This window comes from Arthrobacter cheniae (assembly GCF_003602275.1).
GTDB lineage: Bacteria > Actinomycetota > Actinomycetes > Actinomycetales > Micrococcaceae > Arthrobacter_D > Arthrobacter_D cheniae.
Genome location: NZ_QZVT01000004.1, coordinates 57,672 through 114,925, shown reverse-complemented (window position 1 = coordinate 114,925; position 57,254 = coordinate 57,672). Strand labels below are relative to the sequence as shown.

Sequence of the window (57,254 nt, the reverse complement as noted above, 5' to 3'; positions counted from 1 at the left end):
GCAGTACCTCGGCCGGCGTGCATGCGGCCTCCGGGCCGTCGTCCCTTCCAACGTCCTGCCGCTTCGATTTGCTCCTGCCGTGGGTTCCCCATCCGCATGGCACAGTGGAACGAAGCAGGAGCACCACCACCTACCAGGGAGCAGCCATGTCCTCGTCCGATGTGTACGGGATCGACCTGACCATGAACGACGGCAGCCCGAAGTCCTTCGGCGACTTCCGCGGGCATCCTGTCCTCGTGGTCAATGTAGCCTCGAACTGCGGCTTCACGCCTCAGTACGCGGGCCTCGAGGAGCTCTACCGCAGGTATTCCGCCGAGGGCCTCGTGGTGCTCGGCATGCCCTGCAACCAGTTCCTGGGACAGGAACCGGGGAACGACGGTGAGATCGCCGAGTTCTGCTCGACCACCTTCGGCGTGACCTTCCCGCTCCTGGCCAAGGGCGATGTCCGCGGCAGGGACCAGCATCCGCTCTACGAGAAGCTGACCACCTTCAGGAACGGCGTGCTGCCGGGCCTCGTGAAATGGAACTTCGAGAAGTTCCTCGTGGACCGCGACGGCGAGATCGTCGCCCGGTTCGCACCGACCGTGGAGCCGGACGCGCCCGAGGTCATCACCGCGATCGAGGACGTCCTTGCCAGGCCCGCCGCCTGATCCCACCGACTGGTGGGCGGCAGCTCACCTTCCCGGGCTGGAGACGTCCTGGCGGAGTGAAGCCACGCATCGTGTGAGGAAAGCGGCCCCGGCATCCTCGTGGATGAGTGCACCCTCGGTGATGATCTCGTAGGGTTTCGCCGGAACCCCGTCGGCAGGGCGGACATCGACGTGCGCGACGTCGAACCCCTGCTCGTGCAGGTAGTCGGCCATGGCATAGTCCGTGCGGGAATCGCCGACGGTCCACCACCTGTGCGGAATGTCCACGAGGGGCGCGATGAGCGTGAGGGCGCGGTCGGCGCCCACATCCTTGCCGACCCGGACCGACTCGATGTCGGTGGAGATGATCGTCGGGTCGACGCGGTACTCGATGTGCCCGTCGCTGTCCGGTACCTCCCTGCCGAGCCGGCAGGCCCCCATGTCATGGCTGTGCATGATGTCGAGCACGTCGTCGTCGAACGCCCGCTGGCTCACGAGGTAGTCGGTGCTCGCGACGGCGAGCGACTGCTCCACCGAGACCATCGCGAGCTTCGTCTCGTCGAAGAACATGACCTCGGAGTACTTCTCCTCCACGAGGTCCCGCACGTCGTCCGCGAAACTGACGGGCAGGGCGAGTCCGGTGTCGACGAAGACCTGGCCCGCGCCGTCGGCCGTGAACGAGAACCACGTGGCGCCCTTCTCGCACACGGCATGGAAGGTGATGCCGGCGGGTATCCCTGCAGCGATCATCGGCGCCATCACCTGCTCCCTGATGAACGCGTCGGATCGGCCGGTGTTGAACACGACGGGCCATCCCATGGACGCAAGGGTGAGCAGATCGGTGATGATGCCCTCGGGGACCGTGCGCGTCAGCGGACTCGCGACGGGTCCGTCGACGTCGAGCAGCAACCCCTGGACACCGTGTCCCGGGGCGGGAGAAGACGGTGCAGGGGCGTCGGGGAGCATGTCGATAGGGGCGTCCGTAGGCATGTTCCCATTATGTTCCAGCAGCGCGTCCACCTTCCATTCGGTGACGTTCGGCCGTTTCCGGCGGCGTGGAAGACTTTCACGCATGGAGAGCGCACCATCGGGCATCGTCGTCGTCGGGTCCATCAACGTGGACCTCGTCATCACCCTCGAACGGCACCCGCACCCGGGTGAGACCGTCCTGGGCCGATCGATGGCGGTGCTGCCCGGTGGCAAGGGTGCCAACCAGGCCGTGGCCGCGGCGTTGCTCGGAGCCGATGTCACCATGATCGGTGCCGTGGGCTCGGATGCGTATGCCGACACCGCGCTCTCGGCACTGACCACCGCCGGCGTGGACCTCCAGGGCGTGAGCCGCACGGACGGCGGTACCGGCGTCGCCGTCGTGGAGGTATCCGACGACGGCGAGAACACCATCGTGGTGGTTCCCGGCGCGAACGCGGAGGTCACGTCCGAACTCGTGTCCGCGTCGGCGGACGTCATCAGGGGCGCGGCCGTCGTCGTCGTCCAGGGTGAACTCCCTGCCGCCTCGATCGGGGTTGCTGTCCGGACTTCGGCCGGGCGGGTGATCATCAACCTGGCGCCCGTCATCGCCCTCGACCGCCAGGTGCTTCTCCGGGCGGATCCGCTGGTGGTCAACGAGCACGAGGGGGCGCTCGTCCTCGCGCAGTTCGGGGGTGATCCTGATGCGGACCACGTCGCCGTCGTGGAGGCCCTCCTGGCCTGCGGCTTCGCATCCGTGGTGATGACGCTCGGTGGAGCCGGGGCCCTCGTGACCGAGGGCGGTCGCGTCCTCGCCGTACCCGCGCCACGCGTCCCCACGGTGGACACGACCGGCGCGGGCGATGCCTTCGTCGGTGCGCTCGCTGCACGGCTCTGCGAAGGAGAAAGCCTCGACGCTGCCGTCCGGTTCGCCGTCCGGGTCGGTTCCTACGCCGTCCAGCACGCCGGTGCGCAGCCCTCCTACCCCGCGTCCGGCGACGAGCTGCCCGCTCTGTCCACCCATGCCTCCTGAGGCTCCGGGCGTAACCATTAGGCCACGAGATGGCCCCTGCAGGGTGCCCACGTTCCATTTGGCCCCCGCGATTACCTAGGCTGTACCAGTGATCTTCAAAGCAGTGAGTGACGGCCGACCGTACCCCGACCACGGACACGTGACCCCCAAGGACTGGGCAGAGGTGGCGCCGCGGCAAGTGCGGCTCGACGAACTCGTGACCACCAAGACGACGCTCGACCTCGAGGCCCTGCTCGCCGAGGACTCGACATTCTTCGGCGACCTGTTCCCGCATGTGGTGCAGTGGAACGAGACGATGTACCTCGAGGACGGACTGCACAGGGCCGTCCGGACCGCGCTGCACCAGCGAACCATCCTGCATGCGAGAGTCCTCGTGCTCAATGACTGAGCAGGACTCGCCGCGCCGGCAACGGGCGCAGGCGAAGCGCGATCCGACCGAGTGGCACGGACATCGGATCGTCACCGAGACGGACCTCGGCGCCGTCTTCGAGGAGGACGACGCCGCGCGCCGCCGTCGCTCATCCATGCGGAGGATCCGCCACGGAGTGGTGCTCGTCCTGCTGATCGGCCTCGTGGCGGCGGCCGTGTACGTTGCGCTCGGCATCGCCCGCGGGGACATCAGCATCGGTGCGTCCGAGCCCTCGCCGGAGCCCACCTCGACCTGCCCGGCCGGGCCCTTCGACTACCAGGACCCGAGTGCCATCACGGTCAACGTCTTCAACAGCACCACCATCGACGGGCTCGCCACGACGGCGGCGGACCAGCTCCGCGGACGGGCCTTCGCCGTCCGGGATATCGGCAACAAGCAGGTGGGCCCGACGGGCATGACCGCCATCATCATCTCCGGCGAGGGCGGGCGCGCCAACGCCTTCACGCTGCAGCGGACCATCCCCGATTCCCTCTATGTGGCCGACGAGCGCGAGGACCGGACGGTGGACGTCGTCGTCGGGACGTCCTACGCAGGAATCATCCCGCCCGAGGGGATCGACATCACTCCGGCGGCGCTGCGGTGCGCGGGTGAGGGCCAGCCGACACCGACTCCTGCGCCGACCGCCCCGTAGGGGGCGCCCGACGCACGCGGCGTCTCAGGCAGCGGCCAGGGTCCTGCCGTCCCGCAGGTACTTCAGGTAGGCGGTGACCGTCAGGAAGGCCGGGAACCTCTCGCCGAGTGCCACCTCCTCGAAGACCTCACGGGCTTCGTCGAAGCGGTCGCCGTCGAAACGGGGGAGCGCATCGAACTCCTCGTCGAGCAGGCAGGTGACCCATTCCCGGGTGATGATGTCGCCGTCGTCCGTGATGGCGGTCGAATAGATCCACTGCCAGATCTGCGATCGCGAGATCTCCGCCGTGGCGGCGTCCTCCATCAGGTTGTTGATCGCTGCGGCACCGTGGCCGCGCAGCCAGGACTCAATGTAACGGACCCCGATCTCGAGGTTGTCCCGCACGCCGCGCTCGGTGATGGTGCCCGGGGTCGAGGCGATGTCGAGCAGGGCCCGGTCATCGGGTACGACGTCGTCGCGCAGGCGATCGATCTGGTTCGGCCGGTCGCCGAGCTTCGCGTCGAAGACCTCCATCGCCACCGGTACGAGGTCGGGATGCGCGACCCACGAGCCGTCGAAGCCGTCGTCGGCCTCGCGGGACTTGTCCGCGCGCACCCTGTCCAGGGCGAGGGCATTGGCTTCGCCGTCCCGCCGGTTGGGGATGAAGGCCGCCATGCCACCGATAGCGTGTGCACCGCGCCGGTGGCACGCACGGACGAGTTGCTCGGTGTAGGCCCGCATGAAGGGAGCTGTCATGGTCACCGCGTTGCGGTCCGGCAGCACGAAGCGCGGCCCTCGTGTGCGGAAGTTCTTGATCACCGAGAAGATGTAATCCCATCGGCCCGCATTCAGCCCCGATGAGTGGTCCCGTAGCTCGTACAGGATCTCCTCCATCTCGAAGGCGGCCGTGATGGTTTCGATCAGCACCGTGGCGCGGATGGTGCCCTGTGGCATCCCGAGGAGTTGCTGGGCCTGGATGAAGATGTCGTTCCACAGCCGCGCCTCCAGGTGGTTCTCTATCTTAGGCAGGTAGAAGTAGGGGCCACGGCCCTGCTGGACGAGCGTGCGCGCATTGTGGAAGAAGTAGAGGGCGAAATCGAGGAGCCCGCCGGCGACGGCGACGTCCTGGATGAGGACGTGCTTCTCCGGCAGGTGCCAGCCCCGGGGCCGGACGACGATCGTCGGCAGTCCGTCGGGGGCGCCCTGCACGCGGTAGTCCTTGCCCTCCGGGGACGTGAAGTCGATGCGCCCGGCGAGTGCATCCTTGAGGTTCAGCTGCCCGCCGATCACGTTGGACCACGACGGCGTCGAGGAGTCCTCCATGTCGGCGAGCCACACCTTCGCCCCGGAGTTCAGGGCGTTGATCGTCATCTTGCGGTCCACGGGGCCGGTGATCTCGACGCGGCGGTCCTCGAGACCGGGCGCAGGAGATGCCACCTGCCAGGATGCGTCCTCCCGGATGTGCCGGGTCCCGGGAAGGAATCGGGGATCGACGCCGGCGGCGACAGCCTGTCGCTGACGGCAGCGGTGGTCGAGGAGCTCCTCGCGTCGCTTGTGCGTGGCCAGGTGCAGCGCCTTGACGAAGTCGAGGGCATCACGCGTGAGGATCTCGCCCTGGCGCTGCACGGGTGGAGCGGTGAGGGTGATGCCGTTCAGGGTGTAATGGTGATTCATGGCGTGCTCCTGGAGGTTTGGCAGTTCTAGTGGAATTGCTGGGTCTCGGTGGATCCGGCGAGTGCGAGGGTGCTGCCCGTGGGATTCAGGGCGGTGGCGATCTGGTCGAAGTACCCGGTGCCCACCTCGCGCTGGTGCTTTGTGGCGGTGTAGCCGCGGGACTCGGCGGCGAACTCGCGCTCCTGGAGCTCGACGTAGGCGCTCATCCCGTCCTGGGCGTAACCGTTCGCGAGTTCGAACATGGAGTAGTTCAGCGCATGGAAGCCGGCGAGGGTGATGAACTGGAAGGTGAAGCCCATGGCGCCGAGTTCGCGCTGGAAGGTCGCGATCGTCGCGTCGTCGAGGTGCTTGCGCCAGTTGAACGACGGCGAGCAGTTGTAGGCGAGCATCTGGTCGGGGAACTCGGACTTGATGCCCTCGGCGAAGCGGCGAGCCAGGTCGAGGTCCGGTGTGCCGGTCTCCATCCAGAGCAGGTCCGCGTAGGGGGCGTACGCCCGGCCGCGGGCAATGCACGCTTCGAGGCCGTTGCGCACCTGGTAGAAACCTTCCGGGGTCCGCTCGCCGGTGACGAAGGGCTGGTCCCGTTCGTCGACGTCGGACGTGATGAGCGTCGCGGCCTCGGCATCGGTGCGGGCGACGATGACGGACGGCGCCCCCGCGACGTCGGCAGCGAGACGAGCCGCGTTCAGGGTCCGCACGTGCTGTTGGGTGGGGATCAGGACCTTGCCACCGAGGTGCCCGCACTTCTTCTCGGACGCGAGCTGGTCCTCCCAGTGGATCCCGGCCGCACCCGCCTGGATCATCGATTTCATGAGTTCGTACGCGTTCAACGGCCCGCCGAAGCCGGCTTCGGCGTCTGCGACGATCGGCACGAGCCAGTCCTCGACCGTCGACGTACCCTCGGCCCACTCGATCTGGTCGGCTCGGAGCAGCGCGTTGTTGATACGCCGGACCACGGTGGGTACCGAGTTCGCCGGGTACAGGGACTGGTCGGGGTAGGTGTGGCCCGAGGTGTTGGCATCGGCGGCCACCTGCCAACCCGAGAGGTAGATGGCACGAAGCCCGGCCTTGACCTGCTGTACGGCCTGGTTTCCCGTGAGCGCGCCGAGGGCATTCGTATAACCGCCGGAGCCGGCCTCGGTGGTCAGCTGGTGCCACAGCTTCTCGGCGCCGCGACGGGCCAGGGTGTGCTCCTCCTGGACGCTACCGCGGAGCCGGACGACGTCGGCGGCCGAGTAGTCGCGCCGGACACCGTTCCAGCGCGGGTCGGCCGACCACTCGAGGGCGAGTGCCTCGGCGGCAGCTGCCGCCCCCTGCGGTCCGTCGGTGGGACTCGAGCTGCCTGAGTGCTGTGTCATTGCTGTCTCCTTGGTCCATCGCCGGATTGCCCCAGCGGGTGTAGAAACAACAATTCGTGAGTTCTACCGGACTTCCTAGAGCAGAACACTGGGAAGAAACGCACTTCTTCGCGTACCGTCAAGAAATGACGACTCCCGCGTGGGCCCGCCCCCTACCCGCAGCCCCGCCACGAGGGCAGGGCGCCTTACTGGACCTGATCAGCCTGGGACGGCGTGTGCGACATCTGAGGAAGGCGAAGGGCATGACGCTCGACGATCTCGGGATCGCCGTGGGGACGGTCGCCTCGCAGCTGTCACTGGTCGAGAACGGCAAGCGTGAACCGAAGCTGAGCATGCTGCAGCGTCTCGCAGTGGCCCTCGACGTGACGATCGACGACCTGCTGGGTTCGGAGCCGCCGTCGCGCCGTGCCGCACTCGAGATCGAGCTGGAGCGTGCCCAGCGTGGTCCCCTCTACGAAGCCCTGGGCCTGCCGAAGGTCCGCATCTCCTCCCGACTGCCGATGGAGGTGCTGGAATCCCTCGTGGGCCTGCAGGGTGAGCTGGAGCGGCGGCTCGACGAGCAGGTCGCGACGCCCGAGGAGGCGCGCCGGGCCAACGTCGAGCTGCGTGCCGTCATGCGCGAGCGCAACAACTATTTCCCGGAGATCGAGGCGCAGGCGCAGACCGTGCTCGACGCCGTCGGGTACACCACAGGTCCCGTGTCCCAGCACCTCATCGCCGACATCGCCGCGCACCTGGGCTTCTCGCTGCACCACGTCAATGACCTGCCCCATTCCACGAGGTCCGTCACGGACCTGAAGAACCGCCGGATCTACCTGACGCAGTCCCAGCGCACCGACCACGACCCGCGGTCGGTGCTGCTCCAGGCACTCGGCCACTACGTGCTGGAGCACCGGACACCGGAGAACTACGGGGAGTTCCTGCGGCAGCGGGTGGCGACGAACTACTTCGCCGCGGCGCTCCTGCTGCCGGAGCGGCCCACGGTGGAGTACCTCGAACGGGCCAAGGCGGCGAAGGAAATCGCGGTCGAGGACATCCGGGATACCTTCGCCGTGTCCTACGAGACCGCCGCGCACCGCTTCACCAACCTGGCGACCGAACACCTCGGCATCCGCACGCACTTCCAGAAGACCCACAAGAGCGGCATCATCTACAAGGCCTACGAGAACGACGGCGTGACCTTCCCGCAGGACCACACCGGCGCGATCGAGGGCCAGCCGTCATGCCGGCGGTGGACCTCCCGGGTGGTGTTCGACGTGCAGGACAAGTTCCGGGCCTACAACCAGTACACCGACACCCCGAGCGGCACCTTCTGGTGCACGGCGCGGACCGAGCGTGCGGCGAGCGGCGAGTTCTCGCTCAGCATCGGTGTGCCCTATGCGCAGGTGAAGTGGTTCCGGGGACGGGACACGGACATCCGCGAGAAGTCCTTCTGCCCCGACGAGTCATGCTGCCGGCAGCCGCCGCCGGACCTGGCGCGGGAGTGGGCGGGACACGCGTGGCCGAGTGCCCGGGCGCACTCGCACCTGCTCGCGGCCATGCCGCCGGGAGCATTCCCCGGCGTCGACGAGACCGAGGTGTACTCGTTCCTGGCAGCGCACTCAGGGTGACGTGATGCGTTCCGTCGTCAGGTCCGCTGTCGTCAGCTGCGCTGCCGGAGTGCCCGACGGCGGACGGCCAGCGGGTAGGCGACCCAGAGGAGAAGCACCAGGACCAGGACGGATCCCGCGACCGTGAGCCCTGCGGCCCGGTTCAGCACGAGGTCGAAAATGAGCCAGGCCGTGCCCGCGAGGACCAGTCCCACGAGGGCGATCGTCGTACGGATCATCGCCCCTGTATGCCGGACGAGTGTGGCCTTCACCCGCAGCCCGAACAGGACACGGTGCAGGTTGACCGAGGTCAGGACCAGGGCCGTGATCAGGGCCGACAGGCACACCAGGCAGAGATAGACGGCCACCTGGACGTCGTCGAGTTCGGTGAAGCGGCTCTGGAACGGCAGCGTCAGCAGGAAGCCCGTCAGGATCTGGATGCCCGTCTGCATGACGCGCAGCTCCTGCAGCATCTCCTGCCAGTTCCGGTCGAGGCGTTGGTTGATGCTCTCGCCACGTCCGTCGTCGTCCGCCGGACTGCTTACTCCGGGTCTGTCATGGCCCCGCCGACGGCTTGCCACTATGCGTGCGCGCCGCCTTGCCAGACGGCGTCGAACGGGGCATTGGACGCGACCCGGTCGCGGATCCCCTCGGTGACGAAGGTTTTGGCGGTGCGGGCGGCGTCGAGCGGTGCCGCACCCTTTGCGAGTTCTGCGGCGATGGCCGCGGCGAGCGTGCAGCCGGCGCCACTGACGGCGACGTCGCCGACCTTGGGGGCGGACAGGACCTCGAGGGTCTCGCCATCGAAATAGACGTCGACGGCGTCGGGGCCCTCGATGCGCACGCCGCCCTTGGCGAGCACGACGGCGCCGCTCTCGCGGTGGATGATGCGGGCGGCTTCCTTCAGGTCCTCGATGTTCTCGATGGTGATGCCGGAGAGCGACTCGGCCTCGAAGTGGTTGGGGGTGACGAAGGTGGCCAGCGGCAGGATGTTCGCCTTGAGTGCCTGGTCGGTGTCGAGCGCGGCGCCGGGCTCCTGGCCCTTGCAGATGAGCACCGGATCAAGGACCACGTTGTCCCACTCCTGGCTTTTCAGGGCGGCCGCCACCGTGTCGATCGTCGCAGGCGTACCCAGCATCCCGAGCTTGACCGTGCGGAGCGGGTAGCAGGACTGGATGGCCTCGAGCTGATCGGCGATGACCTGCTGCTCGACCGGTACGAAGCGGTGCTGCCACTCGTTCTCCGGGTCGAACGAGACGATGCATGTCAGCGCCACGATGCCGTAGACGCCGAGTTCCTGGAACGTCCTGAGGTCGGCCTGCGCGCCGGCGCCGCCCGTCGCCTCGGAGCCGGCAATGGTCAGGGTGATGGCGGGGGGCGAGGACGTCTGGGTAGGGGACATTTCCCTAGTGTGCCCGAGCGGCGCGGGAGCTTCCACTCCCTCCGGCGCGGGGATCCGATGGAGCATCGCGCTCGGTGTGAGGTAGTCGACGGCGGAGCGAACAGCCCGAGGGTCGGCGAGCTCGCGCAGAACGGGATGGCTGCGCTGCAGCGGTCGTCCTCGTGCCTGAGCGAGTCGGCACTTCTCGCTGGATCAGAGGTCGCTGAGTTCCTGCCAGACTTCCATCACTACTGCCCGCGCGTACTGCTCCGCCAGGTTCTCATCCCGGCTCATGATGGCGCGGGCCACTCCTTCATGGTTGTCGAACGCGACCGCGACCGGGTGTGCAGGTGAGAGGCCCAGATCGGTGCGGCTTGCCAGCACCTCCGTCACGATTCCGTGGAGGGAGGCGATCATGTCATTGCCGCTTGCGGCGAGAAGTAGTGCGTGAAAGGCGATGTCGGTCTCGAGGTAGGGCTGCTCGTGGCCTCGGCCGGCCTCGCCGAGGATGCGCAGGCGACTCGCAAGGTCCAGCAACTCAATTCCTACTTCAGCCGTCGCCCGGCGCGCGGCGAGGCGGGCGGCAGTCGGCTCGAGGGCGAGCCGCATCTCGGTCAGCCGGTGCAGTTGAGCCAGCCGTTCCGCTCCGGTCAGCCGCCAGCGAATCAACTGGGGGTCCAGGACGCTCCACGACGTGGCGGGGAGTACGGTCACACCGACTCGCCGCCGGGATTCGACCATGCCCATCGATTCGAGAATCCGTACGACTTCGCGGATCACCGTTCGGGAGACCCCGGCCTCGTCCTCCAGCTGGGCGAGCGTGATCACGCTGCCCGCCGGCCGGACGCCCTGGACGATCTCCGTGCCGAGTCGTTCGAGGATGGAATTGTGCAGCACCGGAGCGGGTGACAGGTTTGGCATGCTGCGACTCAAAGGTGTGATCTTTCTTGCTATAAATGTGATCTTTGTGACACACTATCGCTTCAAATGCGAAATTGCCCCTATGGGCCTGAACATCGATGGAGAGTTCTGTGGAAACCTGGACCCAAACATTAGGCGCGGGGCCCCTGCTGGGTATCGCGGCCGGCGCTATCGCCCTGATCCTCATCCTGGTCATTCGATTCAAGGTGCACGCGTTCCTCACCCTCGTCCTCGTGTCACTCGTGACCGCGTTCGCAACCGGGATCCCGACGGGCGAGATTGTCACCACCTTGGTGACCAGCTTCGGCACGACCCTCGGTTCGGTGGCCCTGCTGATCGGGCTCGGAGCGATGCTGGGCAAGATGATCGAGCACAGCGGTGGTGCCCGGGTCCTCGCGGACAAGCTGGTCGACGTCTTCGGCGAACGGCGTGCACCGTTCGCCCTCGGACTCGCCTCATTGCTCATGGGCTTCCCGATCTTCTTCGACGCGGGCCTGATCGTGATGCTGCCCATCATCTTCGCCGTCGCCCGCCGCATGGGTGGCACGAACGTGCTGCTGTACGGCATTCCCGCCGCAACCGCCTTCTCGGTGATGCACGTCTTCGTGCCGCCACATCCCGGCCCGGTCGCAGCAACCGAGCTCTATGGCGCCAACCTCGGGCTCGTGCTCCTCATCGGCCTGCTGATCGCCTTCCCGGTCTGGTACGTCACGGGCTACATGTGGGGCAAGTTCGTCGCCACCAAATACATCCTCCCGGTCCCAGCACTGTTCGGCACGCTCGATGACGACCAGCCGACCAACCCGCCCAAGTTCTCCACCGTAATCGCCATGCTGTTGCTGCCGCTGGTCCTCATCTTCATGAACACAGGCCTCGACTTCCTCAACGCCGCAGGCGTCGTCAACGCCGAGGAGCAGACCTGGGTGCAGGTCCTGACTGCCATCGGTTCGTCCCCGGTCGCGTTGCTGATCTCCGTTCTCGTCGCGACCGCGGTTCTGGGTCACCGGCGGGGCGAGAACGGCACGGCCCTGGAAAAGGTGCTCGACTCCGCTCTGGGCCCGGTCTGCTCCGTCATCCTCATCACCGGCGCAGGCGGGATGTTCGGTGGGGTGCTTCGTGCCTCCGGTATCGGCGACGCCCTCTCGGACTCCCTGGCCTCCATCGGCCTGCCGATCATCCTCGCGGCATACGTCATCGCCGTCATCCTCCGCGTCGCGCAGGGCTCGGCAACGGTGGCACTGGTCACCACGGCCGGACTCATGGCTCCCGCCGTGCTGGCCGGCGGATTCAGTCCCCTCGAAATCGTCGCCATCACGCTCGCCAGCGCAGCCGGATCCGTGTTCGCCAGCCACGTCAATGACTCCGGCTTCTGGCTTGTCGGCCGGCTCATGGGGATGGACGTGAAGACCACGCTCAAGACCTGGACCGTTCAGCAGTCGCTCGAATCCGTGGGCGGATTCGCACTGACCCTCGTCGTCTTCTGGCTCGGCTGATGACACCGGCCCTCTTCGATCTCACAGATCGGCTTGCACTGGTCACCGGTTCTTCCCGGGGACTGGGTCACGCTCTCGCGACCGGTCTGGCGAACGCTGGAGCCCGCGTGGTGGTGCACGGACGTGACGTAGCGGCTGTGGCGCGTGCCGCAGACAGCATCGGCGATGCGACGGGTCGGATGCCGGCGACGTCGACCTTCGACGTCACGGACGCGGGCGCGGCGGCGCGGGGTATCGCCGCGCTCGTCGCGGAGCATGGCGTGCCGGACATCCTCGTCAATAACGCAGGCATCCAGCGGCGGGCACCGTTCAACGACTTCAACGTGGCCGACTGGGACGACATCGTCACGACGAACATGTCGAGCGTCTTCTACGTCTCCCAGCCGGTCACGCGGGCGATGGCAGAGCGCGGCTCGGGCAAGGTCATCAACATCGGCTCGGTCCAGTCGATGCTCGCCCGGCAGACCATCGCGCCGTACTCGGCGACCAAGGGTGCCGTGGCCATGCTCACCAAGGGCATGGCCGCCGATCTTGCCCGCTTCAACATCCAGGTCAACACGATCTCTCCTGGCTACTTCGCGACCGAGATGAACCGCGCGCTGGTCGAGGACGAAGCATTCAACGCATGGGTCATCAATCGCACCCCTGCTCAAAGGTGGGGGAAGTTCGAGGAGCTCCTCGGGACCCTCATCTACCTGGCCTCCGACGCGTCGTCCTTCGTGTCCGGCCAGAACATCTTCGTCGATGGCGGCATGACGTCCGTCGTCTGATGAAACCGACGGCGGCTGCGATCGCCCGAGTGAAAGTGAAAGGTTGGTCGACATGAGAGCACTCGTCATCAATGGGAGGCTCGATCTCGTTGAGACCGAATTGCCCACACCCGAGCCCGGTCCGGGGCAGGTCCGACTCCGGATGGCCTATGGGGGCATCTGCGGGTCCGACCTCCACTACTACAACGAGGGCGCCAACGGAGAGTACGTTGTGCGTGAACCACTCGTGCCGGGCCACGAGGTGTCGGGCTCCGTGGATGTGGATCCGTCCGGAGACCTTGCCCCCGGTACTCCGGTGACTGTGCACCCTGCGACCTTCGGGAAGCCTGAGCCGGGCATCGAAGACCGCCGCCACCTGTGGCCCGGGGGCGCCTACCTCGGTAGCGCGTCGACCCAGCCACACACCCAGGGGGGGATGAGCGAGTTCCTCATCGTCGACAAGGACATGGTTCGCACTCTTCCCGCCGGGCTGTCGCTGCGACGAGCAGCCCTCGCCGAGCCGTTGGGCGTGGGACTGCACGGGATCACGGTGGCTGGTGGAGTTCAGGGCAAGCGGGTCCTCGTGTCCGGATCAGGACCTATCGGCCTCCTCACCGCAGCCGCCTGCCTGGCTGAGGGGGCAGCTGAGGTGACCTCCACGGATGTGCTCGCCGGACCGCTGGAGCGCGCTCGGCGGCTCGGCGTGCACGGCACTGTCCAGGTCGGGGCCGAAGAAATCCCCGCAGCGGCATTCGATGTCGTGTTGGAGTGTTCCGGCGTCCATGCCGCCGTCAATGCAGCTCTGCTGGCCGCTCGTCGGGCGGGCATCGTCGTGCAGGTAGGGATGGTTCCGAACGAGCCCCGCGGGATCAACCTCGCTCCGCTGATCTCGAAGGAACTCCAGCTTCGGGGGGCCTTCCGATTCAACGACGAGATCGACCGCGCGATCGAGCTGCTCGATGAGAATCCGGCAATCGAGGACGTGATCACCCACGAGCTGCCAGCCGACCGGGCGGTCGAGGCATTCGCGGTCGCAAAGGATTCCGCGACCTCCGGCAAGGTCGTCATCTCCCTCTGGCACGGTGAATCGTGAGCACGCCTCCAGCCGCCGCGAGCGAAGCTCAGCCGGAGTCAGCTTCGACGGAGCTGGTCGTGATCGGCGTCGACCTGGGCACGACCAACACCAAGGCTGTTGCCTTCCGGACCGATGGCACGCTGGAGGCGTCGCATTCGGCGGGCTACCCGTTGGACGAGCCTCATCCTGGGCACGCAGTCCAGGACCCGCAGCTCATCCTGGCCGCAGTGCTCGAGTCTGTGCGCGAGGTCGTGTCCCAGGTGGGGGCGCATCGAGTTGCCGGCATCTCCTTCAGCTCGGCCATGCACAGTCTCATCGGTCTTTCCCCGGCCGGTACCCCGCTCACCGAGGTCATCACGTGGGCCGACACGCGGGCCCGCGTGCAAGCCGAGCGCCTGCGTGCTTCGGTCGGCGGGCTGGCCCTGCACCGGCGCACGGGCACGCCCATGCATCCGATGTCCCCGCTTCCCAAGCTCGTCTGGTTCCGCGAGCAGGAGCCGAAGCTGTGTGAAAAGATCGGATTCTGGGTCGGCATCAAGGAATTCGTGCTCCTGCAACTCTGCGGCGCGCTGGTGGTAGATCATTCCATCGCCTCGGCGACCGGCCTGATGAATATGAACACGCTGGCATGGGATGAGGAAGCACTTAGGATCGCAGGTGTCCAGCCTGAGCAATTACCGGAGATCGTGCCGACCACAACCGTGTTGCCCGCGCTCACCGACGACGCCGCTGCCGCAATGGGCCTTCCCCGCGCGACGCCGGTGGTCGTCGGTGCCGCAGATGGGCCACTGGCGAATCTAGGGGTGGGTGCGGTGCGCCCCGGCGTGGCTGCCTGCTCGATCGGGACCAGCGGGGCCCTACGCGTAGCAGTCGACCGGCCTGCGGTTGATCCGCTCGGCGGCGTGTTCTGCTACGCACTCACGTCCACCCGGTGGGTGGTCGGTGGTGCCATCAACAACGGTGGGGTGGTGCTCGGGTGGGCGGGGGACGCAATCGCCCCGGACCTGGCCGAACCGGCGGAGGAAGAGCTACTGGCCCTGGCAGCAAGGGTCGCACCCGGTTCCGGAGGGCTGCTGATGCTGCCCTACCTGCTGAGCGAGCGGGCTCCGCACTGGAGCTCACTTCCACGTGGCGCCTATGTGGGTCTTACCCGAGCACATCGTCGCGAGCACCTGGTCCGGGCCGCGCTCGAAGGAGTCTGTCTCCAGCTGGCGCTGGTGTTGCATTCCATGCGTGCCGCTGGACTCGAGGTCCATAGCATCAGGGCCACAGGGGGCGTCATGCGCAGCCCGCTGTGGCGACAGCTTCTCGCTGACACGTTCGGCATGCCGATCGAATTCGCGCACGGGCAGGAGGGCTCCGGCTTCGGTGCGGCGCTGCTCGGCATGGAGGCCCTGGGCCTCATCGACTCGATCGACGTCGTCGTCGACATGGTGAAGATCGAGCAGACGGTGCGACCGCAGCCGGCAGCCGCCGCGGTGTACGCCTCCCTGCTGCCGGTGTTTGCCGAGCTGTACAACGCCCTCGTGCCCACGTTCACGTCCCTGCGACGGCTCGCACCGTCACTCCCTATCGACCTTGACCTGGGCGAAGGAAGAACCACGGCCGATCCTTCAGCAGAAGGCAACACCGCTCGATAAGACCTCTCCGAGGCTGCCTATCGCTCTCCTCGCCTCGCCCTGAAAGTCGGAGAACACCCTGGCGAATCGCAGGGACTGCCGCCCTTGGGGAGGGAGGCGGCTGCGTTTCGTCGGCGACGTTTTGATACCGCTGGCAATCGTGGTGTCACCTTGGCGATGTCTCCTGTCTGATGGAGACGCCTGCCAGCGGAAGCGCGGATCAATCCACCACGACACCCCTCGAGCCTTCGCTCGAAGGCCGCGGTGACTCCGGCGGTCGGCGGGGATCTGAGGAGATGCTCATTGCACGCGGACCAGTTTCCAGACACTGGCCCGGGCGAGGGCGCCCACGCCTCCGATGATGAGGGCGGTGGGGAGGCTGTCCGCGAGTGCGATGGATGGAGAGAGCAGTGCTGCGATGGTGAAGGCCGCTGCGGCGAACACCGCGAAGAAGATCCCGATGTGGATCCACTGGTTGCGGACAGGCCGCAGCAGGAGTCCTATGACGACGCCGAGTGGCAGCCCCGTGACCAGTCCGATGCCGAGGCCGTACCAGAGAGCCACGACGAAGACCCCGAAAGCGCCCGAGCCCCAAGGGAGCGCGAAGATCAGGGCGAGGGTGACGACACCCACCAGGAAGGCGACCACCACGGCGCCGACTCCGAAGGTCACGTGGTGGCGCGGTGGCGGCGGTTCGACGTCGTCCGGAGTCATGCGGTCAGCGCTCACTGCCGTGTCCTCCGGATGGGCCGGAGGTAGTCAGGCCGATTTTCTCACGACGGGCCGGCGGGACAGGACTCCGAGCCTCTGGATCAGTGGCGCGGTAGGGACCAGCAGCTCGGGGGGTAGCGTCCCTCTTGGCTGTCGGCGCGGGCATGGTTCTCCTTCGAACACGTACCAGGGAGTGTAGTCCGGCAGCCGGAGGCGCGAGGTGGTTCGCGCTCAGGCGTAGTAGCGCCCCAGTACCTCGGCCTTCAGATCGTAGAAGGTGCCATCGTCGATGGCGGCCCGGGCGTCGTCGACCATGCGCACCACGAAGCGCTCATTGTGGATGGAGATGAGCGTCGCGGACACCATCTCCTTGGCTTTGAACAGGTGGTGGATGTAGGCCCGGGTGTAGTGCGTGCAGGTGTAGCAGTCGCAGCCCTCGACGAGCGGCGTGAAGTCCCGTTTGAAGCGCGCATTCGAGAGGTTCCACCGACCGTCCGGCGTGTAGAAGGCCGAGTTCCGGGCCACGCGTGTGGGGGAGACGCAGTCGAAGGTGTCGGCCCCGTTCTCGATGCCCGTGAAGAGGTCATCCGGTTCCGAGATTCCGAGCAGGTGCCGGGGCTTGTTCTCCGGCAGCTCGTCGCTGCACCAGCCGAGAATCGTCCCCAGGTTCTCCTTCTCGAGCGCTCCGCCGATGCCGAAGCCGTCGAAGTCCATCGCGCCGAGATCGGCCGATGCCTTCCGCCTGAGGTCCTCGTACTGTGCGCCCTGGATGACGCCGAACAGGGCCTGATAGGGACGGTGGCTGCGCTCGTCGGTCAGGCGCTCATGCTCGGCGATGCACCGCAGGGCCCATAGCCGCGTCCGCTCCAGGGACTCCTCCTGGTAGCCGCGGGAGTTCATCAGGGTGGTGAGCTCGTCGAAGGCGAACATGATGTCCGCACCGAGCTGGTGCTGTACCTGCATCGAGATTTCGGGCGTGAAGCGGTGGCGGTCGCCGTTGAGGTGGGATTTGAACCAGACGCCGTCGTCGTCGATGTGGGCGAGGCGCTCCTTGCCGACGGCCACGCGGTCGTCGGCGCCCTCCTTGTCGGCGTCGACGGGCACGTTCATGGTGATGACCTTCTTGAAGCCGGAGCCGAGGCTCATCACCTGGAAGCCGCCGGAGTCCGTGAAGGTGGGGCCGGGCCAGTTCATGAAGGCACCGAGTCCGCCGGCCTCGTCGAGGACATCGGCGCCGGGCTGCAGGTAGAGGTGGTAGGCGTTGGCGAGGAGCGCCTGGGCACCGAGCTCAGCCATCGCACCGGGCAGGACGGCCTTCACCGAAGCCTTGGTGCCGACCGGGATGAAGGCGGGGGTGCGGATCTCGCCGTGCGGGGTGGTTATCGTGCCGGTACGTCCATGCCGTGGCCCCGGGCCCCCGGCTCCCGGCGTCGTGTCCTCCAGGCGGCTATGGACGGCGAAGGAGAACGAGGACTGCTGGGACTGTGGATGCACCACCCTATTTTGCCAGCCCGCGGCAGGGCGTCAGGACGGCGGGCGCTTCGCGAGCTGGGCGTCGAGCGCTCCGACGGCGGCCAGCTCCGCCGCGATCCGGCGCTCGAGAACGTCTCGGCTCAGGGTTTTCGAGCCGCCATGGGCACGAAGGTAGAGCAGCACGCCGATACGCAGGACGCGCCAGTCCCGTTCGACGTCGGTCTTGCCGGCCGTGGAGGCGCGCAGGATCTCCGGGTCGTACACGTTGGGCTCGTTGAGCTGGCGCTGTCGGTACATAGCCGCAGTCTTGGCACGCAGGGGATCCGTCTCGGCGTCCTCGGCAGCGCGAATGGCGGCCGAGTAGCGGGCCGACCGCGCGTCGTCATGCCGCGTCAGGTAGGCGGCGATCGCGAGCCCTCCCTCGATCCACTTCCACCTGCCGAAATTCCCGTCGAAGGGCAGTTGCGCCAGAAGGTCGGCGACAGACAATGCAGAGGCGGTGTCGCCCTCGTCGATGAGGAGGGTGAGGGCGAACTGGTGCAGGTCCTGGAGGTTGCTTCCGGCCTTGAGGTTGATGCCGCGGGCGAGGCGGGCGGCGACGCCCTGGATTGCCTGGCTCTCGGGGTGCGCCTGGGCGATCTGCGCTATCAGCTCTTCCGGAGATCCGTGGTCGGCCGCGACGGCGGAGAGCCCGAGTTCGGCGTCGGCCGGTTCGAGGTAGGCCATGGAGCCGGTCGCCAACCTGATGCGTCGTTCGCCCGCAATTGTCGCGACGACGAGTGCAGGCACTCCGAAGTCGTCGTTCTCGACCACGACGGCCGACACCTCCGCCGGCTCCCCGCCGTCGGGCAGCGCCAGCATGTCACCCACCGCAAGCACCTCTGCCGGAACTGCACGCAGCCCGGTCCTGTCCATCCTGTTCACCATCATGTACGTCGTGCCAACCTCTGCCAGTAGCCCCTGGATGATCACCTGCGCCCCAACGCCCGTATCACGATACGGTAACGCGGGCCCGCCGGGTGCCCTGTCGACGCTAGCGGCCCCAGCCTGCATGGGCGAGGGCCTGACGCAGCAGGTCGGCTCGGCCACCGGAGAATTCAGCCTGGATCGACGGGCTGAGCGTCTCGGCGGGCGTCAGCCACGATAACTCGAGTGCGTCCTGGCGCGGACTGCACTCACCCGTCACCGGGATGAGGTACGCGAGGGCGACGGCGTGCTGGCGGTCATCCGTCAGTCCGGTCTCGGAAGGGGACGGGAAGTACTCGGCAATAGTGAAGGGCAGGGGCGACGGCGCCAGTTGCGGCAGCGCGAGCGGTCCCAGGTCCTTCTCGAGGTGACGCAGGAGCGCGGCCCGGATCGTCTCCCGGTACATCACGCGGCCGGACACGAAGGTGCGCACCATCTCGCCCTGTTCATTCGCCTGCAGGAGGAGTCCCACCTCGTTGACGTAGCCCAGGGCGTCGCACCGCACGGGAATCGCCTCCACGTAGACCATGGGCAGGCGGCGGCGGGCCTCGTACAGGTCATCTTCGGAGAGCCAGCCCGGATTGGGGTCAGGGGTGCGTACGTTCATAACCCAGTTCTATAGCAGACCCAAGCCCGGGCACGGGCGGCGCGCGGTTCTTCGGCCCGTGGCTGAATCCGGGGCGAAGTATGGCGCAACAGTGTTGTCAGCGCACGGCAGGACCGTGGACGTCCTGCCGCCACTCGTCGACCCGCACGTCTGCGCCCCACGGAGCGCCGACGCGGAGCGACAGCCCGCAGTTCCTATCGACCACCACGGGCTCGAACCCGCCGGCCGTGAGCGCGGGCACCAGGTCCCGAACATCACCGTCGTACTCGAAGGCAAGTTCTGTCGCGACGACCTCCCCCACATGGGTAGCGACCACTCCGCCGTTCTTCGCCTTGAAGTGATGCGAGGTACCGGCATCGGAGCTGATCCGAGGCTTCGCGCCCATGTCCTTCAGCACACCCGCGGCAGCTTCGACGTCGGGCGTGTACCAGAGGGCCAGCACGGCCAGCGCCGACGGCGGCGCCCCCGTCTCGCGTGGACCTGCGCCTGCGAGGAGGGACATGCCGTCCGGTGAGGTCACCCGGGCTGCCGGCCCGTGGTCCTCTTCGGACAGCTCGACGGCGGTTCCGGCCTCGGTGGTCCGACGGGCGAACCCGCGCACGTCCGCGACGTCGAAGGCGAGCGCCGTCCTACCCTCCTCCACGCTGCCCGGCGCACAGGAGCGCAGGGCAACCCTGCCACTTCCGGCGTCGAAGACGGCGGAGGATGCGCCCGGCGCCGGATCCTTCGCTGGGTGTAGTCCGAGTGCCTGCAGGAAGCGGGCCGAGCCGTAGATGTCGGACGTGTGGATGAGGGGTCGGACGCGGAGCACCGATTCTCCTTGAGGTAGCGCGTAATTCCTGCTCGCCGAACGCGCACAGGCTGAGGCTCTGGTCGTCTGGTCGACCCGACCTCAATCATGAGGGCCATAGCCGGCACCTCGGTTCACGCGCGGACACGCGCGGTCTAGGGTAGGCGCATGAAGGCCGAACTTCCAGAGCTCCTGCTGCCCGATGCCACTACCTGGCGCCACTGGCTGGAGGAGAACCACGCATCCTCACCGGGCGTCTGGCTGATCGAGCACAAGAAGGGAGGGGCGACGACGCTGCTCACCTACGCGCAGGCGCTCGACGAGGCCCTGTGTTTCGGCTGGATCGACGGCCAGGCGAAGTCCCGCGACGAGGGCAGCTACTTCCAGCGCTTCACGCCGCGCGGCCCCCGGAGCATCTGGTCCGTCCGGAACCAGACCTACGTGGACCGGCTGCGCACCGAGGGTCGCATGCGCGAGGCGGGGGAGCGGGCGGTCGCCGCCGCGCAGGCCGACGGCAGGTGGGAGCGGGCCTACGCCGGACCGGCCACCGCGGAGGTCCCGGCGGACCTGATGGCAGCCATCGGCTCTGACGACGCCGCATCCGCCATGTTCGATACCCTCACCTCCCAGAACCGCTACGCGCTGATCTTCCGGTTGGGACAGCTGAAGACGCAGGTGGCCAGGGAGCGGAACATCGCCAAATTCGTTGACATGCTCGCGCGCGGCGAGACGTTCTACCCGCAGGGTGCAAGAAAGCAGGAATCCGGGAAGTGAACCCGCAGGACCGGGACCTACATCTCTTCGAGCCCCTTCGACGGGTGGTCGACGCCTGGACGCGCTACCCCTACTCAGTCCTCCCCGCGCCCTTCCGGCGTCCGCGACACCCGCTGGGCTTCCAAAACCATCCAGGCCTGAAGCTGGGAGGACAGGCTGACGGGTGTGCGTTCCTGTCGCGGTGGGAAGAGGAATTCCCTGCCCTGCACCTGCAGGCGGCCCGACCAGAGGTGGTTGGCCGTGGCGTCCAGCAGGGAGCGGGCCAGCTGCGAGGCTACCGGTCCGACGCCCGCCAGGGACACCTGTGCGAGATAGCGTGCGAGGATCCCCGTGAAGAGCCCTGCATCACCGCCTGCGCCGAGTGGCAGCACGCCGCCGTCGCCGGCAACTTCGCGGGCTACGGCCTCCACGAGATCGGCTGCGTGCTGGAGGTTCTCCCTGCTCCCGACGGCGACCAGCGCGCCCAGCACCGTGCCCTGGTTGTAGGTGTGGAGCGACCGCTCCACCCGGCCGTCGGCTTTCACGCCGTCGAGATAGAGGCCGCTGTCCTGGTCGTACAGGCGAGCCCGGAGCCAGTCGAGAAGCTCCTGTGCCCGGGCGGTGTCGCCCGCCCGGGCGAAGAACAGCGCGGCGGGAGCCGTGCTCGGCGTGTTCTTGTAATCCCGCGTGGTGTTCCAGAAGACGCCACCGCCCAGATCCTGCGTGTGTGCCGAGCGGAGGGCGCCGGCGAGATTCCGGACGCCACGGCGCGGTCGTCGTCGTCCGTCGACCGTGTCGAGTCGCTGCAGGGCCAGGGCCAGCCACGCCATGTCGTCGTAGTAGGCGTTGCGCCACCGGCCGCCGTTGCGCAGCCAGATGCCGCGGACCAGCTTCCGGGCTTCGGTCAATGCGTCTCCGCCGGGATCGCGGAGGTGCTCGTCGAGGAGGCAGTCGAGGAAGTGCGCCTGCCACCAGTAGTGCCAGTGGCTCCGGGGACTGGTCGGCGGCGGGAAGGCGATAGCTCCGAGGCGTGTCCCGGGGACGCGCAGGCTGCGGCGGGCGAAGAGCTGCCGCACGCTGGCTGCCGCAACGGGAGCGGCCTCGTCGGGGATGGGCATGTGACCACCCTAGCCACGCCGGTCTCTCGTGGGACTGCGCAGGATGCTCAGTACATCACTCGCCGGGTGCGCAGTGGGCCACGTCACAGTACGCTGGGCGCGGTACGGGACCAACAGCGGTTCCTGTCGAACCGGAGGAATCAGGGATGGACATCAGGGGAGCGGTAGCCCTCGTCACCGGTGGCGCCTCGGGCCTCGGGCTGGCCACGGCCCGCCGGCTGTACGACGACGGCGCGTCCGTGGTGCTCGTCGACCTCCCGCAGTCCGCCGGCCTGGACGCCGCAACCGGGCTCGACCCGTCGGGCGGGCGCGTGCGGTTCGTCGCCGCCGACGTCGCCGACCCCGCGCAGGTGCGCGCCGCCGTCGACGCGGCATCGGAGCTCGGTCCGCTGAGGATCGTCGTCAACTGTGCCGGTATCGCGACGCCGGGCAAAGTGCTGGGCCGCGACGGGGTCCTGCCGCTCGAGCAGTTCACCCGTGTCATCACCGTCAACCTCGTGGGTACCTTCAATGTCATCAGGCTCGCCGCCGAGGCGATGGCCCTCACTCCCACGGTCTCCGGGCTCGGCGGCTCCGACGAGCGCGGCGTCATCATCAACACGGCATCCGTGGCGGCGTTCGACGGGCAGGTCGGGCAACCCGCCTATGCAGCCTCCAAGGGTGGAGTCGCAGCAATGACCCTCCCTATCGCCCGTGAACTCGCCCGGTCACTCATCCGCGTGGTCACGATCGCGCCCGGCATCTTCGAGACACCGATGATGGCCGGTCTGCCACAGGACGCCCAGGACTCCCTCGGCGCGCAGGTCCCCCACCCCTCGCGCCTCGGCAAGCCGGTCGAGTACGCCGCGCTCGCCGCGCACATCGTGGAGAACCAGATGCTCAACGGCGAAACCATCCGCCTCGACGGAGCCATCCGCATGGCGCCGAAGTAGAGCGCATCCGAACAACGCCCGGTCTCAACCGAAAGGACGGCTCGATGACGAGCCAACTGCCCACCGCCGATTTCCTCGGGTTCGAGGGCCTGCTCGCGAGCCACGAGCGGGAGAAACTGCAGGACGTCCGTGACTTCCTCGCCAAGGAGGTGGCGCCATGCGCCACCGAGTGGTGGAACCGCGCCGAGTTCCCCCACAAGATCCTCCCGAAGCTCGCCGGGCTGGGCCTCAGCACGCCCGTGCAGCAGGGCTACAGCCACCTGTTCAGCGGACTGGTGATCGCCGAGCTGACGCGGGCCGACACCTCCATCGCCACGTTCTTCATGGTGCACCACGACCTCTTCGTCGAGGCGCTCCACACCTTCGGAAGCGAGAACCAGAAGACCAGGCTGCTGCAGGACGCCATGGACCTCAAGATCACCGGGGCCTTCGCACTCACCGAGCCGCTGCACGGGTCCGACGTCGCCGGCGGCATGGAGACGACGGCCACGCGCGACGGCGACACCTGGATCATCAACGGCGCCAAGCGCTGGATCGGCAACGGCACCTTCTGTGACTACATGCTCTTGTGGGCGCGGGACACGGAGACCGGGGGAGTACGCGGCTTCATCCTCGATGCCACGCTGCCGGGTGTCACCCGCACGGCCATCGCCCACAAGATCGCCCTGCGCACGGTGCAGAACGCCGACATCACGCTGACCGATGTGCGGATCGCGGAGACTGATCGCTTCGCCGGGATCGATTCCTTCAACGACACCCGGCAGCTCCTGCTGGGATCGCGCATCCTCGTCGGGTGGCAGGCCGTGGGCCAGCAGCTGGCCGCGTTCGACGTCGCTCGGCAGTACGCCGTCGAGCGCCACCAGTTCGGCAGGCCGATCGCCGGGTTCCAGCTGGTGCAGGACCAGCTCGTCACGATGATGGGCAACACGACGGCGAGCCTGGCCGTCATGGCGCGTGTCGCGCACCTGCGAGAGGAGGGCGCGGCAGACATGCCGCAGGCGGCCTTCGCCAAGTCCTTCACCACGGGGCGCATGCGGGAGACGGTGGCGCTGGGGCGGGGAATCCTCGGCGGCAACGGGATCGTGACGGACTTCCGCATGGCGAAGATCTTCGCCGATGCCGAGGCCGTCTACACCTACGAGGGCGCCTACGAGATCAACAGCTTGATCGTGGGCAGGGCGCTGACGGGGATCTCGGCTTTCGCCTGACGTTCGTGGGCCGGCGACGGGCAGCGGGACGTTCACATGACGGACGAAGTGAGGCGTGCGCCACGTTACTGGGTAGGATCCCAACAGCAATCCGTCGTATCCAGTGCCGTATACGCCTCGTTTTCCGTGCCCTGAAAGCAGGCTGTCGTGACAGTGCCCCTCGATGTATCCCCCGTGCTCGCCGCCGACCCGTTCAGTGGGGCGGCCGGCGACCTCAGTTCCGACCTCCGCGCCGACGTGCGCCGCGTCAGCACGCTGCTGGGCGAGTCGCTGGTCCGTCAGCATGGCCAGGACCTGCTCGATCTGGTGGAGCGCGTGCGCCTGCTCACGAAGCAGTCGAAGGAGTCGGGCACGGTGAAGGACGCCGGCGAGCGGGCCGCGCTCGCCGGGCAGGTACGGGAACTGCTCGCTGCGCTTCCTATCGGTCAGGCCACCGAGCTGGTGCGGGCCTTCGCCGCCTACTTCCACCTCGCCAATGCCGCAGAGCAGGTCCACCGGGTGCGGGGACTCCGGACGCGGTCCGAGGAGCACGGCTGGCTCGCGCAGACGGTCTCGCGCATCGCTTCCGACGCCGGACCCGAGGCGCTGTCCGCCGTCGTGCAGGAGCTAGACGTCCGCCCCGTGTTCACGGCGCATCCCACCGAAGCGTCGCGCCGCTCCGTGCTGGACAAGCTCCGGAGGCTCTCCGACGTCCTCGCCGACTCGACTGCCGAGGGCTCGCAGCAACGACGACGGCAGGACCGCCGGCTGGCAGAAGTGATCGACCTGATCTGGCAGACGGACGAGTTGCGGCAGGTGCGGCCCACGCCGATCGATGAGGCCCGCAATGCCATCTACTACCTCGGCGACATCCTCACCACGACGATGCCCGAGTTGCTCGAGGACCTCTCGGACCTCCTGGCAGAGCATGGTGTCGCACTGCCTGCCGCAGGAGCACCCCTGAAGTTCGGTTCCTGGATCGGCGGTGACCGCGACGGCAACCCGAATGTCACGGCTGCAGTGACCCGCGAGATCCTCCAGATCCAGAACCAGCAGGCCGTTCGGATTGCCATCCACTTCATCGACAAGCTCATCTCTTCGCTTTCCTCCTCCACGGCGATCGTCGGGGCGTCCGAGGAACTGACGGCATCGATCGAACGCGACCTCGCAAACCTCCCGCGGCTGGACAAACGCGTGCTCGAACTCAATGCGCAGGAGCCGTACCGGCTGAAGCTGACCTGCGTGAAGGCGAAGCTGCTCAACACGGCGGCCCGCGTGCAGCACCAGACGGCGCACGAGCCGGGCCGCGACTACAGCGATACCGCGCAGGTGCTGACCGATCTGCAGCTCCTCGGCGACTCACTGCGGGAGCACTCGGCGAGCCTCGCCGCTGACGGTGCCCTCGCCACCGCCTCCCGCGTCATCTCGTCCTTCGGCCTGCACCTTGCGACACTCGATATCCGCGAGCACGCCGACATGCACCATGACGTCGTCGCGCAATTGACCGACAGGCTCGGCGAGTTGGACGTGCCCTACCTCGAGCTGGACCGCGAGGGCCGTCTCCGTGCCCTGTCCCGCGAGCTGGCGTCGCGGCGCCCGTTGGCGACAGTCAATCCACCGCTCGACGACGGCGCCCGGCGCACGTTCGACGTCTTCCGCGAGATCGCGTCGGCGCTCACGACCTACGGTCCCGACGTCATCGAGACCTACATCGTCTCGATGACGCGCGGTGCCGACGACGTCCTCGCACCGGTGGTCCTCGCCCGGGAAGCGGGCCTGGTCGACGTCGTCGGGAACGGCTCCGGAAGACTCGATTCGGGCGCCTTCGCGAAGATCGGCTTCGCACCCCTCCTCGAAACCGTCGACGAACTCCGGGTCTCCGCGGAGATCGTGGACACCCTGCTGTCCGACCCGACCTACCGCGAGGTCGTGCGACTCCGTGGAGATCTGCAGGAGGTCATGCTCGGCTACTCCGACTCCAACAAGGAGTCCGGCGTGCTGACGAGCCTCTGGGAGATCCACAAGAGCCAGCGCCGATTGCGTGACGTGGCGGCGAAACACGGCGTCCGCCTCCGCCTGTTCCACGGCCGCGGTGGTTCCGTGGGCCGCGGTGGCGGCCCGACGTACGACGCGATCCTCGCCCAGCCCAACGGCGTGCTGGAGGGTGAGATCAAGTTCACCGAGCAGGGCGAGGTCATCAGCGACAAGTACTCGCTGCCCGCCCTTGCCCGTGAGAACCTCGAGCTCTCCCTCGCGGCCGTCATGCAGGGCTCGGCGCTGCACCGCACACCCCGCACGTCCGACGACGATCGCGACCGCTGGGCGGAGGTCATGGAGACCGTGTCCGACGCCGCCTTCGCCCGGTACCGCTCGCTGATCGACCACGAAGACCTCCCGGCCTATTTCCTCGCGTCGACGCCGGTCGAGCAACTGGGGTCGCTGAACATCGGCTCGCGGCCGTCCAAGCGCCCCGATTCCGGCAGCGGGCTCGGCGGTCTCCGGGCCATTCCGTGGGTCTTCGGCTGGACGCAGTCGCGGCAGATCGTCCCCGGCTGGTTCGGCGTGGGATCCGGTCTGCGAGCTGCCCGCGAGGCAGGCCACGAGGGGCTGCTGGAGGAGATGCTGGGCCGCTGGCACTTCTTCCGCACCGTCGTCTCGAACGTCCAGATGACCCTTGCGAAGACCGACCTGGAGATTGCTGCGCACTATGTCGAGGCACTGGTCCCGGACGAATTGCAGCACCTGTTCGGTGTGATCCGCGAGGAGTACGAGCTGACGCTCGCTGAGATCCGGCACCTCACGGGTGAGCACGAACTGCTCGACAACCAGCCGGTACTCAAGCGATCCCTCGCCGTGCGCGACCAGTACCTCGATCCCATCTCCTACCTGCAGGTCGAGCTGCTGCGCCGCGTCCGTGCCGAGGCCGACGGCGGGCAGCCCGACGTGCAGCTCCAGCGGGCCATGCTCATCACCATCAACGGCGTCGCCGCGGGAATGCGCAACACCGGCTGATCCCGCCCGGGGCCCTGACACGGGCTGCCTCGGAATATGCGCCGCAGGGTGCCGGTTGCCGCCCAGTGGAAGCTGAACAGCGCCGGCCCCGGCCGGATGACCCGAGGAGCACCATGAAGGCAGTGTTTTACGAGACGTACGGCGATCCCGATGTCCTCCAGTACGGCGAGCAACCGGACCCGAAGGTGGGCCCCGATTCCGTGCTCGTCGACGTGCGCGCAGCATCGGTCAATCCGGTCGACTGGAAGATCACGGCTGGCTACCTCGACGGCGCCCTGCCGACCGTCTTCCCCGTGATCCCGGGCTGGGACGTGGCCGGCGTCGTCGTCCAGCCGGGACCGTCCGTTGTCGAGTTCGAAGCCGGCGATGAGGTCATCGGTTACGTCCGCATGGACACCGTGGGTCTCGGTACGTTCGCCGAACAGGTCGCTGCTCCCGTTCGGACACTCGCGCGGAAGCCGAGCAACATCTCATGGGCCGAGGCCGCCACCATGCCGCTCGCCGGGCTCACCGCGTACCAGTCCCTGCGGGCCGTCGGCGTCAGCGACGGTGACACCGTACTGGTGCACAACGGTGCCGGTGGCGTCGGTACGTACGCCATCCAGATCGCGAGGGCGTGGGGAGCGCGCGTGCTGGCCACGGCGTCGGAGAAGAACCACGACTTCCTGCGCTCCCTGGGTGCCGAGCCGTTGACCTACGGCGAAGGACTCGCGGACCGCATCGCCGAGGCGGCGCCCGAAGGGCTCGACGCCGTCGTCGATTTCGTCGGCGGGGACGACTGGGTGGCTTCCCTGGAACACCTCAGGACGCCCGAGCGCGTCGCATCTGTCACCGATGCCGCGGTGAAGGACAAGGGCGGCCGCTACATCTTCGTCCGCCCGAACCCGGCCGACCTGCTTGCGCTCACCGAGCTCGTCGAGTCCGGCAGCGTGAAGCCCGTCCTCGCGGAGAGTTTCCCGCTCGAGCGGGCAGCTGACGCGTTCCGCAGCAGCATCGAAGGGCATGTCCGCGGGAAGATCGCCGTCACCGTCGGCGAGCAGGGCTGAATTCCGGCATCGGGCCGGGCCGCGCATGGAAGAGCCGGCGGGACGTTGCACCTCCCGCCGGCGCCGGCACTCGACCGCTCCATGCAGTGCCGTGTCGTGCAGGAGGACCTCAGTAGCGGCTGTCCTGGTAGTCGTCGCCGAGCAGGTCGAGTGGCTCGCGCTGGGCGTCCTCATGCGCCCGGAGCCAACGCCGGTACTCATGGTCGACGCGGTGGCGGCGGGAGCCCGCGGTGATGAGCAGCAGGAAGATCGCAAGAACCGCGGCGAAAGCCACACCGAAAGCGAACGGCTGGCCCAGCACGCGCTCGACGGCGATCCACAGCAGTCCCCACGAGGTCGCCGCAGCGACGGCGAGACGTCCGCGGTCGGTCGAGCATATGACGGCGGCGGTCATCAGGATCACGACGATCCCTGCTATCGCCCAGCTGGTGCCCTGCCACTCGAACAGGTTGGTTCCTCTGGCCGTGAAGAACGCGGCAGCATTGGCCCCCGCAGCCAGGAGCACCCACCCGAGGTACAGGCCGATCGGCGTATCGACGAGAGCACCTTCGAGCCTCGTCTCGTTGGGGTAGTCGTTCATGGTCCGAACGGCCGCCAGCAGGGCGAAGAGGAGCAGCATGATGACCACCAGGCTCTGGCTCAGCTGACCCGCCTGCGCGCTCAGGATCCAGGCCAGGTTCAGGAGCATCGAGGCGGCTACGGTCCAGCCGAGGTTGCGCTGGCGCTTCGTCCGCCGTTGAGAGGGCAACCACTGGAAGACCGTATAGGCGACGAGCCCCACGTAGATCACGCTCCAGATGGAGAAGGCGGACGACGCCGGCGCCAGCAGGGTCGCGTCCGGGGAGAACAGGCCGCCCGCGGCGTCCGCGATCGAGGGACCGCCGAAAGCACCGACGCCCGCAGCCGACCCCAGGATGCACGCGATCGCGCACATCGTCACAACCGTCTGCCGCACGACATCCGCGTCCCACGAACCGATGTGCTGCACCGTCGCGCTGCTGCCCCGGCTGAGGGCCTTGCCCGTTGCCCCCGCAGCGAGCCTGGCTTTCTCGGCCGCGAGGCGGAACCGCTCGTTGGAGTCCGTGTCCGGCGATCCGGTCGCCACGACAGGATCGGTCGTGTCCCCATGCCCGGTGGCCGGGCCGGTTGCCCGCACTGATGCCGGGCCGGTTGCCGGCACTGATGCCGAAGTCGACGTCGCTACCGGCCCTGGCGTTGGCGTTGGGCGAGTGTCCGGCGGCGCCGCCCGGGAGGAGTCGTCACCCAGCCCGGTCGCAACCCGGGGCTGCGCGGCCTTCAGCCGTTCGAGGACGCTGGCCGTGTCCGAGGGACGATCGGCCGCAGTGGATTCCAGCGCGATCGTCGGCGGCCTGACCGGCTTGTCAGGAAGCCGGGGTCCCGGGTTCATCGGGGTACTCATGCGCTTTTCTGGCCTTCCGGAGTTTCTTCAGGGCGAGGACTGCCGCCGTGATTGCTCCCACCAGCGTACCGACTGCCATTCCGAGCAGGGCGCTGACGCCGGCGGGCAGGCCGGTCGATGCCCCCGCGATGAAGCCGAGACCCACGAGCCAGGCGGTCCACAGGAGGCCGCCCGCTGCTGCCGCGAGCATGAACGGGCGGAGCGGCAGTTCCGCGATACCGGCCACGGCCACGCTCGCCGTGCGGCCGCCAGGAAGGAAGCGTACGGCGACGACGGCCGCGTAGGTGGGTGAGGTGCCCGCCTTCTCGATGACGTTGCGGAGACCCCGGTGGATCGAGCGTCCCCACCGGAACCTGTCGAGGAAGTGCGTCAGCCTGCGGCGGAACAGCAGGAAGAGGGCGACGTCGCCCACCCAACTCCCGGCGAACGCGGTAACGATGGCGAGAGGGAGGAGGAGCATCCCGTGAGCTGACATGGTGCCGGAACCGATGACGAGGAGTTCGGAGGGCACGATAGGGATCACCACGTCGACGAAGATCACGGCGAACATGAGGAGGAGATAGAGCGGTGCTGGAATGTCCGAGCCGGGCAGGTCCACCCTGCAAACCTACCGTCCTCCAACCCGCGGCGGAGGACGGTTCACATGACGTTGGTGGGGGTCAGGCGAATTCGGCGAGCGAAAGGCCCGATTCGTAGCGCCGTTCCGTCCCGTCGACCGGGTCCGTGAAGGCGATGCTGTGGGCCAGGAGCTGCAGCGGGCGCGTGTAGTCGTCCGGTGCCTGCGGATGCAGGACGGGATAGAACGGGTCATTGATGATTCCCAGCCCGAGTGACGCCATGTGGAGTCTGAGCTGGTGTGTCTTGCCGGTGTGCGGCTGCAGCCGGTACAGCCCGCGCGCGTCCCGCTGCTCGAGCAGGTTGACGGTGGTGTGCGTGTTCTGGGGGCCCTCCACCTCCTGGGCCAGCAGGTAGGTGCGTGATTTCACGATCCGGCTGCGGACGTCGAGCGGACCGGCGTCGAGGTTCAGCTCGGATCGCACCGGCGCCACGGCTCGGTACTCCTTGCTGATCTGCCGATTCTCGAAGAGCAGCTGGTAGGCGCCTCGGGTCGCCGGGTCGACCGAGAACATCAGGATGCCCGCCGTCATCCGGTCGAGGCGGTGCATGGGAATGAGATCTGGAAGATCGAGCTCTACCCGCAGCCTGACCAGCGCCGATTCCGCGACGTACATGCCGCCGGGCGTGGTGGGCAGGAAGTGTGGTTTGTCGACGACGAGCAGGCGTTCGTCCTGATGGAGGACGGAGAGTTCCACCGGAAGGCGCTTCTCCACCGGAAGCTCACGGTAGTACCAGATGAAGGTGTGCTCGCCCAGCGGCGTTGACCGCGTCAGGACATCTCCTCCGAGGGCGACCACCTCCCCTCGGTCGAAGCGGGCGCCGATACCCTCGGGGTCGACGTGGTCGAACCGGTCGAGGATGTAGTCGAGAGCGGTGCTCCACGGCCCTTCGGAGGGCAATCGCAGACGCGTCGCGTTGACCCCGTTCCGCACAGGCAGGGGCGACTGCATGGCCATCAGCGCCTCATCCTCCCGTTTCCGCCCACCTGATCAGGGTAGTACCGCTCCGGCGGTGGCTTCCAATCGCGGCTGGCAGTGCGGGCAGTAGTAGATCTCTCGCAGCTCGGTCTCCTTGTCCCCGAGCTGTTCGAGCGCCACCGGGGTGCCGCAGCGCAAACAGCCTCGCCGAGACCGTCCGTAGACCCAGAGAGTGTTCCCCCGCAGCTGACCGGTGGTGGCCCGGGTGCTGCGTGCCTTGTTCGCCTCGAGGAGCTTCTTGGAGAGTTCGACCATGCGCGGCAGGTTCGGGACGTCGCCCACCGGGGTGAGCGGATGGACACCGGCAAGGAAGCACAACTCGCACCGGTACACGTTGCCGATGCCGGCCAGGTTCCGCTGGTCGAGCAGGGCGAGGCCGATGGGCCGGTCCGGCTGGTCCAGCAGCCGGCGCAGCGCCTCGTCGGGATCCCAATCGGGTCCGAGCAGGTCCGGTCCGAGGTAGCCGACCGCTTCCTCCTCCTCGGCGCGAGATATGACGCGGAGGAAACCGAGTTCGAAGCCGACGACGACGGCGTCGTCCGTCTCGAGGATGCAGCGGGCCTTGAACGCGGGCCTGCGCCATTTCTCCCCATGCGCGTAGACGTGCCAGAGGCCCTCCATCTTGAGGTGCGAGTGGATGTCCCAGCCGTCGTCGCCCCCTCCGCGGATGAGCAGGTGTTTGCCGCGGGCGACAGTCTCCTGCACGGTGTCCCCCGTGAAGTCGACGGTCGCGAAACGTGGCACCCGTATGTCGCAGCGCGTGAGCACCTTCCCCGCCAGGGCGCGGTGCAGTTCACGGGCGGCCCGCCAGACGGTGTCTCCCTCAGGCACGGATCCTCAGCCCCTTCGGCGTCGTATAGAAGCCGGCGTCAGCGAGGGCTCGGCCGATGTCGGTATCAAGGATCTCACCGCCGTTCACCTTCTCGAGCGCCATCTTGTCTGCAGCACCACGACGGATGATCATCACCAGGGCCAGCGCCGCCGCGCGGAGGACATCGGCGTCTTCGGTGAACGCCAGCAGGGTCTTGCCGCCGCGCTCGACATACAGTGCGAGCGCACCGTCGACGAGGACCACGAGCGCGCCTGCTTTCCGTCCGGCACGATGCCCGCCCTCGGCCTGGGGCCAGCTGAGGGCGGCGCCGTAGGGGTTGGCCGGATCCGTGGCGGCAAGGGCGACGGCGTGCAGCGGTGGCGCTTCACCTCCGAGCACGTCCTGAGCCGTGGGCAACTGGTTGTCCGCGCTGAAGGAGCGCAGGCGGTCTACCGTTGCGGGCACCGCGAACTGGGCGGCACCGAGGTGCTCGATGAAGTACCCGCGCCTGCACCTGCCCATCTCCTCGAGCCTCGCCAGCACCTTGTACATGATGCCGAAGCCGCCGGGGATGCCCTCGTTGCCGACGGCTCCGCGCGTGACGACGCCGTAGCGGTCGAGCAGCAACTCGGCGGTGGCGTGCGCGTGGAGCGTCGTCTCGGCCTCCACGCCCGGCAGCATGTTCCAGCGACCGGCGGCCAGGGGAGGGGTGGGCCTCTGGTACCCGCCCATGTCGTCGGACGCAGCGCTCAGGCGCATCGACGTCCCGGTCAGCGACTTGCCCGGAGCCCGGCCGAGCCGCCCGGCCCGCGAGGTACGCGCCCGTGCAGGTACCGGTCGCTGCTTGTGTGCGGTCTTGCCGTTGGCCAGCAGGGAGCGCACCGGGGTGAAGGTGTCATTGCTGATCCTGCCCGCCCACACCAGATCCCAGAGGGCGGTCACGACGGCGGTGTCCGACGTCGATTCCTGGACATCGAGCAGGTTGGTGAGCTGACGCAGGAAGTAGCCTCCGCCGCCGGACAGCAGGTCGAGCAGCGCGGTGTGGAGCGACGACGGCTCGAACGCGGCGTCCGGTCGCAGCGTCAGGGGTGCGTTCTCGGCCAGGTGCAGCGCTATCCAGCCGTCATTGCCGGCGAGCGACCCGGCCCCGGACCAGAGCACCTCGCCGGTGGCCGTCAGCTCGTCGAGCATGGCCGGCGCGTAGTTGGCAACGCGCTGCGCAAGGACGAGTGGTTCCCAGGCCGAGGCAGGAATCGGAACACCCGAGAGCTGGTCGATGACCGTGATCACCCCGTCGAGGCCGCGCAGGCCGGAGCCGATGTGCTGCCACACGGGTAGGAACCGACCGTAAGCGGTCGGGTCGACCGGCTCCACTTCCTGCCGCAGCGCTGCCAGGGAACGACGGCGCAGGCGGCGCAGCACCTCGACGTCGCACCACTCGCTGGAGGCAGGGGCATGGAGCGTGATGGTGCCGGGCGCGGCTCCGGAATCGGCCGAGATGTCGAGGACGGGCACCGATTCCGTAGGACGGAACTCGCCCTCCACCACCCGACCGGCGCCGGCGAGGCGTTGCAGTGAGCCGGCGACGACGGCCACGCCGAGTCCCAGGTGGGACGCCGCCTCGGCTGCGGTGAACGGACCGTGCGTGCGCGCGTAGCGGCCCACGAGGTCGCCGAGCGGATCGGCGACGGGCTCGATGAAGGCCAGCGGGATGCCCATCGGCAACGGGACGCCGATGGCATCGCGCAGGCGTGCGGCATCCTCGACGGCGGAGATCCGCTCGGTACCCGCGATGTTCACCGTCAGCGCCCGGGTAGCCTTCGTCAGGGCTGCGACATGCTGCCGGACGAGGTCCGCGGAGGCGCGAACCCGTTCCGGTGCCGGTGGATCATCGTCGAGGGAATCTGGGGGATGCCCCACCGGTTCCCCCACCTGTGCGTCCGCTGGTGCCTCCAGACGCTGGGCTATCTCGTCGACGGTGAGCGGTCCGAGCAGGCGAAGGAGGTCCGCGACCCCTTCGAGGCCGCGCGCGAGCCGGTCCGGCCTCAGCCGCTGCAACTCCAGCTCGGTCTCGGCGATGACCCGCGCGTCGAGCAGTTCCCGCAGTTCCGCCCGCCCGAGCAGCTCGTTGAGCAGCGTGGGGTCCAGCGAGAGTGCTGCTGCACGGCGCTCGGCCAGCGGGGAATCGCCCTCGTAGAGGAAGGATGCCACGTATCCGAACAGCATGGACCGCGCAAAAGGCGAGGGCTGCTGCGTCGTGACCTCGACGATGCGGAGTTCCCGGCGCTCGAGCGAGGCTGCGAGGTCCTTCAGCGCCGGGAGGTCGTAGACGTCCTGGAGGCACTCGCGCACGGTTTCGAGGACGATTGGGAAGGTCGGGTACTTCTTGGCGACATCGAGCAGTTGCGCGGATCGCTGCCGTTGCTGCCACAGAGGGGTGCGCTTGTTCGGGTTCTGGCGCGGGAGGAGGAGCGCCCGCGCGGCGCATTCGCGGAAGCGGGAGGCGAAGAGCGCCGACCCGCCCACCTCGGCGGTGACGATGCCGTCGAGTTCCTCGGCATCGAACAGGAAGAGGTCCGCGCCGGGCGGTTCGTCGTCCATGAGCGGCACCCGCAGCACGATGCCGTCGTCGGAAGCCATCGCGGAGCCGTCCATGCCGTAGCGCTGTTCCAGCCTCGCCCCGACGGCGAGGGCCCAGGGCGCGTGCACGGGCATGCCGAAGGGACTGTGCAGCACCACGCGCCAGTCGCCGAGTTCGTCGTGGAACCGTTCCACGACCAGCGTGCGGTCATTCGGGACCACCTCGGTGGCCTCACGCTGTTCGGTCAGGTAGGTGATGAGGTTGCCGGAGGCCCAGGCGTCGAGCCCGATCTTCTCGCACCGCTCCTGTGCCTTCTCCGGCGTGGTGCCGGAGATCTCCCGGTTGAAAGCGCCGATGGCACGGCCCAGTTCCACGGGCCTGCCGAGGGAATCGCCCTTCCAGAAGGGCAGCTTGCCGGGCTGGCCGAAGGCGGGGGAGACCAGTACGCGGTCATGGGTGATCTCCTCGATGCGCCAGCTCGTGGCACCGAGGGCGAAGACGTCACCTACCCGTGACTCGTAGACCATCTCCTCGTCGAGTTCTCCGACGCGCCGGCCGCCGGCACGCGGACCCTCACCCTCCGAGCCCACGAGGAACACCCCGAAGAGCCCGCGGTCGGGGATGGTGCCGCCCGAGGTGACCGCGAGGCGCTGCGCCCCGGGCCTTCCCGTGATGGTGCCCTCGACGCGGTCCCAGATGATGCGTGGGCGCAGTTCGGCGAACTCGTCCGACGGGTAGCGGCCCGCAAGGAGATCGAGTGTTGCATCGAAGGCGGAACGGGGGAGGGTGGCGAAGGGTGCGGAGGTGCGGACGACGTCGAACCACTCCTCTACGTCGATGGTGCCGAGCGCTGCGGCCGCGACGGTCTGCTGCGCCAGGATGTCGAGCGGATTGGTCGGGATGTAGAGGGGTTCGATCTGCCCCGCCAGCATCCGCTCCACCGTGACCGTCGTGTTGACGAGGTCCCCCCGGTGCTTGGGGAACAGGACGCCCTGCGAGACCTCGCCCACTTGGTGTCCGGCGCGGCCCACGCGCTGCAGTCCGCTTGCCACCGAGTGTGGCGATTCGACCTGCACCACGAGATCCACGGCTCCCATGTCGATGCCGAGTTCCAGGGAGCTGGTCGCGACGACGCAGCGCAGGCGCCCGGACTTGAGGTCGTCCTCGATGAGGGCGCGTTGGTCCTTGGACACCGATCCGTGGTGGGCGCGGGCGAGCAGGGGCTCGCCTCCACTGCTCTGGCCCGCCTGGGCCATCATCTGCGCGGGAGTCGCGGTGGTGTGCGCGTACGACGGCGTGGGGGAGGCGGGCTCGATGGCTCCGGGATTACCGCCCGCAGCCCATACCGCGTCCCTTTCAAGCCGCTCGGCGTGGATCTCGTTGAGCCGCGCGGTCAGCCGCTCCGCGAGGCGGCGCGAGTTCGCAAACACGATCGTGGATCGGTTCTGGCCGATGAGGTCGACGATCTTCTCCTCGACGTGCGGCCAGATGCTCGCCTGCGGGACGGCGTCGCCGTCGTCATCGGTGTTGGAAGCGGCTCCGCCCAGTTCCGTCATGTCTTCGACCGGCACGGTCACGGTGAGGTCCCACTGCTTCTTCGAAGGTGGTGCCACGATCTCCACGGGTGCGTTGCCGGAGAGGAACCGGGCCACGGTCTCCTTCGGCTCCACGGTCGCGGACAGGCCGATGCGCTGCACCGGCTTCTCCAGCAGCGCGTCGAGGCGGGCCAGCGAGACGGCGAGGTGGGCGCCGCGCTTGGTGCCGGCGACGGCGTGGACCTCGTCGATGATGACGGTATCCACCTCCATGAGGGTTTCGCGCGCCTTCGATGTGAGCATGAGGAACAGCGACTCGGGGGTGGTGATGAGGATATCCGGCGGCCGCGTGAGCATGGCGCGCCGCTCCGCCTGCGGAGTGTCACCGGAACGGACGCCCACGGTAATGCTGGGCGCGGGCAGGCCGAGACGCTTGGCGGTCTGGGTGATGCCGATGAGGGGTGCGCGCAGGTTCCGCTCGACGTCGACGCCGAGGGCTTTCAGCGGCGAGATGTAGAGGACCCGCGTCATGCGCTTCGGCTTCTTCGCCGCAGGATTCCTGGACCCCTTGACGGCCTCGATCCCAGTGGCCTCGGAATCACCGCTGCCCTCGCCGGAGGCGATGAGGCGGTCGATGGCCCAGAGGAACGCGGCGAGTGTCTTGCCTGACCCGGTAGGTGCGACGACGAGTGCATTCGATCCCGCGGAGATGGCCGACCAGGCGCCCGACTGGGCAGGGGTCGGCTCGGAGAATGCCCCGGCGAACCACTCATGGGTTGCGGGGGTAAACCTCGTCAGCACCTGCGTCGTCACTCCCTCATCATGCCCCAGCGCACCGACAGTTCGAGGTGGTGGCCGCCGCACCGTGCGCCGGCCGCCGAAGCGGGGGTGCCAGGCAGTAGGTTGCGTACAAGGGCCGCGCCGAGCGGTCGGCGGAGGAGTGGTCCATGGCAGCCGGAGCAGGGACTGCGGAGCGCCCGGCATCGCGGGGTCGGGTGTCGAACAACTGGCTGCCCGTCGTCGGGATCGGGGCACTCTTCATCGGCGGGGCACTGGCGGCGGTGGTCTTCGACGGCGACACGGGCCGCATTGCCGTCTACTTCGTGGTCAGCACCCTCGTCCTCATCCTCCTGACGGCGCCGTGGCTCATCCGTCATCCGCCTGCATTCAGCGCCACCACGGGCGCCTACCTGGTGCTCGCCGTCGTCGTCGAACTGGGAGCCCTGCTCGGCGGGGCCGTCGAGGCGTTCCGTGGCCTCGGCGCCTGGGTGGTCCTGGGACTGGGGCTCGCTGTGTACGGGTTCCTCGAGCGGGGACGCGTTCTGGTCACCGCCGGGGTCGTCGCAGCGCTCCTCGGCGTCGCCTCGATCACGGTCGACCTGCCCTGGGTGACCCTGGCCCTTGCGCTGGCTACCGCCGCCCTCATCATCTTCGCGGCATGGCGGCTACGCCTGTCGGGGCTGCACGAGGGCGTCCCCGGTAGCGGTTCCTAGGACGCCGGCTGCAGCGTCCCGACCCGCATGAGCACGATCGCGGTGTCCGAGCAGGCGGAGATCGCCTGCGGCAGCACGAGCGAATCGGTTGCGCCGGGCGGGTAGACGCGGAGACCGGCGGACTGGGTGAGCCCGCAGTCGCCCCCGTAGTTGCCCGCGTTGGTCTGCTGCAGGGTCGTGCTGACGGACGCTCCCGGAGCGAGGGCCACGCGCGCCGGTGCTGAACCATCACGCTCCGCGGGGGCGCCGATCTGGGCGCCGGCCGCGTCGGTGAAGGACACGCCCGGATATCCCTCGACCGAGCACTCCTGGTCCGAGGCATTCGTCAGGACGAGGCTCCGGTAGACGCTGCCGGCAGCACCTCCACCCAGTTGGTCCTGGACCGACCCGGTCAGCTGCGCCGCCGTGCAGCTCCCACCCGCTGCAGGCGTCGTCTCCGAGGGAGTCGGACCTGCCGACGGGGTCGGCGACGGTATGGGCGGAGCCGACGACGGTGATGGTGACGGCGAAGGTGACGGCGTCGTACTAGCGGTAGGACCGGGTGAGGCCGACGGCGGTGCCGCCGCCGTCGGGACTGCGGAGGCAGACGCCGACGGAGCCTCGCTCCCCGTGGTGGCTGACGGCGCTGCCGCCCCGCCGTCGTCGGGCCCGGATGCCATGCAGCCGCTCAACGCCGCCAGTGCTCCGACAGCCGTAACGGCCGTGATCCAGCGCTTGCTCCCCAGCAAAGTAGTCATGCCCACACCCTACGTCCGCCACACCGACAGTCCCCTCCATGTCGGGTAGATGCGGCAGGGCGTGCCGCGATTGTTACCTGAGGGCTGACGGCGCCGGACTATTCATGATGGTAGGCACGTCCACCCGCGATCTCCTGTGCGCGATACACCTGCTCGACGAGGATCAACCGCACGAGCTGGTGCGGAAACACGAGCGGTGAGAGCGACCAGATGAAGTCGGCGCGCTGATGCACCTGCTGGTCCACCCCGTAGGCGCCACCGATGATCACCGTCACGCTGCGCGAAGCCTCGAGCGGACCGAGCAGGGTCCGGGACAGGGTGGGCGAATCGATGGCCTTGCCACGCTCATCGAGCAGCACCACGAAGTCGGTGCCGAGCCTGGCCAGCAGCCGCTCGGACTCCTCCTTCCGGGCGGCACCGTTCTCACGGGCGGAATGGGCAATCAGCTGCCAGGAGAGGTCGAACGGCTTCTTCAGCCGCTTCGCATAGCGGTCTATGCCCTCCGCCACCCAGCTCTCGTGCTTGCGGCCCACTGCGAGCACCCGTATTGCCATGTCCTCAGGCTATAGCGGTCCCACGGCGGCCACTCAACCCCCTCCAAGGTGAACGCGCAACGGACGCTAGGCAAAGAACAAGCGCTTGCACAACAGATTCCCGGCGAGAATTTTTCCTGCCCACGGGTACCCGCCGTAAGTACGCTTACTAAATTCCTGTAGGACCACGAACGGACGAAGGGGGCGGCAATGTCGACCATCACCGGCGGAATCGACGCGACGAACACAGCGGGCACCGAGGCGCGCTCCCGACGACGAACGGTCGGCGTGGTCCTTGCAGGCGGCGTCGGCACCCGCATGGGGCTCGAGATCCCCAAACAATTGGTGCCGGTCGCGGGCCGGACGAGCCTCGAGCACACGGTCGACATCTTCCAGCAGTGCCCCTTCATCGACGAGATCATCGTCATGATGGATCCCGGCTCGATGGACCGTGCGGAGAAGCTGGTCAGCCGGGAGAAGTTCCCGAAACTGACCGGTCTGCTGCCGGGCGGACGTGACCGGAACGAGACCTCCTACCTGGCGCTGCGAGAGATCGCGACGCCCGGCTCCAAGGTGATCTTCCATGACGCCGTCCGCCCGCTCGTCGACCCGTCCATCATCAGGGCCTGCGTCGACGCGCTGGACACCTATGACGCCGTCGACACCGGCATTCCCTCCGCGGACACCATCATCGAGGTCGATGAGCACGACATCATCAGGGCTGTGCCGCCGCGTGCGTCGCTCCGCCGCGGCCAGACCCCGCAGGCCTTCCGATGGGACACGCTCATGGAGGCGTACGGCCTGGCGCACAGCGACCCCACCTTCGCCGCGACGGACGACTGCTCGGTGGTCCTCAAGTACTGCCCCGACGTCCCGATCATCGTGGTCCCGGGGCACGAGGCCAATATCAAGATCACCCACCCCATCGACATCCACCTCGCGGACAAGCTGTTCCAGCTCAAGCACCAGCACGTGGACCCCGTGCCGCATCCCGCCTCCTCCCTCCGCGACGCCGTCGTCGTCGTGTTCGGTGGCAGCTCGGGCATCGGCGAGGAGCTCGGTCGGCAGCTCGAGGACGAGGGTGCGCACGTGGTGTGCCACAGCCGCACGGGCAGCGGCACGTTCGTCGAGGATCGCGCGTCCGTTTCCCGCGCGCTCGCCGATGCCGCCGCGCAATACGGACGGATCGACCACGTGGTGCTCACCGCAGGGGTCCTGACGATCGGCAATCTCGTGGGCCTCTCCGACGAGCAGCTCCAGCACGACGTCGGCGTCAATCTCATGGCCGCGTTCGTCGTCGCGCAGGAGGCGCACTCCTACCTTTCGGCCTCGCACGGGTCCCTGCTCCTCTTCTCGTCGAGCTCCTACACGCGCGGCCGCGCCAAGTACACCGTCTACTCCGCAACGAAGGCCGCGCTCGTGAACCTGACGCAGGCGCTCGCGGACGAGTGGGGGTGTGACTCGATCCGCGTCAACTGCATCAGCCCTAGCCGAACCGCGACACCCATGCGCGAGAAGGCTTTCGGCCGCGAGGACGAGCAGACCCTTGTGCAGGCGGCCGACGTGGCCCGCGTGAGTGCCCAGGTCCTCGCGTCCGACATCACGGGACAGGTGTTCGATGTCCGCCTTCCGCAGGTGGATCCGCTGCTGACACAGCTTGAAAGTGTCCGGTGAGCGCGCCCGCCCTGACAGCCGACGCCGATCGGCTGGTGATCACCGGCGCCCGCGTCCCCTCCGGTGATGCTCTGTCCGTCCTGCTGGACGGGCGCCGGATCTGGTCCGTCCGCGCGCCACGGCCCGACGACGGCGCGCTGGTCATCGAGTGGCCGGCCGCCCTGTCCGAGCGGTTCACCGGCCGGGCCCGCCTCGCCGTCGAGCACGCAGGCCGTGAGATCGCGGCGGGGACCGTCGCGTTCGACGACGGCTCCGACTTCGACCTCTGCGAACCCGGCACCGGCATTCCGCAGGTCGTCAATAAGTGGGGGAGGATCGCCAGGTCCTTCGAGGGCCGCGACGCCGCACTCATCGAGCATGTGCTCGATGAGGCGGAGCACCTCATCGATGCCCTCCGCCGGACGGTCGGCGTCGAACTCTTCGTCACGGGCGGCACGCTGCTCGGTCCCGTCCGCAACGGACGCATCATGGCCCACGACGACGACGCGGACCTCGCCTACCTCAGCGCGCACACCAACCCGTCCGACGTCGTGCTGGAGAGCTTCCGCATCGAGCGGGCCCTCGTCGACCAGGGCTACGAGGTGGTACGGCACTCCAGCGGCCACCTGCAGCTCATGTTCCCCGGCGGCACCGTCACGGACCACTTCTACCTCGACATCTTCACCTATTTCGAGTGCGACGGCTGGTTCTACGGGACCTTCCATGCGCGGGAACGCGCGGACACCGTCACCGTCCATCCGCTGAAGCCGCTGTCCGTGAACGGGCGCATGCTGCCCGGTCCGGCCGAACCGGCGCAACTCCTTGCCGCGATCTACGGACCGTCGTGGGAGGTGCCCGATCCCACCTTCACGTTCGTCACGCCGCCGGCGGCATTCCGCCGGTACTACTGGTGGCTCAACCACTTCGATGTCGACCGTGAAAACTGGGAGGACCACCATCGCTCGGAGATCGAGGGCGGACCGGCCCTTGTGCCATCGGGCCTGGCCGTCGCGACGGCAGCCCAGCTGCCGCCGTCGTCGACGGTCCTGGACCTCGGCTGTGGACTCGGGGCGGATGCCCGCTACCTGGCGGAGCGTGGCCACCGCGTCCTCGCCGTCGACTACAGCCGGCCCGCGCTCGCCTGGGCACAGGAACACCTGGCGCGTGACGACGACGCCGTCCTGTTCGAGCGGGTGAATCTGACGATGGCGCGCCACGCGCTGCACCTCCGGCGGCGCTGCGCGGAGCTCGACGGGACGGTCCACGTCCACGCCAACCACCTCTTCAACGCCCTCAGCCCCCTCGGATGGGACACCACGCTGCTGCTCATCAAGCACCTGCTGGCCACCCCCGGAAGCCGGGCGTTCCTCGAGGTGGGGGTTGCGGGCGCGGAGGGGTCGGCGAGCTGGACCGAGTACCAGCCCGTCGACTGGACGAGGTTCCAGGAGCAGCTTCGGCGGTACTCGCTGAGCGCCGAGGAACAGCACGACGAGCTGCAGGACGATGACGGAGCAGGCCCGGCGATCAGCCGGCGCGTGCTCGTGAGAAGGGAGACGGCATGACGGAGACAACAGCACGGGAGGTGGGCTTGCGGTTCGACGGGCCCGACGACGTCGCAGAACAGCTACAGGTGCTTCGCGCCGAAGTCGAACAGTTGCGGAGCGAGGTGGTGCGCCTCGACGCGGACCTCGACGAATCACGCCGGCTCAACCTCCGGGCGGCCGAACTGCTCGACGTCGTCTACGAGGAACTGGGCGCCTCGCGCCCACGCCGCACCGAACAGCCGCGCGAATCCCGCACCGATCGGTCGCGCGACGAACCCATCGGAAGGGAGGGAACGACATGAGCGCGCAGGAGGAAAGGCCGGTCGAGATCATCGGCGGTTTCGAGAGCACCTTCATGCCGGCGCACAACCGCGACATCTTCGAGACCACGGAGCACGATGTGCGGTGGCGCGAGGATCTCGCCCTGCTGTCGAAGTCGGGCATCACACGGCTGCGCTACCCCGTTCGGTGGCACCGGATCGAAGAGGTCGAGGGCAGCTACGACTGGTCCTCCACGGACGAGGTCATGGGTTATCTGCAGCAGCACGGGTTCCGGCCCATCGTCGACCTCGTGCACCACACGAGCTACCCTGCCTGGTTGACCGACGGTTTCGCCGACGCCCGTTTCGGCCCCGCCTACCTGCGCTACGCGGAGGCCTTCGCCCGCCGCTACCCGTGGGTGGGGGAGTACACGCTCTTCAACGAGCCGTTCTCCACCCTGTTCCTGTGTGGGCACGAGGCCATCTGGCCGCCCTACCACTCGGGGCTGCAGGGGTTTGTGGACCTGGTCGTCAACGTGATGCCGGCCGTCGCCGAGGCGAGCCGCCTGTACCGCGAACTGCTGCCGGACGCCCGGCACGTGTGGGTGGACACCTGCGAGTTCCACACGGGGTCCGACGCCTCCGGGCAGAGGTACGCGGACATGGCCAATGACCGCCGCTTCCTGGTCATCGACGCCTTCTTGGGCAGAGGATATGACGTCGAGAGCCAGCTGGGCCGCGATCTCGCGCCTGTGGGCGGCGAGAGACTGCTCTCCCTTCCCACGGGGAGCATCGATGTGCTCGGGCTCGACTACTACGCACACTGCCAGTGGAATTTCTCCGAGGCGGGCGGAACAGCTCCTACCCCCACGCCGCTGCCCCTGGCCGACCAGGTCCAGCAGTACTGGGAGCGCTACGGCCTACCCTGCATGCTCACCGAGACGAATGTCCGCGGGCATACCTCGGACCGCGCCACCTGGCTCAAGTACGTGCTCGAGCAGTGCGAGGAGGCCCAGCGCCGCGGCGTCCTCATGGACGGGGTGTGCTGGTTCCCCGTCGTCGACTCCACGGACTGGAACTCCCTGCTCTTCCGCTGCGAGGGCCACGTGGACCCGGTCGGCGTGTACTGGCTCGACGAGGACCTCGAGCGGCGCGCTTCGGTGATGTCGACGTCGTACGCGCTCGCCGCAGGGGGAGCGCGCTCCGCCGACCTCCCTGCCTACGTCCTGGCCGAGCCCGTCGCCACCTGGCTACAGGGCTACCGACCGCAGATGGCCCACTGGGACTGGCAACAGCCGCCCAGTACCGATCTCGGCTCACGTCTTCCCCGTACAACTACTCGAATGGAATTGAGGATCGTCGATGCAAAGTGAACTCATAGTTTTGTCGCACCTGCGGTGGGATTGGGTCTGGCAGCGCCCTCAACAGCTCGTATCGCGCCTGAACAAGGCACCGGGCCGGACGACCTGGTTCGTCGAGGAGCCCCTCACTCCGCCGGACGTCGAGGTGACGCAGAACCGCCTCGGCACCGCCGAGGCCGAAGGCCTGACCCGCGTGTACCTGGAGATTCCTGAACAGGGCAGGCACGTGGGCTTCTTCGACGAGGTCATGCCCGACTACGTCGAGCAGTTGCCCGGACTCATCGGCCCGCCCTCGGGTGACCGCGTCGTGTGGATCTACACGCCGCTGGTGCTGGAGGCGGCCCTCGCCCTCGAGCCGACCACCCTCGTCTACGACGTCATGGATGATCTCGCGGCCTTCAAGAACGCGGCCCCCGAGCTGCTGGTCCGCCAGCGCCAGGCACTGCGCCGCGCCGACGTCGTCTTCGCCGGGGGGCGCTCGCTGCACCGATCCGTGGTGAAGCAGGGCCGGGAGGATGCGCATCTGGTGCCGAGCGGAGTGTCGGTGGGTCACTATGCGGCTGCTGCACGGCACGCTGATCCTGACCGCAGCAGGCCCGTGGCCGGCTATGTCGGCGTACTGGACGAACGGATCGACCTCGAACTCGTGGCCTCACTCGCCGAGCTGCTTCCCGAGTGGGAGATCCGCATGGTCGGTCCCATCTGCAAGATCGAGGAGTCGGACCTACCGCAGGCGCCCAACATCACCTACCTCGGACAGCAGGCCTACGAGGACCTCCCGGGACACATGGCGCAGTTCGACGTCGCGCTCATGCCGTTCGCCCTCAACGAGGCCACGAAGTCGATCAGTCCCACGAAGACCCTCGAGTACCTCGCCTCGGCGTTGCCTGTCGTGTCCACGCGTGTGCCCGACGTCGTCGCGGACTTCCCGGGCGTCGTCGAGTTGCAGGACGACGCCGAGGGGTTCGCTGCTGCCTGCGAGAAGCTTCGAGGGCGGGCCGGGAAGGCTCCGTCACCGGAGCTGCGCCGGCTGCTGAAGCGGCATGACTGGAGCAGGATCGCTGAGCTGATGGACAAGCTCGTGTTCGACCAGGAGCGGTCGACGCCGGAGCGCGCCACGGCCGAGGCCTCCGCCTAGCGCCCATGCCGACCCCCAGCAGGCGGGAGGATGCTCCGCTCTCCAGGGAGCATCCTCCCGCCGACCACCTCCTCCTCCACTTCAGTGACACCCACTTCGTCGCCGACGGCCTGCTGTACGGGGGCGTAGACGGCCGTGAGCGGTTCGGCCGGCTCCTGGCCGAAATAGGACGGTCAGGCGTCCGGCCGGACGCGCTCATCTTCACGGGTGACCTCACCGACACCGGTGATCCTCGGGCCTACGAGGCGCTGCGCGAAGCCGTCGAGCCCTTCGCCGAGCGCCTGGACGCCCCGGTGATCTGGCTCATGGGCAATCATGACCAGCGCTCCGCGCTCCGGACGGCGCTGCTCGGCGAACCGGCGGGGGACACACCGCTCTACCGCAGCTACCGGCTGGGCGGGCTGCGTGTCATCACGCTCGACTCCTCCGTGCCCGGGCGCCACCACGGTGAGCTCGACGACGCCCAGCTCACCTGGCTCGAGGCCGAGTTGGCTCGGCCCGCGCCCGAGGGCAGCATCCTCGCGCTGCACCACCCGCCGATCCCGATGGTGCAGGACCTCGCCGTGCTGACGGAGTTGCGACGGCAGGATCGGCTGGCGGAGGTCGTCGCGGGCAGGGATGTCCGGCTGATCCTCGCCGGGCACGTCCACTTCCCGTCGTCGTCGCTGTTCGCCGGCATCCCGGTGTCCGTGGCGTCGTCGACGTGCTACACGCAGGACCTCAACGTGCCGGTGGGAGGAATCCGGGGGATGGACGGCGCGCAGGGCTTCAACCTGGTGCACGTCTATCCACACACCGTCGTCACGTCGGTGGCGACGCTCGCGTCCTTCGGCACGGTGGGGGAGTATGTTGCGCCGGAGGAGGCACGACGGCGACTGCGTGCGGCAGGCGTGGGCGGCACAGTCCGCAATCGGTAGTGCGCTGTGGAACCCCTACACCGGTCCAGTTCGGCGCTGACGAAAGCTGCCACCCCGCGTCCCAGCGCGGCGGGAAGAACCCTGCTGCTGTTGGGTCGAAGGGCACCTGACGCCGTCATCCGCTCCAGCCGGGACTGCACTGTCCCGCGCACCAGCCCCAGCCGCTGGGCGAGCACCATGATCGGAACGCGCGGGTCCCCGTCCATGGCCTTGAGGATGCGCTTGTCAGTCGCGTCCAATTACTGCACGGCGCACCTTTCCCTCCAGGTCCAGCTGTTCCGCTGAAATGGAGGGGCGGTCCGGACAGTCAGGCCAGCATCAGCGGCTAGCGGCCAGGAGGCCCAACTGGCGGGCCATGACGACGGCTTCAAGCTGTGAGTGGACTCCGAGTCGGGTGTGGATGGCTTTTACGTAGCCCCGGCAGGTGTTCTGGGAGATTCCCAACGTTTTGGCGTTCGATCGGACATCTTTGCCTTCCGCCATGAGTTTCAGTACGTCCATCTGGCGTTTGGTCAACAAGGATGCGGCGGCCGATGCCTGGCCGTGGGGCAGTGCCTGCGTTGCGAACGCAGCAAGAATCTGCGGATCTACCTCGATGACCCCTGAGTGGGAATGCCGGACCGTACCCAGGAGGGCAGTCAGGGGCGTGCCCCTGGCGAGGAAGGCGGAGGCGCCGGCGGCGGCCGCCTGGGCCAGGCCCTCGCTGGTGGGCTCGCTGACCAGCATCACCACATGTGTTCCCGGTGAAGCGGCCATCAAATCAGCAGCAATTCGGGGTCCCAGGCCTTCCGGTTGGCCCGAACTCACCACCACGACGTCCGGCTGGAGGCTGCGGCACATCCGAACGCCCATCGTGGCATTTTTGGCGAAGCCCAGCCCCTGCAGGTCAGGTTCATGATCAATTGCCGACGTCAGCAGTTCGGCAAATGACGTGTGGTCATCAATAACCAGGACGCTGGTTCTGGCTACGCCGGTATCCACAGCTTCTGCCGTCATCGTTGACATCCCCAATCATCGAAACACCCGGGATACCCGCCGATCAGGCGGTTCCCTAGCACGTCCGTTACCTGAATCTTCCGCCTTCAGGGTGCTCCCTGTATAGGTCCCCTGCCCCCCTAATTTGGGGGTCCGTGCAACCAAGGTGGGACTACTTGCCGGTTCCCGGCTGCGCGAAGCTTAGTCGACCGCCGAAAGGCACCACCCCCCTTCGCAGGTTGGACGAGCGATGACAGGTTTATTCGCTAGATGGAGTTTCCAGTTCCGGCTGCTGATCCTGGCGCTGGCTGCAGCAATAATCGCGATGGGGTTCTGGTCTTTTCCCAGGTCCTCCGTGGACGCTTTGCCTGAATTCGAGCCGGCCCAGATCGAGATTCAGACCGAAGCCCTGGGGCTGTCCGCCCTAGAAGTTGAACAATTCATCACCTCCCCCATGGAAGTGGACTTCCTGAACGGCGTCGCATATCTGGACGAGATCCGGTCGGAGTCCGTTCCGGGCCTTTCCTCCATCCAGCTGCTTTTCGAACCAGGAACGGACCTGCCGCGGGCGCGCCAGCTCGTTGCTGAGCGCCTGGTGCAGGCCCACTCACTGCCAAAGGTTTCCACGCCCCCGGTCCTGATGCAGCCGAAATCCTCCACCAGCAGGGTGATGATGGTCCGGCTGTCGTCCTCGGAGGTTCCGCTCATGGACATGTCCGTGCTCGCGCGGTGGAATATCAAGCCACGCCTGATGGGTGTTCCCGGGGTGGCGAACCTCTCCATCTGGGGCCAGCGTGAGCAGCAGATGCAGGTCGAAGTGGATCCCCAGGCGCTCCAGGCGCGCGGGGTAACACTCAACCAGGTCATCCGGACAACGGGTAACGCAGTGTGGGTATCGCCTCTGACCTTCCTCCAGGCCTCAACACCTGGTACGGGCGGCTTCCTGGAGACGGAGAACCAGCGCCTTGGGATCCAGCATGTCCTGCCTATTACCACCCCCAGCGACCTGGCACAGGTCAGTGTCGAAAACGTGACGGGCCCGCCGCTGGTTCTCGGCGACGTGGCAACAGTCCGGGAAAACCACCAGCCACTCATCGGCGACGCAGTGGTGGACGAGGACCCCGCCCTCATGCTCGTCATCGAGAAGTTTCCCGACGCCAATACGGCCGAAATTACTGCAGCGCTGGAAGCCGCTCTGGACGACCTGAAACCAGGTCTTTCAGGAATCGATGTGGACACCAGCGTCTACCGGCCAGCATCCTTCCTCGAGTCCGCGATGCAGAACCTGGGTATGGGCTTCATTGCCGGCCTGTTTCTGACCGCGCTCCTCCTGGGCCTCTTCTTCAGGTCCTGGCGGACGGCCCTTGTAGCACTTATTGTCCTGGCAGTTTCCACGACCGCTGCCTTCCTCACGTTGTCGGTGCTCGGAATCGGACTGAATATTGTCGTCTTCGCCGGATTGGTTCTGGCTTTGGTCGTGGTTGTGACAGACCTCGTGACTGACTTGAACGGGTTGCGCCGGCGGCGGGAGCTTTCCGCCTCGGGCTCAGGCCGGCGTGCGGCAACCGTGAGCTCGAACGGCATCACGGACGGGGAAGGCGCGGAGGACGGTTCGAACGGCCCGGAGGCGAAGAGCGAGCTGAGGCTGGTGCTGATATCCGCCGCCCTCCAGCAGACCCGCAACGCTATCGTCTTCGCCGGACTCACCATGGCGCTCGTCCTGCTGCCCGTGCTGTTCCTGGCGGGGGTGAACCGTGCGCTTTTCGTTCCCCTGGTGCTGTCCTTCCTGGTGGCGCTTGCGGTCGCCCTGCTCGTCGCCTGGCTTCTCACCCCTGCTTTGGCCCTGACTCTCATGGCCGGCGAGGAGCGCGCACCCCGGGTCCCGGGCAGACTCAGGTCAGGAATCCGGACGGCAACCGAACGAAGCGCTGCAAAATTCCAGTGGGTCCTGGCTGCAGGCGCCCTGCTGGCAATAGCTGCGGTAGCCGGTATTCCGCTCCTTGCCGCCGGTCAGCCCTCAGTGACAGCACTTCAGGACCGGATCCTGCTGGTGCAGTGGGACGGGCTCGCCGGGACGTCCAACAGCGAAATGAGCCGCATCTCCGCGCTTGCCGGCAAAGAATTGTCGGACGTTCCGGGTGTAGCAAACGTAGGCGGGCACGTGGGCCGTGCCATCACCTCCGATCGGGTGGTGGGGCCGAATTCAGGGGAACTCTGGGTCACCATGGAGGCGGACGCAGACTACTCGAGCGTGGCAGACGCGGTCGGCGAAGTCGTGGCAGGCTATCCCGGGATCAGCGGCAGCGTGGCTACCTATGGCCAGAACCGGCTCGACGTGGAGCGCAGCCGGTCTCAACATGAGTTCTCGGTCAGGGTCTTCGGGGTGGATCCCCAGGTACTGCGCGATACAGCGGAAAACGTCAGGGACATGATGGCCACCACGGACGGCTTGGTTGACCCGCAGTTGTCCCTGCCCCGGCTCCAGCCCATCGCCGAGATTGAAGTCGACCTGGACAAGGCACAGCAGGCCGGCGTGAAACCCGGCGATGTGCGGCGTGCAGCAGCAACCCTCTTGCAGGGTGTGGACGTCGGGTTCCTCTTCGAACAGCAGAAAGTCTTCCAGGTGGTGGTAAAAGGCACCGATGCCTCCAGCTCGAGCCTGACCAGTGTCCAGGAGTTGCTGATCGACAAGCCGGGCGGCGGCCACGTGCGGCTCAGTGACGTTGCAGATGTCCGCGTCACGCCGCACGAGTCCGTGATCACGCATACCGATACGTCACGCCACATCGATGTTGTGGCCAAGTTGGACGGCAGGTCCGTCGGGGACATCACCTCAGATGTCAACTCCGGTCTGGCCAACCTCGAATTCCCCATGGAATACCACGCGCAGGTGCCATCCCAGTACTCGGAGCAGCAGAACACCGCACAACTCGTTTGGGCTGTTGCGGGAGCGGCGCTGCTCGGCATCCTGGTCCTCCTCCAGACCGCACTGCGAAGCTGGCGGGTAGCCTTGGTTGTCTTCCTGGCGCTGCCACTTGCCTTGGCAGGCGGCGTTCTGGCCGCAGTCCTCACCGGGGGCATCGTTTCCCTGGTGACCCTCCTCGCCTTTGCGGCGCTGTTGGGAATGGCTGTACGGGACTCCATCCTGCTGGTCCGGCGGGCCCAAACTCCCCTCACAACCGACAGCCCGGTGTCTGCAGAGGCGCCGGAGGAAAGCCGGCTGCAGGGTGGTTCGCGCTCCTCGATTCTGCAGGCTGCCCAGGACCGGCTGGTGCCGATTTTCATTGGCGCGGTTGTCAGCGCAGCGTTCCTGATCCCCCTGGTGGTACTTGGGGGATCAGTTGGCAGGGAAATAATCCTGCCCTTGGCCATAGTGATCTGGGGCGGCTTAGTGACACACGCACTGCTTGTCCTGGTTATCCTGCCAACCCTCCTGATCCTGTTCGGGACCGGCGCTCCCGAAGATGAGGACCTCCTGAAGCCACAAGGCCCCGCTGGCGCTGCGGGGCTCCGCGAAAGAACGGAAGTGTCATGACTGCTGCGAACATGCCTTGGAAGCGCCGCCTGTTCGGCGTCCTGGTCATTGCGTGCCTGGCCGGTGGGCCGGTGGCCGCGTGCGGGGAAGTGCCTGAAGCGGCTCCGGGGGCGGCGGTGCAGGAAGCGGCCACCCTTGAGGAGGTTGAAGGGCAGGAGGTCAGCCGCATCACCTTGACGGAGAAAGCTGCAGAACGGCTCGGGGTCACGACAGGTGCGGTGGAAACGGTGGAGGGGAAGCTCCAGGTGCCCTACTCCGCGCTGATCTATGATGCCAGCGGCGGGACGTGGGTCTACACCAACCCGGAGCCGCTGGTGTTCATCCGGGAACCCGTCGCGGTTGAGCGTATCGAGGCTCCCACCGTGAAGCTGGCAAGCGGACCCCAGCCCGGGACGAAAATTGTGACGGTAGGGGCGGCCGAACTCCTGGGTGCCGAGCTGGATACGGCGCAGTGACCGACCATGCGCAAGCTTATTGCTTTCAGCCTCAAGTTCCGCTCGGTGGTGGTAGCGCTCGCCGTCGGAATCATGATGGTTGGAGCTGTCCAGATCAGCTCCGCATCAGTCGATGTGTTTCCCGAGTTCGCACCGCCCCGGGTGGAAATCCAGACCGCAGCCCTGGGCCTGACCGCCGCGGAAGTCGAAGAGCTGGTCACAGTTCCGCTTGAGGACGCACTGAACGGCCTGGAGGGGCTGGACGAGCTGAGGTCGAAGTCCGTCTCCCAACTGTCCTCGGTCCTGATGATTTTCGAGCCGGGTACTGATCTGCTGAAGGCACGGCAGCTGGTCTCGGAAAGAGTCGCAACGGTCACGCCGTCCCTGCCCAGCTGGGCCACCCCACCGGTCATGTTGCAGCCACTGTCCTCCACCAGCCGGGTCATGAAAATTGGCCTGTCCTCGGAAGAGCACAGCCTGATCGAGCTGTCCATGCTGACCCACTACAAGCTGCGTGCGCACCTGCTCTCCGTCCCGGGGGTGGCAAACGTTGCGATCTGGGGCGAACGTAAGGAAACGTTGCAGGTCCGCGTCAAGCCTGAACGGCTGCTGGCTGAAAAGGTTTCTCTCAGGGAAGTGATGGTAGCTACCAACGATGCCATGCACGCCGGACTGCTGAAGCACACATCCGGGAACGTGATAGGCGCCGGTGGGGTTGTCGAGACCCCGAACCAGCGTATTGGCATCTCGCACGTCCTGCCCATCCGCACCCCGGAGGACCTCGCCAAGATTCCTGTCCTGGAACGCGACGGGAACCCCCTGCGGCTCGGCGACGTGGCCGACGTCGTCATGGACCACAACCCGCTCATTGGTGACGCCGTCATCAACGACGGCGAAGGCCTGATGCTCATCGTGGAGAAGCTGCCGTGGGGCAATACCCTGGAGGTCACCAAGGGGGTGGAGGCCGCGCTGGAGGAGATGGCGCCGGCGCTGTCAGGAGTCGAGGTCGACACTGCCATCTTCAGGCCGGCCACCTTCATCGAGAAGTCGCTGGAGAACCTGAGCCTGGCGCTGCTGCTGGGCATCGTGCTGGTCATGATGGTGCTGGGGGCGTTCCTTTTCCAGTGGCGGACAGCCCTTATCAGCCTGATTGCCATCCCGCTGTCGCTCATTACGGCAGGTGTGGTCATCATGATGACCGGCAGCACCGTGAACACCATGGTGCTCGCTGGTCTGGTGATTGCCGTGGGTGTCGTGGTGGACGACGCCATCATCGACATTGAAAACATCATCCGGCGCTTGAGACAGCACAGGGAGAGTGGAAGCAGCCGGTCCACGGCGTCCGTTGTGCTGGAGGCCTCTATGGAGGTCCGGGGACCAATTGTGTACGCCACCCTGATCATTGTGGTGGCAGCCGTACCTATTTTCTTCCTCGAAGGGCTGACGGGCGCTTTCTTCCGCCCGTTGGCCACTGCCTACACGCTGGCAGTCTTCGCCTCCATGCTGGTGGCGCTTACAGTCACTCCGGCACTGGCGCTGATCTTCCTCCGCAAGGCTCCACTGGACCCGCGGGATCCGCCGCTGGTCCGGGTCCTCAAGCGCGGCTATCACTCGCTGATGTCCAAGGTTATCCGCCGTCCGGGGCCAGGCTACGTCGCTTTCAGTGCACTGACCCTCTCCGGGGTCCTGGTGGCCCCGCTGCTGGGCCAGGCACTGCTTCCGTCGTTCAAGGAACGCGACTTCCTTATGCACTGGGTGACCCAACCGGGCACTTCCCTCGCCGAGGAGGTCCGGATCAGCGAACGGGCCTGCAAGGAATTGCTGGCTGTGGACGGCGTCCTCAACTGCGGTGCTCACATCGGGCAGGCGCTGGCGGCTGATGAGGTGGTGGGCGTGAACTTCGGTGAGAACTGGATCAGCGTCGATCCCTCGGCCGATTACGACAAAACCCTGGCAGCCGTCCAGGAGGTAGTCGACGGCTATCCGGGGATCCACCGCGACGTGCAGACCTACCTGAAGGAGCGCATACGGGAGGTCCTCACAGGCGAAGGCGACGCGGTAGTGGTCCGGGTCTACGGTGACGATCTGGAAACCCTGCGCGAGCTGGCCGAGGAAGTCGAGGAGGTGCTGGGAGAGATCGACGAAGCCGTGGAGGAGCACGTGTCGCTTCAAGTGGACGTGCCACAGGTGGACGTCGAGGTCAATCTCGAGGCAGCCAAGCGTCACGGGGTCAAGCCCGGCGACGTCAGGAGGGCCGCGGCAGCGATGGTGGCCAGCGAGGAAGTGGGCGACGTCTGGCGGGAAGGCAAGGTGTTCGACGTCCGCATCTGGAGTCCTCCGGAGACCCGTTCCGACGTCACCAGTATCGGCAACCTGCCCATTGATACTCCGTCAGGAGTGCCAATCCGGCTCGCGGAAGTCGCCGATGTAAGCGTCAACGCCACTCCGAGCGTCATCGACCGGAACAACAATTCACGCAGGATCGACGTCAGCGCCAATGCCGCGTCAGAAGGCGAACTGGGTGCCCTGGTGGAGGAGATCGAGGAAGGGCTCGCCGAGGTGGACTTCCCGGCCGGCTACCATGCCGAGGTCCTGGGGGAGTTCGCCGAACGTGAAGCCGCCACCCGGCAGCTCTTGATCTTTGCGGCGGGCGCTCTCCTGGTTATCTTCCTGCTGCTCCAGGCGTCATTCAGCAGCTGGCGTTTGGCCGCCCTGGTCATCTTCACACTTCCAGTCGCGCTCGTTGGTGGCGTACTCGCGGCCTACCTGAGCGGTGGCGTCCTTTCACTCGGTTCGATCGTGGGGTTCCTGACGGTCCTGGGCATCGCGGCCCGTAACGGCATCCTCCTCATCAGCCATTGCCAGCACCTTGAGAAATACGAGGACGAAAAGTTCGGGCCCGAGCTGGTGCTGCGCGGTGCGGGGGAGCGGCTCTCACCCATCCTGATGACAACGCTGGCCACCGGGCTGGCGCTGGTGCCACTGATCCTCATGGGGACCATCCCAGGTCATGAAATCGAACATCCCATGGCTGTGGTCATTGTTGGTGGGCTGGTGACCTCAACGCTCCTGAACCTGTTTATCCTTCCCTCCCTCTACCTGCGTTTCGGAAAACCGCGGTCCAAGGCGGCTCCCCCGGCTCCCCCGGCTGCTCCGGTGCCGGTAGCTGCGGGCTAGCGTGACGCGCGGCTCACGGGCGAATTGATCAGTCATTAGCCTGCACCGGGTGCCCGGGTGCCCGGCTGCCCGGGTGCCCGGCTGCCCGGGTGCCTGGGTACCCAGTGGTCAGGGTGACCAGTCATGGACATGGAAGACACCACGGACGACGAAAACTCGTCCTACGAGGAGCCGGATGCCGACGTCGAGGCTGCCCTGGACGCCTGGACGCCTGGACGCCTGGACGCCTGGACGCCTGGACGCCTGGACGCCTGGACGCCTGGACGCCTGGACGCCTGGACGCCTGGACGCCAGGACGGCCGGGGAGCGGTAGCCTCTGACTCCAACTTCCCGAGGGCGCGGGTCCAGCCGACCGTATCCGCGGCGCTCATCGATCACGATCGGAGCGGCAAGCGCCAGCACGATCACCATCAGGCATGCCGGGACAGACAGGACGAAGGTGAATTCGTCGGTGCGAAGGTTCGATGGCGGCCGTGGGCTCACGTGCCGTAGTAAAGGTTCACCAATTCTTTGCCAAAGTGGTCGACGCGGGCAAAGCGAAAGGCCCTGCTTTCCTTTGTTCACAAGGGAAGCAGGGCCTTTCTTATCAGCGGTGACGGTGGGATTTGAACCCACGTTGGCTTTTACACCAAACAACATTTCGAGTGTTGCACCTTCGGCCGCTCGGACACGTCACCAACGCCGCTACTTTACCGGGTTCGGCCCCCGAGTCCCAAAACGGGTGGGGGTGAGCACGGCAGGTCGACGCTACGGCAGCTCGATGACCTCGTTCTTGCCCGAGTCCGGCTTACTGCCGGTCACGAGGCCCTTGACCATCTTCACGGCCGAGACGACGCGCGGAGCGTCCATCGACCAATACTCGGCGGTGTCCGCGTCGACGTGGATCAGGGCGACGGCGGGATCGTCGCGGCCGTTCTCGAACCATGCGGACACCGAGGGTCCCCAGAGCTCGTCGATCTTCGCCTGGTCCCGCGTCAGCGTCGCCGTGCCGGCGATCGATACGTAGCCCTTGCCCGTACTCGCCGAGACGTTGACCTGCGGGTTGGCGCGGATCTCGTCAGCCTTCGGGGACGGGTCTTCGGTGAAGAACCAGAGGTCACCGTCAAAGTCCTTGCCGTGCAGCGCTAGCGGCCTGCTCACGAGCTGCCCGTTCAGGCTGACGGTCGTGAGGATGGCGATGTCGGTCTTGCCGAGGATGTCCTGTACTTCCTTCAAGCCGTCCTGCTGGTCTGCCACGTCTACTCCTTCGAGGGGGATGCTCTGGATTTCATCAGCCTACGCAGTATCAGGGGTGGCGGGAACCGGATCGCTGCACCGCGAAGAAGTCCTTGAGCAGGAGCGCACACTCCTCCTCGCGCACGCCGGAGACCACTTCGGTCCAGTGGTTGAGGCGGCGCTCGCGGAGGACGTCGAACACCGAGCCTGCAGCGCCGGCCTTCTCGTCCCAGGCACCGAAGACCACGCGGGGGATGCGGGCCAGGACGGACGCCCCTGCGCACATGGCGCACGGCTCGAGCGTCACCACCAGCGTGCAGCCCTCGAGTCGCCACTTCCCGAGTCGGTCGGCGGCGGCGCGGATGGCCTGTACCTCCGCGTGCGCCGTCGGGTCGCCGAACTCCTCACGCTGGTTCCAGCCCGTGCCCAGCACGGAGCCATCAGGTCCGACGACGACGGCGCCGATCGGTACGTCCGCACTGGCACGTGTCCGCGCGGCAGCGAGCAGTGCCAACCCCATCCAGGCCCGGTGCTCGGGATCAACGGGCGGAGGGGAGGGGTTCATGGGCTCAATGGTACTTTTGTCGCATGCGCGTACTGGTAGTCGACCACCCCCTTGTAGCCCACAAACTCACGGTTCTCAGGGACAAGGACACATCGTCACCGGTGTTCCGCCTCCTCACCGAGGAGCTCGTCACCCTGCTGGCCTATGAGGCGACGCGTGATGTCCGCGTCGAGACCGTGTCCATCGAGACGCCGGTCACGGCTACCCAGGGCACGGGCCTCGTGAAGCCCACGCCGCTCGTGGTCCCGATCCTCCGGGCCGGCCTCGGGATGCTCGAGGGGATGACGCGCCTCGTGCCGACGGCGGAAGTAGGGTTCCTCGGCATGGCCCGTAACGAGGAGACCCTCGAGGCGATCACGTATGCCGAGCGACTGCCCGAGGACCTCACCGGTCGCCAGGTCTTCGTGCTGGATCCGATGCTGGCCACGGGGGGCACGCTCCGCGAGGCCATCAAGTTCCTCTTTGCACGGGGCGCTGCCGACATCACCTGCATCTGCCTGCTCGCAGCACCCGAGGGCCTCGCCACGCTGCAGGAGGAGTTGGAGGGCCGCAACGTCACCATCGTCCTGGCCTCGATCGACGAGAGGCTCAACGAGAAGTCCTACATCGTCCCGGGTCTCGGGGACGCGGGAGACCGTCTCTACGGCGTCGTCGGCTAGGCCCTACATACCTCCTACGCGACGACGGCCGAATACGGCAAGGGGCGTCGCAGCATTGCCGAGGAGTTGCGCAAGCGCGTGGCACGGGCTCCAATGGGGCGATGACGAACGACACCAGCACGACCAAGCCAGGTACCGAGGGCGGGCTGAAGCGCGCAATCGGCGCACCGTTGCTGTTCGCCTTCATTGTCGGTGACACGCTCGGGGCCGGCATCTATACGCTGGTGGGCACGATGTCCGCCGACGTCGGGGGCGTGATCTGGCTGCCGCTGCTCATAGCGCTGGTCGTGGCGCTCCTCACCGCGGGGACCTACGCCGAGCTGATCACCAAGTATCCGCATGCCGGAGGTGCTGCAAGGTACGTGGATCGAGCCTTCAGCATCCCGTACGTGTCGTTCCTTGTCGGGTTCCTGATGATGGCCTCGGGAATCACCACGGCCGCTGCCCTCGCGAATGCCTTCGCAGGCGACTACCTGGCCGCGCTCATCGATGTGCCTGCTGCTCCCGCGGCGGTCGTCTTCATCATCCTGCTCACGATCATCAACCTCCGCGGTGTCAGGGAATCCCTCACCGCCAACCTCGTCGCCTCCGTCATCGAGGTGAGCGGCCTCGTGCTCGTCATCGTCCTCGCCGCCGTCGTGTTCGGTAGTGGCGGTGGTGAGCCGTCCCGGCTCCTCGAGTTCGCTCCGGACGTCCCGCCGCTGCAGGGCGCATTCGCCGCGTCGATCATCGCCTTCTTCTCCTTCCTGGGGTTCGAGGCCGCCGCCAACATGGCCGAAGAGGTACGCAACCCCTCGAGGGCCTACCCTCGAGCCCTCTTCGGAGCCATCGGCACCGCTGCCGTCATCTACCTCCTCATCGCCGTGGGAGCGGTCATCGTCCTGCCCCCGGCTGAGCTCGCGGTCTCCACCGCTCCACTGCTCGACGTCGTGGCGGCCACCGGCGCTGGAATCCCGCCGTGGTTGTTCGGCCTGATCGCCCTGGTCGCCATCGC

General features: G+C 67.3%; 50 protein-coding genes, 1 tRNA gene and 1 pseudogene (1 of these 52 only partly in view). 28 read left to right on the top strand and 24 right to left on the bottom strand.

Going from position 1 to position 57,254, the window contains the following annotated elements; translation table 11 throughout:
- Positions 1-146 precede the first annotated feature (146 nt).
- Positions 147-650, top strand: coding sequence for a glutathione peroxidase (locus D6T63_RS08375; RefSeq protein WP_120148566.1), 504 nt, complete (start codon positions 147-149; stop codon positions 648-650).
- 24 nt (positions 651-674) lie between these two features.
- Here the strand turns inward: D6T63_RS08375 and D6T63_RS08370 are convergent, their stop codons facing one another.
- Positions 675-1,619: a hypothetical protein gene (locus D6T63_RS08370; protein WP_407923724.1), complete on the bottom strand. Its 945-nt coding sequence runs from the start codon at positions 1,617-1,619 to the stop codon at positions 675-677.
- Positions 1,620-1,701: 82 nt separating this feature from the next.
- On the opposite strand from D6T63_RS08370, the gene D6T63_RS08365 reads away from it, so the two are divergent.
- The 3 genes from D6T63_RS08365 (at position 1,702) to D6T63_RS08355 (ending at position 3,689) form a co-directional block, all read left to right on the top strand.
- Entirely contained in the window at positions 1,702-2,628 is a 927-nt protein-coding gene (locus tag D6T63_RS08365) for a ribokinase (protein ID WP_120148565.1), read from the top strand.
- 88 nt (positions 2,629-2,716) lie between these two features.
- The gene (locus D6T63_RS08360; RefSeq protein ID WP_120148564.1) at positions 2,717-3,016 is read left to right on the top strand and encodes a type II toxin-antitoxin system VapB family antitoxin; all 300 of its coding nucleotides are present in this window, start codon (positions 2,717-2,719) and stop codon (positions 3,014-3,016) included.
- Positions 3,009-3,689, top strand: coding sequence for a LytR C-terminal domain-containing protein (locus tag D6T63_RS08355; protein WP_182976933.1), 681 nt, complete (start codon positions 3,009-3,011; stop codon positions 3,687-3,689). The genes D6T63_RS08360 and D6T63_RS08355 overlap by 8 nt, the downstream gene beginning before the upstream one ends.
- A 24-nt stretch (positions 3,690-3,713) precedes the next feature.
- On the opposite strand, the gene aceB is transcribed toward D6T63_RS08355, so the two are convergent.
- Positions 3,714-5,342 carry a malate synthase A gene (aceB, locus tag D6T63_RS08350; protein WP_120148562.1) on the bottom strand — a complete coding sequence of 543 codons (1,629 nt, stop codon included), beginning with the start codon at positions 5,340-5,342 and terminating at the stop codon, positions 3,714-3,716.
- 26 nt (positions 5,343-5,368) lie between these two features.
- Positions 5,369-6,700: an isocitrate lyase gene (gene aceA / locus D6T63_RS08345; protein WP_120148561.1), complete on the bottom strand. Its 1,332-nt coding sequence runs from the start codon at positions 6,698-6,700 to the stop codon at positions 5,369-5,371.
- Positions 6,701-6,825: 125 nt separating this feature from the next.
- On the opposite strand from aceA, the gene D6T63_RS08340 reads away from it, so the two are divergent.
- Positions 6,826-8,310, top strand: coding sequence for a helix-turn-helix domain-containing protein (locus D6T63_RS08340; protein ID WP_120148560.1), 1,485 nt, complete (start codon positions 6,826-6,828; stop codon positions 8,308-8,310).
- A 32-nt stretch (positions 8,311-8,342) separates the two neighbouring features.
- Here the strand turns inward: D6T63_RS08340 and D6T63_RS08335 are convergent, their stop codons facing one another.
- The 3 genes from D6T63_RS08335 to D6T63_RS08325 form a co-directional block, all read right to left on the bottom strand.
- Positions 8,343-8,870, bottom strand: a complete 528-nt coding sequence (locus D6T63_RS08335; protein WP_120148559.1) for a DUF6328 family protein — start codon at positions 8,868-8,870, stop codon at positions 8,343-8,345.
- Entirely contained in the window at positions 8,870-9,691 is an 822-nt protein-coding gene (thiD, locus tag D6T63_RS08330; protein WP_120148558.1) for a bifunctional hydroxymethylpyrimidine kinase/phosphomethylpyrimidine kinase, read from the bottom strand. The genes D6T63_RS08335 and thiD overlap by 1 nt, the downstream gene beginning before the upstream one ends.
- 192 nt (positions 9,692-9,883) lie before the next feature.
- The gene (locus tag D6T63_RS08325; RefSeq protein WP_120148557.1) at positions 9,884-10,591 is read right to left on the bottom strand and encodes a FadR/GntR family transcriptional regulator; all 708 of its coding nucleotides are present in this window, start codon (positions 10,589-10,591) and stop codon (positions 9,884-9,886) included.
- A 110-nt stretch (positions 10,592-10,701) separates the two neighbouring features.
- Here D6T63_RS08325 and D6T63_RS08320 point away from each other — a divergent pair, with 110 nt between their 5' ends.
- From D6T63_RS08320 to D6T63_RS08305, 4 genes are read left to right on the top strand one after another with little or no spacing between them, the layout of a single operon-like run.
- Positions 10,702-12,084, top strand: coding sequence for a GntP family permease (locus D6T63_RS08320; protein WP_120148556.1), 1,383 nt, complete (start codon positions 10,702-10,704; stop codon positions 12,082-12,084).
- Positions 12,084-12,854 carry an SDR family oxidoreductase gene (locus D6T63_RS08315; protein WP_120148555.1) on the top strand — a complete coding sequence of 257 codons (771 nt, stop codon included), beginning with the start codon at positions 12,084-12,086 and terminating at the stop codon, positions 12,852-12,854. Before D6T63_RS08320 ends, D6T63_RS08315 begins: the two co-directional genes overlap by 1 nt.
- A 52-nt stretch (positions 12,855-12,906) precedes the next feature.
- A complete protein-coding gene (locus D6T63_RS08310) occupies positions 12,907-13,926 on the top strand; it encodes a zinc-binding dehydrogenase (RefSeq protein ID WP_120148554.1) in 1,020 nt (339 codons plus the stop codon).
- Positions 13,923-15,548 carry a gluconokinase gene (locus tag D6T63_RS08305; protein WP_220725908.1) on the top strand — a complete coding sequence of 542 codons (1,626 nt, stop codon included), beginning with the start codon at positions 13,923-13,925 and terminating at the stop codon, positions 15,546-15,548. Before D6T63_RS08310 ends, D6T63_RS08305 begins: the two co-directional genes overlap by 4 nt.
- A 279-nt stretch (positions 15,549-15,827) precedes the next feature.
- Here the strand turns inward: D6T63_RS08305 and D6T63_RS08300 are convergent, their stop codons facing one another.
- The 5 genes from D6T63_RS08300 to D6T63_RS08280 form a co-directional block, all read right to left on the bottom strand.
- On the bottom strand, positions 15,828-16,256 hold the full coding sequence (locus tag D6T63_RS08300; RefSeq protein WP_120148553.1) for a hypothetical protein: 429 nt from the start codon (positions 16,254-16,256) through the stop codon (positions 15,828-15,830).
- A gap of 213 nt (positions 16,257-16,469) precedes the next feature.
- Positions 16,470-17,732, bottom strand: coding sequence for a tRNA guanosine(34) transglycosylase Tgt (tgt, locus tag D6T63_RS08295; protein ID WP_120148919.1), 1,263 nt, complete (start codon positions 17,730-17,732; stop codon positions 16,470-16,472).
- A gap of 30 nt (positions 17,733-17,762) precedes the next feature.
- Positions 17,763-18,626, bottom strand: coding sequence for a DUF6707 family protein (locus D6T63_RS08290; protein ID WP_120148552.1), 864 nt, complete (start codon positions 18,624-18,626; stop codon positions 17,763-17,765).
- A gap of 118 nt (positions 18,627-18,744) precedes the next feature.
- The gene (locus D6T63_RS08285; RefSeq protein ID WP_120148551.1) at positions 18,745-19,284 is read right to left on the bottom strand and encodes an NUDIX hydrolase family protein; all 540 of its coding nucleotides are present in this window, start codon (positions 19,282-19,284) and stop codon (positions 18,745-18,747) included.
- Positions 19,285-19,381: 97 nt separating this feature from the next.
- On the bottom strand, positions 19,382-20,095 hold the full coding sequence (locus D6T63_RS08280; RefSeq protein WP_120148550.1) for a VOC family protein: 714 nt from the start codon (positions 20,093-20,095) through the stop codon (positions 19,382-19,384).
- Between the two features lie 147 nt (positions 20,096-20,242).
- Here D6T63_RS08280 and D6T63_RS08275 point away from each other — a divergent pair, with 147 nt between their 5' ends.
- On the top strand, positions 20,243-20,848 hold the full coding sequence (locus D6T63_RS08275) for a YdeI/OmpD-associated family protein (RefSeq protein WP_120148549.1): 606 nt from the start codon (positions 20,243-20,245) through the stop codon (positions 20,846-20,848).
- Positions 20,849-20,922: 74 nt separating this feature from the next.
- Here D6T63_RS08275 and D6T63_RS08270 read toward each other — a convergent pair whose 3' ends face one another.
- A complete protein-coding gene (locus D6T63_RS08270; RefSeq protein ID WP_120148548.1) occupies positions 20,923-21,945 on the bottom strand; it encodes a glycoside hydrolase family 76 protein in 1,023 nt (340 codons plus the stop codon).
- A gap of 146 nt (positions 21,946-22,091) precedes the next feature.
- Between D6T63_RS08270 and D6T63_RS08265 the strand changes: the two genes are divergently transcribed.
- The 4 genes from D6T63_RS08265 to D6T63_RS08250 all read left to right on the top strand — a co-directional run bounded on the left by D6T63_RS08265 (position 22,092) and on the right by D6T63_RS08250 (position 28,122).
- The gene (locus D6T63_RS08265; RefSeq protein WP_120148547.1) at positions 22,092-22,877 is read left to right on the top strand and encodes a 3-hydroxyacyl-CoA dehydrogenase; all 786 of its coding nucleotides are present in this window, start codon (positions 22,092-22,094) and stop codon (positions 22,875-22,877) included.
- Between the two features lie 44 nt (positions 22,878-22,921).
- A complete protein-coding gene (locus D6T63_RS08260) occupies positions 22,922-24,085 on the top strand; it encodes an acyl-CoA dehydrogenase family protein (protein WP_120148546.1) in 1,164 nt (387 codons plus the stop codon).
- A gap of 153 nt (positions 24,086-24,238) precedes the next feature.
- Positions 24,239-27,076, top strand: a complete 2,838-nt coding sequence (gene ppc / locus D6T63_RS08255) for a phosphoenolpyruvate carboxylase (protein WP_235830662.1) — start codon at positions 24,239-24,241, stop codon at positions 27,074-27,076.
- A 113-nt stretch (positions 27,077-27,189) separates the two neighbouring features.
- Positions 27,190-28,122, top strand: a complete 933-nt coding sequence (locus D6T63_RS08250) for an NADP-dependent oxidoreductase (protein WP_120148544.1) — start codon at positions 27,190-27,192, stop codon at positions 28,120-28,122.
- Between the two features lie 109 nt (positions 28,123-28,231).
- On the opposite strand, the gene D6T63_RS19200 is transcribed toward D6T63_RS08250, so the two are convergent.
- From D6T63_RS19200 to D6T63_RS08225, 5 genes are all read right to left on the bottom strand, one after another.
- On the bottom strand, positions 28,232-29,542 hold the full coding sequence (locus D6T63_RS19200) for a tryptophan-rich sensory protein (RefSeq protein ID WP_182976932.1): 1,311 nt from the start codon (positions 29,540-29,542) through the stop codon (positions 28,232-28,234).
- On the bottom strand, positions 29,505-30,140 hold the full coding sequence (locus D6T63_RS08240) for a DedA family protein (protein ID WP_120148543.1): 636 nt from the start codon (positions 30,138-30,140) through the stop codon (positions 29,505-29,507). The genes D6T63_RS19200 and D6T63_RS08240 overlap by 38 nt, the downstream gene beginning before the upstream one ends.
- A gap of 61 nt (positions 30,141-30,201) precedes the next feature.
- Positions 30,202-31,110, bottom strand: a complete 909-nt coding sequence (locus tag D6T63_RS08235) for a pseudouridine synthase (protein WP_120148918.1) — start codon at positions 31,108-31,110, stop codon at positions 30,202-30,204.
- A 39-nt stretch (positions 31,111-31,149) separates the two neighbouring features.
- On the bottom strand, positions 31,150-31,968 hold the full coding sequence (locus D6T63_RS08230; protein WP_120148542.1) for a DNA-formamidopyrimidine glycosylase family protein: 819 nt from the start codon (positions 31,966-31,968) through the stop codon (positions 31,150-31,152).
- Positions 31,961-36,877 (bottom strand): DNA glycosylase AlkZ-like family protein, encoded by a 4,917-nt coding sequence (locus tag D6T63_RS08225; RefSeq protein WP_120148541.1) that lies wholly within the window; start codon positions 36,875-36,877, stop codon positions 31,961-31,963. Before D6T63_RS08225 ends, D6T63_RS08230 begins: the two co-directional genes overlap by 8 nt.
- A gap of 134 nt (positions 36,878-37,011) precedes the next feature.
- On the opposite strand from D6T63_RS08225, the gene D6T63_RS08220 reads away from it, so the two are divergent.
- Entirely contained in the window at positions 37,012-37,557 is a 546-nt protein-coding gene (locus D6T63_RS08220) for a hypothetical protein (RefSeq protein ID WP_120148540.1), read from the top strand.
- Here the strand turns inward: D6T63_RS08220 and D6T63_RS19765 are convergent.
- Positions 37,554-37,928, bottom strand: a complete 375-nt coding sequence (locus tag D6T63_RS19765) for a DUF4232 domain-containing protein (protein WP_235830661.1) — start codon at positions 37,926-37,928, stop codon at positions 37,554-37,556. The genes D6T63_RS08220 and D6T63_RS19765 overlap by 4 nt on opposite strands.
- Positions 37,929-37,962: 34 nt before the next feature.
- Here D6T63_RS19765 and D6T63_RS19760 point away from each other — a divergent pair, with 34 nt between their 5' ends.
- On the top strand, positions 37,963-38,343 hold the full coding sequence (locus tag D6T63_RS19760) for a hypothetical protein (RefSeq protein WP_235830674.1): 381 nt from the start codon (positions 37,963-37,965) through the stop codon (positions 38,341-38,343).
- Between the two features lie 49 nt (positions 38,344-38,392).
- On the opposite strand, the gene D6T63_RS08210 is transcribed toward D6T63_RS19760, so the two are convergent.
- The gene (locus D6T63_RS08210) at positions 38,393-38,848 is read right to left on the bottom strand and encodes a 23S rRNA (pseudouridine(1915)-N(3))-methyltransferase RlmH (protein WP_182976931.1); all 456 of its coding nucleotides are present in this window, start codon (positions 38,846-38,848) and stop codon (positions 38,393-38,395) included.
- 189 nt (positions 38,849-39,037) lie between these two features.
- On the opposite strand from D6T63_RS08210, the gene D6T63_RS08205 reads away from it, so the two are divergent.
- The 6 genes from D6T63_RS08205 to D6T63_RS08180 are packed head-to-tail and all read left to right on the top strand — an operon-like array spanning position 39,038 to position 45,700.
- A complete protein-coding gene (locus D6T63_RS08205; protein ID WP_120148537.1) occupies positions 39,038-40,501 on the top strand; it encodes a bifunctional cytidylyltransferase/SDR family oxidoreductase in 1,464 nt (487 codons plus the stop codon).
- Positions 40,498-42,042 carry a class I SAM-dependent methyltransferase gene (locus D6T63_RS08200; RefSeq protein ID WP_120148536.1) on the top strand — a complete coding sequence of 515 codons (1,545 nt, stop codon included), beginning with the start codon at positions 40,498-40,500 and terminating at the stop codon, positions 42,040-42,042. The genes D6T63_RS08205 and D6T63_RS08200 overlap by 4 nt, the downstream gene beginning before the upstream one ends.
- Complete coding sequence (locus D6T63_RS08195; protein ID WP_120148535.1) at positions 42,039-42,326, top strand: DUF6752 domain-containing protein; 288 nt, start codon at positions 42,039-42,041, stop codon at positions 42,324-42,326. Before D6T63_RS08200 ends, D6T63_RS08195 begins: the two co-directional genes overlap by 4 nt.
- Positions 42,323-43,657, top strand: coding sequence for a family 1 glycosylhydrolase (locus tag D6T63_RS08190; RefSeq protein WP_120148534.1), 1,335 nt, complete (start codon positions 42,323-42,325; stop codon positions 43,655-43,657). Before D6T63_RS08195 ends, D6T63_RS08190 begins: the two co-directional genes overlap by 4 nt.
- Positions 43,647-44,783 (top strand): glycosyltransferase, encoded by a 1,137-nt coding sequence (locus D6T63_RS08185; protein WP_120148533.1) that lies wholly within the window; start codon positions 43,647-43,649, stop codon positions 44,781-44,783. Before D6T63_RS08190 ends, D6T63_RS08185 begins: the two co-directional genes overlap by 11 nt.
- A 5-nt stretch (positions 44,784-44,788) precedes the next feature.
- Entirely contained in the window at positions 44,789-45,700 is a 912-nt protein-coding gene (locus D6T63_RS08180) for a phosphodiesterase (RefSeq protein WP_120148532.1), read from the top strand.
- Here D6T63_RS08180 and D6T63_RS19755 read toward each other — a convergent pair.
- Positions 45,679-45,939 (bottom strand): annotated as a pseudogene (locus D6T63_RS19755) (Lrp/AsnC family transcriptional regulator); the annotation flags it as partial. The gene D6T63_RS08180 and the pseudogene D6T63_RS19755 overlap by 22 nt on opposite strands.
- 79 nt (positions 45,940-46,018) lie before the next feature.
- Positions 46,019-46,696 (bottom strand): response regulator transcription factor, encoded by a 678-nt coding sequence (locus D6T63_RS08170; protein ID WP_182976930.1) that lies wholly within the window; start codon positions 46,694-46,696, stop codon positions 46,019-46,021.
- Between the two features lie 229 nt (positions 46,697-46,925).
- On the opposite strand from D6T63_RS08170, the gene D6T63_RS08165 reads away from it, so the two are divergent.
- From D6T63_RS08165 to D6T63_RS19195, 4 genes are all read left to right on the top strand, one after another.
- Complete coding sequence (locus D6T63_RS08165; RefSeq protein ID WP_120148530.1) at positions 46,926-50,210, top strand: efflux RND transporter permease subunit; 3,285 nt, start codon at positions 46,926-46,928, stop codon at positions 50,208-50,210.
- Positions 50,207-50,665, top strand: a complete 459-nt coding sequence (locus tag D6T63_RS08160; RefSeq protein WP_120148529.1) for a hypothetical protein — start codon at positions 50,207-50,209, stop codon at positions 50,663-50,665. Before D6T63_RS08165 ends, D6T63_RS08160 begins: the two co-directional genes overlap by 4 nt.
- Before the next feature lie 6 nt (positions 50,666-50,671).
- A complete protein-coding gene (locus tag D6T63_RS08155) occupies positions 50,672-53,821 on the top strand; it encodes an efflux RND transporter permease subunit (protein ID WP_120148528.1) in 3,150 nt (1,049 codons plus the stop codon).
- A gap of 123 nt (positions 53,822-53,944) precedes the next feature.
- Entirely contained in the window at positions 53,945-54,313 is a 369-nt protein-coding gene (locus D6T63_RS19195; RefSeq protein ID WP_182976929.1) for a hypothetical protein, read from the top strand.
- A gap of 98 nt (positions 54,314-54,411) precedes the next feature.
- Here D6T63_RS19195 and D6T63_RS08150 read toward each other — a convergent pair.
- The 3 genes from D6T63_RS08150 to tadA form a co-directional block, all read right to left on the bottom strand.
- Positions 54,412-54,498, bottom strand: a tRNA-Ser gene (locus D6T63_RS08150).
- A gap of 70 nt (positions 54,499-54,568) precedes the next feature.
- On the bottom strand, positions 54,569-55,057 hold the full coding sequence (locus D6T63_RS08145) for a pyridoxamine 5'-phosphate oxidase family protein (RefSeq protein WP_120148527.1): 489 nt from the start codon (positions 55,055-55,057) through the stop codon (positions 54,569-54,571).
- Between the two features lie 49 nt (positions 55,058-55,106).
- Entirely contained in the window at positions 55,107-55,601 is a 495-nt protein-coding gene (gene tadA / locus D6T63_RS08140) for a tRNA adenosine(34) deaminase TadA (protein ID WP_120148526.1), read from the bottom strand.
- 23 nt (positions 55,602-55,624) lie between these two features.
- Between tadA and upp the strand changes: the two genes are divergently transcribed.
- Positions 55,625-56,260 (top strand): uracil phosphoribosyltransferase, encoded by a 636-nt coding sequence (upp, locus tag D6T63_RS08135; RefSeq protein ID WP_120148525.1) that lies wholly within the window; start codon positions 55,625-55,627, stop codon positions 56,258-56,260.
- 101 nt (positions 56,261-56,361) lie between these two features.
- Positions 56,362-57,254, top strand: the 5' portion of a protein-coding gene (locus D6T63_RS08130; protein WP_120148524.1) for an APC family permease. 445 nt of this gene lie beyond the right edge of the window; only the first 893 of its 1,338 coding nucleotides appear in the window; its start codon is at positions 56,362-56,364; its stop codon lies beyond the right edge, outside the window.

Excerpts from the sequence above, each read along its gene's own strand:
- D6T63_RS08195 (WP_120148535.1), top strand. The coding sequence starts at position 42,039 with ATGACGGAGACAACAGCACGGGAGGTGGGCTTGCGGTTCGACGGGCCC.
- D6T63_RS08165 (WP_120148530.1), top strand. The coding sequence starts at position 46,926 with ATGACAGGTTTATTCGCTAGATGGAGTTTCCAGTTCCGGCTGCTGATC.
- D6T63_RS08370 (WP_407923724.1), bottom strand. The coding sequence starts at position 1,619 with ATGCCTACGGACGCCCCTATCGACATGCTCCCCGACGCCCCTGCACCG.
- D6T63_RS08160 (WP_120148529.1), top strand. The coding sequence starts at position 50,207 with ATGACTGCTGCGAACATGCCTTGGAAGCGCCGCCTGTTCGGCGTCCTG.
- D6T63_RS08210 (WP_182976931.1), bottom strand. The coding sequence starts at position 38,848 with ATGGCAATACGGGTGCTCGCAGTGGGCCGCAAGCACGAGAGCTGGGTG.
- D6T63_RS08325 (WP_120148557.1), bottom strand. The coding sequence starts at position 10,591 with ATGCCAAACCTGTCACCCGCTCCGGTGCTGCACAATTCCATCCTCGAA.
- D6T63_RS08155 (WP_120148528.1), top strand. The coding sequence starts at position 50,672 with ATGCGCAAGCTTATTGCTTTCAGCCTCAAGTTCCGCTCGGTGGTGGTA.
- D6T63_RS08290 (WP_120148552.1), bottom strand. The coding sequence starts at position 18,626 with ATGGACAGGACCGGGCTGCGTGCAGTTCCGGCAGAGGTGCTTGCGGTG.
- D6T63_RS08270 (WP_120148548.1), bottom strand. The coding sequence starts at position 21,945 with ATGCCCATCCCCGACGAGGCCGCTCCCGTTGCGGCAGCCAGCGTGCGG.
- aceB (WP_120148562.1), bottom strand. The coding sequence starts at position 5,342 with ATGAATCACCATTACACCCTGAACGGCATCACCCTCACCGCTCCACCC.
- D6T63_RS19195 (WP_182976929.1), top strand. The coding sequence starts at position 53,945 with ATGGACATGGAAGACACCACGGACGACGAAAACTCGTCCTACGAGGAG.
- D6T63_RS08180 (WP_120148532.1), top strand. The coding sequence starts at position 44,789 with ATGCCGACCCCCAGCAGGCGGGAGGATGCTCCGCTCTCCAGGGAGCAT.
- D6T63_RS08375 (WP_120148566.1), top strand. The coding sequence starts at position 147 with ATGTCCTCGTCCGATGTGTACGGGATCGACCTGACCATGAACGACGGC.
- D6T63_RS08310 (WP_120148554.1), top strand. The coding sequence starts at position 12,907 with ATGAGAGCACTCGTCATCAATGGGAGGCTCGATCTCGTTGAGACCGAA.
- D6T63_RS08220 (WP_120148540.1), top strand. The coding sequence starts at position 37,012 with ATGGCAGCCGGAGCAGGGACTGCGGAGCGCCCGGCATCGCGGGGTCGG.
- D6T63_RS08265 (WP_120148547.1), top strand. The coding sequence starts at position 22,092 with ATGGACATCAGGGGAGCGGTAGCCCTCGTCACCGGTGGCGCCTCGGGC.
- D6T63_RS08275 (WP_120148549.1), top strand. The coding sequence starts at position 20,243 with ATGAAGGCCGAACTTCCAGAGCTCCTGCTGCCCGATGCCACTACCTGG.
- D6T63_RS08170 (WP_182976930.1), bottom strand. The coding sequence starts at position 46,696 with ATGACGGCAGAAGCTGTGGATACCGGCGTAGCCAGAACCAGCGTCCTG.
- D6T63_RS08315 (WP_120148555.1), top strand. The coding sequence starts at position 12,084 with ATGACACCGGCCCTCTTCGATCTCACAGATCGGCTTGCACTGGTCACC.
- D6T63_RS08355 (WP_182976933.1), top strand. The coding sequence starts at position 3,009 with ATGACTGAGCAGGACTCGCCGCGCCGGCAACGGGCGCAGGCGAAGCGC.
- tadA (WP_120148526.1), bottom strand. The coding sequence starts at position 55,601 with ATGAACCCCTCCCCTCCGCCCGTTGATCCCGAGCACCGGGCCTGGATG.
- upp (WP_120148525.1), top strand. The coding sequence starts at position 55,625 with ATGCGCGTACTGGTAGTCGACCACCCCCTTGTAGCCCACAAACTCACG.
- thiD (WP_120148558.1), bottom strand. The coding sequence starts at position 9,691 with ATGTCCCCTACCCAGACGTCCTCGCCCCCCGCCATCACCCTGACCATT.
- D6T63_RS08235 (WP_120148918.1), bottom strand. The coding sequence starts at position 31,110 with ATGCAGTCGCCCCTGCCTGTGCGGAACGGGGTCAACGCGACGCGTCTG.
- D6T63_RS08260 (WP_120148546.1), top strand. The coding sequence starts at position 22,922 with ATGACGAGCCAACTGCCCACCGCCGATTTCCTCGGGTTCGAGGGCCTG.
- D6T63_RS08365 (WP_120148565.1), top strand. The coding sequence starts at position 1,702 with ATGGAGAGCGCACCATCGGGCATCGTCGTCGTCGGGTCCATCAACGTG.
- D6T63_RS08185 (WP_120148533.1), top strand. The coding sequence starts at position 43,647 with ATGCAAAGTGAACTCATAGTTTTGTCGCACCTGCGGTGGGATTGGGTC.
- D6T63_RS08285 (WP_120148551.1), bottom strand. The coding sequence starts at position 19,284 with ATGAACGTACGCACCCCTGACCCCAATCCGGGCTGGCTCTCCGAAGAT.
- D6T63_RS08340 (WP_120148560.1), top strand. The coding sequence starts at position 6,826 with ATGACGACTCCCGCGTGGGCCCGCCCCCTACCCGCAGCCCCGCCACGA.
- D6T63_RS19200 (WP_182976932.1), bottom strand. The coding sequence starts at position 29,542 with ATGAGTACCCCGATGAACCCGGGACCCCGGCTTCCTGACAAGCCGGTC.
- aceA (WP_120148561.1), bottom strand. The coding sequence starts at position 6,700 with ATGACACAGCACTCAGGCAGCTCGAGTCCCACCGACGGACCGCAGGGG.
- D6T63_RS08190 (WP_120148534.1), top strand. The coding sequence starts at position 42,323 with ATGAGCGCGCAGGAGGAAAGGCCGGTCGAGATCATCGGCGGTTTCGAG.
- D6T63_RS08250 (WP_120148544.1), top strand. The coding sequence starts at position 27,190 with ATGAAGGCAGTGTTTTACGAGACGTACGGCGATCCCGATGTCCTCCAG.
- D6T63_RS08205 (WP_120148537.1), top strand. The coding sequence starts at position 39,038 with ATGTCGACCATCACCGGCGGAATCGACGCGACGAACACAGCGGGCACC.